Annotated in this window: 53 protein-coding genes (1 of these 53 running past the window's edge); 25 read left to right on the forward strand and 28 right to left on the reverse strand. The window is 61.9% G+C overall.

Annotation, left to right across the window (positions count from 1 at the left end; all coding sequences use genetic code 11):
- The first annotated feature begins 66 nt into the window (after window positions 1-66).
- Window positions 67-1,191 (forward strand): methyltransferase, encoded by a 1,125-nt coding sequence (locus J3P82_RS22445; RefSeq protein ID WP_434558721.1) that lies wholly within the window; start codon window positions 67-69, stop codon window positions 1,189-1,191.
- 69 nt (window positions 1,192-1,260) lie between these two features.
- Here J3P82_RS22445 and J3P82_RS22450 read toward each other — a convergent pair whose 3' ends face one another.
- From J3P82_RS22450 to J3P82_RS22460, 3 genes are read right to left on the reverse strand one after another with little or no spacing between them, the layout of a single operon-like run.
- Window positions 1,261-1,425 carry a DUF2474 domain-containing protein gene (locus tag J3P82_RS22450; RefSeq protein ID WP_434558722.1) on the reverse strand — a complete coding sequence of 55 codons (165 nt, stop codon included), beginning with the start codon at window positions 1,423-1,425 and terminating at the stop codon, window positions 1,261-1,263.
- Between the two features lie 21 nt (window positions 1,426-1,446).
- Window positions 1,447-2,454, reverse strand: a complete 1,008-nt coding sequence (gene cydB / locus J3P82_RS22455) for a cytochrome d ubiquinol oxidase subunit II (RefSeq protein ID WP_186610887.1) — start codon at window positions 2,452-2,454, stop codon at window positions 1,447-1,449.
- 3 nt (window positions 2,455-2,457) lie between these two features.
- Window positions 2,458-3,897, reverse strand: a complete 1,440-nt coding sequence (locus J3P82_RS22460; RefSeq protein ID WP_434558723.1) for a cytochrome ubiquinol oxidase subunit I — start codon at window positions 3,895-3,897, stop codon at window positions 2,458-2,460.
- 365 nt (window positions 3,898-4,262) lie between these two features.
- Here J3P82_RS22460 and J3P82_RS22465 point away from each other — a divergent pair, with 365 nt between their 5' ends.
- Window positions 4,263-5,501: an MFS transporter gene (locus tag J3P82_RS22465; RefSeq protein WP_434558724.1), complete on the forward strand. Its 1,239-nt coding sequence runs from the start codon at window positions 4,263-4,265 to the stop codon at window positions 5,499-5,501.
- Here the strand turns inward: J3P82_RS22465 and J3P82_RS22470 are convergent.
- The 5 genes from J3P82_RS22470 to J3P82_RS22490 all read right to left on the reverse strand — a co-directional run bounded on the left by J3P82_RS22470 (window position 5,498) and on the right by J3P82_RS22490 (window position 10,491).
- On the reverse strand, window positions 5,498-7,699 hold the full coding sequence (locus J3P82_RS22470; RefSeq protein WP_434558725.1) for a xanthine dehydrogenase family protein molybdopterin-binding subunit: 2,202 nt from the start codon (window positions 7,697-7,699) through the stop codon (window positions 5,498-5,500). The two genes, J3P82_RS22465 and J3P82_RS22470, sit on opposite strands and share 4 nt — an antisense overlap.
- Window positions 7,696-8,688, reverse strand: a complete 993-nt coding sequence (locus J3P82_RS22475) for an FAD binding domain-containing protein (protein WP_434558726.1) — start codon at window positions 8,686-8,688, stop codon at window positions 7,696-7,698. Before J3P82_RS22475 ends, J3P82_RS22470 begins: the two co-directional genes overlap by 4 nt.
- Window positions 8,685-9,209, reverse strand: coding sequence for a (2Fe-2S)-binding protein (locus J3P82_RS22480; protein ID WP_434558727.1), 525 nt, complete (start codon window positions 9,207-9,209; stop codon window positions 8,685-8,687). The genes J3P82_RS22475 and J3P82_RS22480 overlap by 4 nt, the downstream gene beginning before the upstream one ends.
- Window positions 9,210-9,386: 177 nt before the next feature.
- Window positions 9,387-9,953, reverse strand: coding sequence for a DJ-1 family glyoxalase III (locus tag J3P82_RS22485; RefSeq protein WP_186610880.1), 567 nt, complete (start codon window positions 9,951-9,953; stop codon window positions 9,387-9,389).
- A 79-nt stretch (window positions 9,954-10,032) separates the two neighbouring features.
- Window positions 10,033-10,491 (reverse strand): DUF4879 domain-containing protein, encoded by a 459-nt coding sequence (locus tag J3P82_RS22490; RefSeq protein ID WP_434558728.1) that lies wholly within the window; start codon window positions 10,489-10,491, stop codon window positions 10,033-10,035.
- 205 nt (window positions 10,492-10,696) lie between these two features.
- Between J3P82_RS22490 and J3P82_RS22495 the strand changes: the two genes are divergently transcribed.
- The 4 genes from J3P82_RS22495 (at window position 10,697) to J3P82_RS22510 (ending at window position 14,564) form a co-directional block, all read left to right on the forward strand.
- A complete protein-coding gene (locus J3P82_RS22495) occupies window positions 10,697-11,992 on the forward strand; it encodes an NCS2 family permease (protein ID WP_434558729.1) in 1,296 nt (431 codons plus the stop codon).
- The gene (gene trmA / locus J3P82_RS22500; protein ID WP_434558730.1) at window positions 11,989-13,068 is read left to right on the forward strand and encodes a tRNA (uridine(54)-C5)-methyltransferase TrmA; all 1,080 of its coding nucleotides are present in this window, start codon (window positions 11,989-11,991) and stop codon (window positions 13,066-13,068) included. Before J3P82_RS22495 ends, trmA begins: the two co-directional genes overlap by 4 nt.
- A 198-nt stretch (window positions 13,069-13,266) precedes the next feature.
- Complete coding sequence (gene aroQ, locus J3P82_RS22505; protein WP_434558731.1) at window positions 13,267-13,707, forward strand: type II 3-dehydroquinate dehydratase; 441 nt, start codon at window positions 13,267-13,269, stop codon at window positions 13,705-13,707.
- Window positions 13,708-13,712: 5 nt separating this feature from the next.
- Window positions 13,713-14,564, forward strand: a complete 852-nt coding sequence (locus J3P82_RS22510) for a shikimate dehydrogenase (protein ID WP_434558732.1) — start codon at window positions 13,713-13,715, stop codon at window positions 14,562-14,564.
- Window positions 14,565-14,598: 34 nt separating this feature from the next.
- Here the strand turns inward: J3P82_RS22510 and J3P82_RS22515 are convergent, their stop codons facing one another.
- On the reverse strand, window positions 14,599-15,276 hold the full coding sequence (locus J3P82_RS22515; RefSeq protein WP_434558733.1) for a TetR/AcrR family transcriptional regulator: 678 nt from the start codon (window positions 15,274-15,276) through the stop codon (window positions 14,599-14,601).
- Window positions 15,277-15,378: 102 nt separating this feature from the next.
- Window positions 15,379-17,277, reverse strand: coding sequence for a 3-dehydroshikimate dehydratase QuiC (quiC, locus tag J3P82_RS22520; protein ID WP_434558734.1), 1,899 nt, complete (start codon window positions 17,275-17,277; stop codon window positions 15,379-15,381).
- 269 nt (window positions 17,278-17,546) lie between these two features.
- Between quiC and J3P82_RS22525 the strand changes: the two genes are divergently transcribed.
- A complete protein-coding gene (locus tag J3P82_RS22525) occupies window positions 17,547-18,884 on the forward strand; it encodes an MFS transporter (RefSeq protein WP_434558735.1) in 1,338 nt (445 codons plus the stop codon).
- A 94-nt stretch (window positions 18,885-18,978) separates the two neighbouring features.
- On the opposite strand, the gene J3P82_RS22530 is transcribed toward J3P82_RS22525, so the two are convergent.
- Complete coding sequence (locus J3P82_RS22530; protein WP_434558736.1) at window positions 18,979-19,857, reverse strand: DMT family transporter; 879 nt, start codon at window positions 19,855-19,857, stop codon at window positions 18,979-18,981.
- A gap of 250 nt (window positions 19,858-20,107) precedes the next feature.
- On the opposite strand from J3P82_RS22530, the gene ypfJ reads away from it, so the two are divergent.
- Both ypfJ and J3P82_RS22540 read left to right on the forward strand, forming a co-directional pair.
- Window positions 20,108-20,995, forward strand: coding sequence for a KPN_02809 family neutral zinc metallopeptidase (ypfJ, locus tag J3P82_RS22535; protein ID WP_434558737.1), 888 nt, complete (start codon window positions 20,108-20,110; stop codon window positions 20,993-20,995).
- Window positions 20,995-21,939: an alpha/beta hydrolase gene (locus tag J3P82_RS22540; RefSeq protein ID WP_434558738.1), complete on the forward strand. Its 945-nt coding sequence runs from the start codon at window positions 20,995-20,997 to the stop codon at window positions 21,937-21,939. The genes ypfJ and J3P82_RS22540 overlap by 1 nt, the downstream gene beginning before the upstream one ends.
- A 36-nt stretch (window positions 21,940-21,975) precedes the next feature.
- Here J3P82_RS22540 and J3P82_RS22545 read toward each other — a convergent pair whose 3' ends face one another.
- From J3P82_RS22545 to J3P82_RS22555, 3 genes are all read right to left on the reverse strand, one after another.
- The gene (locus J3P82_RS22545) at window positions 21,976-22,566 is read right to left on the reverse strand and encodes an HAD family hydrolase (RefSeq protein WP_434558739.1); all 591 of its coding nucleotides are present in this window, start codon (window positions 22,564-22,566) and stop codon (window positions 21,976-21,978) included.
- Window positions 22,563-23,432, reverse strand: coding sequence for an acyl-CoA thioesterase II (tesB, locus tag J3P82_RS22550; protein ID WP_434558740.1), 870 nt, complete (start codon window positions 23,430-23,432; stop codon window positions 22,563-22,565). The genes J3P82_RS22545 and tesB overlap by 4 nt, the downstream gene beginning before the upstream one ends.
- A gap of 105 nt (window positions 23,433-23,537) precedes the next feature.
- Window positions 23,538-24,107 carry a GNAT family N-acetyltransferase gene (locus tag J3P82_RS22555; protein WP_186610861.1) on the reverse strand — a complete coding sequence of 190 codons (570 nt, stop codon included), beginning with the start codon at window positions 24,105-24,107 and terminating at the stop codon, window positions 23,538-23,540.
- Window positions 24,108-24,180: 73 nt separating this feature from the next.
- Between J3P82_RS22555 and J3P82_RS22560 the strand changes: the two genes are divergently transcribed.
- A complete protein-coding gene (locus J3P82_RS22560; RefSeq protein ID WP_434558741.1) occupies window positions 24,181-25,101 on the forward strand; it encodes a histone deacetylase family protein in 921 nt (306 codons plus the stop codon).
- Between the two features lie 186 nt (window positions 25,102-25,287).
- Window positions 25,288-26,535 (forward strand): TIGR03862 family flavoprotein, encoded by a 1,248-nt coding sequence (locus tag J3P82_RS22565; protein ID WP_434558742.1) that lies wholly within the window; start codon window positions 25,288-25,290, stop codon window positions 26,533-26,535.
- Between the two features lie 189 nt (window positions 26,536-26,724).
- On the opposite strand, the gene J3P82_RS22570 is transcribed toward J3P82_RS22565, so the two are convergent.
- The 5 genes from J3P82_RS22570 to J3P82_RS22590 form a co-directional block, all read right to left on the reverse strand.
- Window positions 26,725-28,062 carry a DEAD/DEAH box helicase gene (locus tag J3P82_RS22570; RefSeq protein WP_434558743.1) on the reverse strand — a complete coding sequence of 446 codons (1,338 nt, stop codon included), beginning with the start codon at window positions 28,060-28,062 and terminating at the stop codon, window positions 26,725-26,727.
- A 58-nt stretch (window positions 28,063-28,120) separates the two neighbouring features.
- The gene (yedA, locus tag J3P82_RS22575; protein WP_434558744.1) at window positions 28,121-29,023 is read right to left on the reverse strand and encodes a drug/metabolite exporter YedA; all 903 of its coding nucleotides are present in this window, start codon (window positions 29,021-29,023) and stop codon (window positions 28,121-28,123) included.
- A 138-nt stretch (window positions 29,024-29,161) separates the two neighbouring features.
- On the reverse strand, window positions 29,162-29,773 hold the full coding sequence (locus J3P82_RS22580) for a 3'-5' exonuclease (RefSeq protein WP_434558745.1): 612 nt from the start codon (window positions 29,771-29,773) through the stop codon (window positions 29,162-29,164).
- A gap of 21 nt (window positions 29,774-29,794) precedes the next feature.
- The gene (locus J3P82_RS22585; RefSeq protein WP_030140338.1) at window positions 29,795-30,274 is read right to left on the reverse strand and encodes an NYN domain-containing protein; all 480 of its coding nucleotides are present in this window, start codon (window positions 30,272-30,274) and stop codon (window positions 29,795-29,797) included.
- 128 nt (window positions 30,275-30,402) lie between these two features.
- Window positions 30,403-31,158, reverse strand: a complete 756-nt coding sequence (locus J3P82_RS22590) for a DUF2076 domain-containing protein (RefSeq protein ID WP_434558746.1) — start codon at window positions 31,156-31,158, stop codon at window positions 30,403-30,405.
- Window positions 31,159-31,333: 175 nt separating this feature from the next.
- Here J3P82_RS22590 and J3P82_RS22595 point away from each other — a divergent pair, with 175 nt between their 5' ends.
- Window positions 31,334-31,993, forward strand: coding sequence for a YciC family protein (locus tag J3P82_RS22595; RefSeq protein WP_434558747.1), 660 nt, complete (start codon window positions 31,334-31,336; stop codon window positions 31,991-31,993).
- Window positions 31,990-33,069, forward strand: a complete 1,080-nt coding sequence (locus J3P82_RS22600; RefSeq protein WP_434558748.1) for an endonuclease/exonuclease/phosphatase family protein — start codon at window positions 31,990-31,992, stop codon at window positions 33,067-33,069. Before J3P82_RS22595 ends, J3P82_RS22600 begins: the two co-directional genes overlap by 4 nt.
- 101 nt (window positions 33,070-33,170) lie before the next feature.
- On the opposite strand, the gene J3P82_RS22605 is transcribed toward J3P82_RS22600, so the two are convergent.
- From J3P82_RS22605 to hrpB, 3 genes are all read right to left on the reverse strand, one after another.
- Complete coding sequence (locus J3P82_RS22605; RefSeq protein ID WP_434558749.1) at window positions 33,171-34,331, reverse strand: L-talarate/galactarate dehydratase; 1,161 nt, start codon at window positions 34,329-34,331, stop codon at window positions 33,171-33,173.
- A gap of 176 nt (window positions 34,332-34,507) precedes the next feature.
- A complete protein-coding gene (locus J3P82_RS22610) occupies window positions 34,508-35,518 on the reverse strand; it encodes a LacI family DNA-binding transcriptional regulator (RefSeq protein ID WP_434558750.1) in 1,011 nt (336 codons plus the stop codon).
- 90 nt (window positions 35,519-35,608) lie between these two features.
- Window positions 35,609-38,125, reverse strand: coding sequence for an ATP-dependent helicase HrpB (gene hrpB, locus J3P82_RS22615; RefSeq protein ID WP_434558751.1), 2,517 nt, complete (start codon window positions 38,123-38,125; stop codon window positions 35,609-35,611).
- Window positions 38,126-38,220: 95 nt separating this feature from the next.
- Here hrpB and J3P82_RS22620 point away from each other — a divergent pair, with 95 nt between their 5' ends.
- On the forward strand, window positions 38,221-38,640 hold the full coding sequence (locus J3P82_RS22620; RefSeq protein ID WP_434558752.1) for a polyribonucleotide nucleotidyltransferase: 420 nt from the start codon (window positions 38,221-38,223) through the stop codon (window positions 38,638-38,640).
- Between the two features lie 26 nt (window positions 38,641-38,666).
- On the forward strand, window positions 38,667-39,560 hold the full coding sequence (locus tag J3P82_RS22625; RefSeq protein ID WP_434558753.1) for a cation diffusion facilitator family transporter: 894 nt from the start codon (window positions 38,667-38,669) through the stop codon (window positions 39,558-39,560).
- 53 nt (window positions 39,561-39,613) lie between these two features.
- Here the strand turns inward: J3P82_RS22625 and J3P82_RS22630 are convergent, their stop codons facing one another.
- Complete coding sequence (locus tag J3P82_RS22630) at window positions 39,614-40,594, reverse strand: DUF6515 family protein (RefSeq protein WP_434558754.1); 981 nt, start codon at window positions 40,592-40,594, stop codon at window positions 39,614-39,616.
- A gap of 284 nt (window positions 40,595-40,878) precedes the next feature.
- On the opposite strand from J3P82_RS22630, the gene J3P82_RS22635 reads away from it, so the two are divergent.
- The 3 genes from J3P82_RS22635 to J3P82_RS22645 all read left to right on the forward strand — a co-directional run bounded on the left by J3P82_RS22635 (window position 40,879) and on the right by J3P82_RS22645 (window position 42,807).
- Window positions 40,879-41,661, forward strand: a complete 783-nt coding sequence (locus J3P82_RS22635) for a hypothetical protein (protein ID WP_434563935.1) — start codon at window positions 40,879-40,881, stop codon at window positions 41,659-41,661.
- 337 nt (window positions 41,662-41,998) lie between these two features.
- On the forward strand, window positions 41,999-42,478 hold the full coding sequence (locus J3P82_RS22640; protein ID WP_135847313.1) for an Lrp/AsnC family transcriptional regulator: 480 nt from the start codon (window positions 41,999-42,001) through the stop codon (window positions 42,476-42,478).
- 119 nt (window positions 42,479-42,597) lie between these two features.
- Window positions 42,598-42,807 (forward strand): DUF2788 domain-containing protein, encoded by a 210-nt coding sequence (locus J3P82_RS22645; RefSeq protein WP_039594082.1) that lies wholly within the window; start codon window positions 42,598-42,600, stop codon window positions 42,805-42,807.
- Here the strand turns inward: J3P82_RS22645 and J3P82_RS22650 are convergent.
- The 4 genes from J3P82_RS22650 to J3P82_RS22665 form a co-directional block, all read right to left on the reverse strand.
- Complete coding sequence (locus tag J3P82_RS22650; RefSeq protein WP_186638756.1) at window positions 42,802-43,368, reverse strand: pseudouridine synthase; 567 nt, start codon at window positions 43,366-43,368, stop codon at window positions 42,802-42,804. The genes J3P82_RS22645 and J3P82_RS22650 overlap by 6 nt on opposite strands.
- A gap of 149 nt (window positions 43,369-43,517) precedes the next feature.
- The gene (gene amn / locus J3P82_RS22655; protein ID WP_434558755.1) at window positions 43,518-45,017 is read right to left on the reverse strand and encodes an AMP nucleosidase; all 1,500 of its coding nucleotides are present in this window, start codon (window positions 45,015-45,017) and stop codon (window positions 43,518-43,520) included.
- A 72-nt stretch (window positions 45,018-45,089) separates the two neighbouring features.
- On the reverse strand, window positions 45,090-46,739 hold the full coding sequence (locus J3P82_RS22660; protein WP_434558756.1) for an acyl-CoA dehydrogenase family protein: 1,650 nt from the start codon (window positions 46,737-46,739) through the stop codon (window positions 45,090-45,092).
- Between the two features lie 75 nt (window positions 46,740-46,814).
- Entirely contained in the window at window positions 46,815-49,199 is a 2,385-nt protein-coding gene (locus J3P82_RS22665) for a 7TM diverse intracellular signaling domain-containing protein (RefSeq protein WP_434558757.1), read from the reverse strand.
- A 324-nt stretch (window positions 49,200-49,523) separates the two neighbouring features.
- Here J3P82_RS22665 and J3P82_RS22670 point away from each other — a divergent pair, with 324 nt between their 5' ends.
- The 4 genes from J3P82_RS22670 (at window position 49,524) to J3P82_RS22685 (ending at window position 53,045) form a co-directional block, all read left to right on the forward strand.
- Complete coding sequence (locus J3P82_RS22670) at window positions 49,524-50,321, forward strand: hydroxymethylpyrimidine/phosphomethylpyrimidine kinase (protein WP_434558758.1); 798 nt, start codon at window positions 49,524-49,526, stop codon at window positions 50,319-50,321.
- 15 nt (window positions 50,322-50,336) lie between these two features.
- The gene (thiE, locus tag J3P82_RS22675) at window positions 50,337-50,963 is read left to right on the forward strand and encodes a thiamine phosphate synthase (protein WP_434558759.1); all 627 of its coding nucleotides are present in this window, start codon (window positions 50,337-50,339) and stop codon (window positions 50,961-50,963) included.
- 26 nt (window positions 50,964-50,989) lie between these two features.
- Window positions 50,990-52,273, forward strand: a complete 1,284-nt coding sequence (gene hemL / locus J3P82_RS22680) for a glutamate-1-semialdehyde 2,1-aminomutase (RefSeq protein WP_186638667.1) — start codon at window positions 50,990-50,992, stop codon at window positions 52,271-52,273.
- Window positions 52,274-52,490: 217 nt separating this feature from the next.
- Window positions 52,491-53,045: a tetratricopeptide repeat protein gene (locus tag J3P82_RS22685; protein WP_434558760.1), complete on the forward strand. Its 555-nt coding sequence runs from the start codon at window positions 52,491-52,493 to the stop codon at window positions 53,043-53,045.
- A 39-nt stretch (window positions 53,046-53,084) separates the two neighbouring features.
- On the opposite strand, the gene J3P82_RS22690 is transcribed toward J3P82_RS22685, so the two are convergent.
- The gene (locus tag J3P82_RS22690) at window positions 53,085-53,414 is read right to left on the reverse strand and encodes a DUF1820 family protein (RefSeq protein ID WP_003185742.1); all 330 of its coding nucleotides are present in this window, start codon (window positions 53,412-53,414) and stop codon (window positions 53,085-53,087) included.
- A 132-nt stretch (window positions 53,415-53,546) separates the two neighbouring features.
- Between J3P82_RS22690 and miaB the strand changes: the two genes are divergently transcribed.
- From miaB to ybeY, 3 genes are all read left to right on the forward strand, one after another.
- Window positions 53,547-54,875, forward strand: a complete 1,329-nt coding sequence (gene miaB / locus J3P82_RS22695; RefSeq protein WP_434558761.1) for a tRNA (N6-isopentenyl adenosine(37)-C2)-methylthiotransferase MiaB — start codon at window positions 53,547-53,549, stop codon at window positions 54,873-54,875.
- 124 nt (window positions 54,876-54,999) lie between these two features.
- A complete protein-coding gene (locus tag J3P82_RS22700; RefSeq protein ID WP_434558762.1) occupies window positions 55,000-56,010 on the forward strand; it encodes a PhoH family protein in 1,011 nt (336 codons plus the stop codon).
- On the forward strand, window positions 56,003-56,453 hold the 5' portion of the coding sequence (gene ybeY / locus J3P82_RS22705) for an rRNA maturation RNase YbeY (RefSeq protein WP_434558763.1). The gene runs 8 nt beyond the window's last position; only the first 451 of its 459 coding nucleotides appear in the window; its start codon is at window positions 56,003-56,005; its stop codon lies beyond the right edge, outside the window. The genes J3P82_RS22700 and ybeY overlap by 8 nt, the downstream gene beginning before the upstream one ends.

Here is a 56,453-nt window from a genome sequence, read left to right on the forward strand (position 1 = left end):
GGCGGTCCCGCTGACAAGCCTGCCCCAGGGCAGCGGGACATCCGTTGATTTGCCAGAGTCCCAGCCATGCCCTTGCTCGACAGCCCCTTCGCCCAACTCGACCTGATCCGCCAGCCCGAACAGCCGAACGAACCCCTGCAAGCCTTTGATGCGGCCGATGAATACCTGCTTGCGTTTCTGGCCGAACAACAACCGAGCGCGCAGTCCCGAGTGTTGGTACTCAATGATGGCTTCGGCGCCCTCGCGGCCAGCCTGGTGGGCAAGGTCAAGGTCACCAGCAGCGGCGACTCGTTCCTGGCACTGCAGGCGCTGGAAAAAAACCTGGTGCGCAACAGCCTGCCCTTCGACGCGATACCGATCGTGCCAGCCAGCGAACCGCTGACAGGCCCCTTTGACCGGGTCCTGATCAAAGTCCCTAAAACCCTGGCGCTACTAGAGGAACAACTGATCCGCCTACAAGGGCAACTGGCTCCAGGCGCGCAAGTCATTGCAGCCGCCATGGTCAAGCATTTGCCACGGGCCGCAGGCGACCTGCTGGAACGCTACATCGGGACGGTGCAGGCCTCATTGGCGGTAAAAAAGGCCCGTCTGTTGATTGCCACGCCTCAAGCCATGACGCCGGCCGTCTCCCCCTATCCGACTCGCTACTGGCTGGACGAGCCGAAGATCGAATTGCTCAACCATGCCAACGTGTTCTGTCGTGAAGGGCTGGACATCGGCACTCGCGCCTTCCTGCCGCACTTGCCAACAAACCTCGGCACAGCCCGCGTCGCGGACCTGGGCTGCGGCAACGGTGTGCTGGCAATCGCCAGCGCATTGCACAACCCCGAAGCTCACTACACGCTGGTGGACGAGTCGTACATGGCCATCCAATCGGCCGCCGAAAACTGGCAAGCAGCCCTGGGCGAGCGCGAAGTGACCCTGCGGGCCGGCGATGGGCTCGCCGGACAAGAGCCGCAATCGCTGGATGTAGTGCTGTGCAACCCTCCGTTCCACCAGCAGCAGGTAGTGGGCGATTTCCTCGCCTGGAGGATGTTCCAGCAAGCTCGCGAAGCGTTGGTGGTCGGCGGCGCCCTATACATCGTCGGCAACCGTCACCTGGGCTACCACAGCAAGCTGGCGCGGCTCTTTCGCGGCGTCGAGCAGGTGGCGGCGACGCCGAAATTCGTGATCCTCAAAGCCCGCAAATAATTCATCCCAAAAAAAGCCCTCCCTTTTCAGGAGGGCGTAAACCGTGCCGCAAGGCAACGGGATGGGAAATCAGTGGGTGGTCAGCCCGGCGGCGTTCATGAACATCCGCATCAGGCTGGCGATGATGAACAGTGCCAGCACGCTACCGGCCCATATCGCCACCAGCCAACCGAGCCGCTGCCATAACGGTTTTTTTTCAGCGGCCTCGATGTCTTTCAAGTCAGGCTTGGCCATTCTCGGCACCTCGCAGGTCGATCAATGGTAGCCGTCATCATGAGTCACCTTTCCCCGGAACACGTAGTAGCTCCAGAAGGTGTACACCAGGATCAACGGAATGATGAACAGCGTACCGACCAGCATGAAACCCTGGCTCTGTGGCGGTGACGCGGCGTCCCAGATCGAGATGGACGGCGGCACGATGTTCGGCCACAGGCTGATGCCCAGGCCGCTATAGCCGAGGAAGATCAACACCAGGGTCAGGATGAACGGCGTGTAGTTGGCGTTGCGGGCCACGGCGCGGAACAGCCCGTACATGGTCACCAACACCAGGATCGGCACCGGCAGGAACCAGAACAGGTTCGGCAAGGTGAACCAGCGCGCCGCGATGTCGGCGTGGGCCAGCGGCGTCCAGATACTGACGATGCCGATCACGGCCAGCACCACGAATGCCAGTGGCCTGGCCAGGTCGTGCATCTGCTCTTGCAGCTTGCCTTCGGTCTTCATGATCAGCCAGGTACAGCCGAGCAAGGCATAGGCGGCAATCAGCGCGAGACCGCAGAACATCGTGAATGGCGTGAACCAATCCAGCGAGCCGCCGGCGAATTGGCGATTGACCACCTCGAAGCCATCGATGAAGGCTCCCAGCGCGACGCCCTGGAAGAAGGTTGCCGTCAGCGAACCGCCGATGAACGCCTTGTCCCACAAGTGCCGCTTCTCGGCCTTGGCCTTGAAGCGGAACTCGAAGGCCACGCCGCGGAAAATCAGGCCGATGAGCATCAGGATCAGCGGCAGGTACAACGCCGAAAGCACCACCGAATAAGCCAGCGGAAACGCCCCGAACAGCCCGGCACCGCCGAGCACCAGCCAGGTTTCGTTACCGTCCCAGACCGGCGCGACGGTATTCATCATCACATCGCGATCACGCTCGCCCTTGACGAAGGGAAAGAGGATGCCGATACCCAGGTCGAAGCCGTCCATGATCACGTACATCATGATGCCGAAGATGATGACCACGGCCCAGATCAGCGGAAGATCTATTCCCATGACTCAATTCCCCTTGTGCGAGCTGTCGTTGTGGTCCACTTCGTCGTCGCCTTCGTTGGCCGCCGACAATGGACGGGCCGGGGTGCGTTTCTGGCCCGGGCCACCGTCACTCGGCTCGGTTTCGTGGGCCACCGGGCCCTTGCGTACCAGGCGCAACATGTAGCTCAGCCCCGCACCGAACAGCGCGAAATACACCACCACGAACATGACGAGGGTGAAGCTCATCTGCGCAAAGCTGTGGCCAGACGATGCATCAGCCGTGCGCATCAAGCCGTAGACCACCCACGGCTGCCGACCGATCTCCGTGGTGAACCAGCCGGCCAGGATCGCGACCAGGCCGGACGGCCCCATCCACAGCACCAGGTGAAGGAACGGCCGCGATTGGTAGATCCGGTCCTTGCGGCGCAGCCAGAGGCTGCACAGGCCGGTGAAAATCATCAGCAGCCCCAGGCCAACCATGACCCGGAACGACCAGAACACGATGGTCGAATTCGGCCGATCCTCAGGCGGAAATTCCTTGAGGGCCGGCACTTGATCGGTCAACGAGTGAGTCAGGATCAGGCTGCCCAAGTAGGGAATTTCCACCGCGTATTTGGTTTCCTCCGCCTCCATGTCCGGCCAGCCGAACAGGATCAGCGGCGTGGGCTCATCGCCAACGTTTTCCCAGTGACCTTCGATCGCGGCGATTTTCGCCGGTTGATGCTTGAGCGTGTTGAGGCCATGGAAGTCACCGATGACCGCCTGCACCGGCGCCACCAGCAAGGCCATCCACATCGCCATCGAGAGCATGCGGCGAATGGCCGGATTGTCGCGCCCGCGCAGCAGATGCCAGGCCGCCGACGAACCGACGAAGAACGCCGTGGCGACGAATGCCGCGACGGACATGTGCAACAGACGATAAGGAAACGACGGATTGAACACCACCGCCAGCCAGTCCACCGGAATGACCCGGCCGTCGATGATTTCGTAGCCCTGCGGGGTTTGCATCCAGCTGTTGGAAGACAGGATCCAGAAGGTCGAGATCAGCGTTCCGATCGCCACCATGGCTGTGGAGAAAAAGTGCAAGCCACGACCCACTCGGTTCCAGCCGAACAGCATGACGCCAAGGAAACCGGCTTCGAGGAAGAACGCCGTGAGCACCTCATACGTCAGCAGGGGCCCGGTGACCGCACCGGCAAAGTCGGAAAAACGGCTCCAGTTGGTGCCGAACTGATAGGCCATGACCAGCCCGGACACCACGCCCATGCCGAAATTGACAGCGAAGATCTTCGACCAGAAGTGGTACAGGTCGCGGTACGTATCGTCGCGCGTCTTGAGCCACAAGCCTTCGAGTACCGCCAGGTAGCTCGCCAGGCCGATGGTGATGGCCGGGAACAGGATGTGGAACGAGATGGTGAACGCGAATTGGATTCGGGCGAGATCGAGCGCCTCCAAACCGAACATAAGTCTTCCTCTGTCAGGTAAAACCGGCTGCGGGCGGGGCTTGCATCACAGCCCCCAGGGATATGGAGTGCGATGCTTTTCAAATCGTTCTTTTTAAACCGTCACGACGCAGGACTTTTGACCGTATGGCCACCAGGCACAACGCCCGGAAGGCATTGATCTGGATCAAGCAATGATCAAAGAGTAGCCGCATATCCGCCGATTAACGGCGTGGTCTATTGTCGCGTGACAGGTTGTCTCAGTGTCGGAGTACCAAAGCTCCATATGTCCAGTTCGATGTTTGGCTAACTATTTTTTCCAGCCATAGCAACTTTCAGTTACAGCTCAGTGATAATCTCGGGGTCTCTTCACCGGACCTGTCTTAGATGCCCAGCCAAGCGCCGCTGCTGCTCCGTCACCATCGTCCCTTCATCGCCTTCTGGCTGGCCCGGATATTCACCGCCAGCGGTTTCCAGATGCTCACCGTGGCCATCGGCTGGAACCTCTATCAACTGACCGGCAACGTTTTGGACCTGGGCCTGGTCGGGCTGGTGGAGTTCGCGCCGCGGGTGCTGTTCATGCTGCACACCGGGCATGTGGCGGATCGATACGACAGGCGCAGGGTCGCGGCGATCTGCCAGTCATTGCAGGCAATGATCGCCCTGGCCCTGGTGGTCGGTAGTGCCACCGACAACGTCACCCGGGAGATGATCTTCATCCTCGCCTTCCTGCTGGGCGCCGCCCGCTCCTTCGAGATGCCGACCACCCAGGCGCTGCTACCGAGCATCGTGCCGGCCGCGCTGTTCCCCCGCGCCGTCGCCGCCGCGCAATCGGCCCAGCAGTCCGCGACCATCGTCGCCCCGGCCCTTGGCGGCTTGCTCTACGCCTTCGGCAGCGTCTGGGTCTATGGGCCGACGGTGCTGCTCTACATCATCGCCTGCTGCCTGATGCTCAACCTGCCGGCCCGACAGACGCCGCTGAACAAAGGCAAGGCAACCTTGGATTCGTTGCTGGCCGGGATTCGTTTCATCCGCAGCCGCCCGGACATCCTCGGGGCGATTTCCTTGGACTTGTTCGCGGTGCTGCTGGGCGGCGCAACGGCGTTGCTGCCGGTGTTCGCCAAAGACATCCTGCTCACCGGTCCTTGGGGCCTGGGCCTGTTGCGCTCGGCACCGGCGGTGGGCGCCTTGCTGATGTCGCTGTGGCTGGCGCGGTTTGCCGTGGAACGCAAGGTCGGCCGGGTGATGTTCACCGCGGTGGGCATATTCGGCGTCGCCACGATTGCCTTCGGCCTCTCCACGTCATTCTGGTTTTCCTTGGCGGTGCTGGTGGTGCTGGGCGCGGCGGACATGATTAGCATGGTGATCCGCGCCTCGTTCGTACAATTGGAGACGCCGGACGAGATGCGCGGTCGCGTGAGCGCGGTGAACGGGCTGTTCATCGGCGCCTCGAACCAGTTGGGCGAATTCGAGTCCGGCCTGACCGCCCACTGGTTCGGCACGGTGCCGGCGGTGGTCATGGGCGGTGTCGGCACGCTGCTGGTGACCGGGACCTGGATCAAACTGTTCCCGACCCTGGCCAACCGTGACCGCATGCACGAACCGGTTGAGGAAGCGAAAGCCTAGAGCAGCTTGTCGAGGGTGATCGGGAAGTCCCTGACCCGTTTTCCGGTGGCGTGATAAATCGCATTCGCCACCGCCGCCGGCACGCCGACGATGCCGATCTCTCCGACGCCTTTGGAGCCGAGGGCGTTGACGATGTCATCCTGTTCCTCGACGAAAATCACCTCGATATCGCCGATGTCGGCGTTGACCGGCACATGGTATTCGGACAGGTTGTGGTTCATGTGCCGGCCCAAGGCGTGATCGGTCAGGGTTTCTTCATGCAATGCCATGCCGACGCCCCAGACCACGCCGCCGAGGATCTGGCTGCGAGCGGTCTTCGGATTGACCACCCGGCCCGCCGCGATGGCGCTGACCACACGGTTGATTTTGACCGCGCCCAGATCTTCATCCACCAGCACCTCGACAAACACCGCCGAGTGCGTGGCGGTGGCGTAGGCCTGGCGTTTTTCATCAGGCTCGGCGGTGACTTGCGCTTGCAATGGTGACTCGCCGCTTTTTTGCGCCAGTTGCGCCAAAGCGACGCGGGCCTCCCCCATGCGCAGTTCACCGTCAACGAATGTCACTTGCTCCAGGGTCGCGCCGCTGAAGGCGGGACAGCTCTGTCGCGCTACGGCCAAGAGCTTTTCTCGCAGCGCCTCACAGGCTTGCTTGACCGCCGTGCCCACTGACGAAACGGTGAACGAGCCGCCCTGCAACGGCGCGGTTGGCAGCGACGAGTCGCCGAGGACGAAGGTGACGTCATCGAAGGCAACGCCCGACGCCTCGGCGGCAATCTGGGTCATGACGGTGTAGGTGCCCGTGCCGATGTCCGTGGTGGCGCTGCTGACCGTCAACTTGCCGTTGGCGTCCAGCGACGCTCGGGCGCTGGCCTTCTGCTGCATCGCTTCCCACACGCCACCCGCCATGCCCCAGCCCACCAATTGCCGGCCTTCGCGCATGCTGCGCGGTTCAGGGTTGCGCTTGTCCCAGCCAAAACAAGCGGCGCCTTCGGCGTAGCATTCGCGCAACGCCTTGCTGGAATAAGGCTTGCCCTCGTTCTCGTTGCGCTCGGCATAGTTGATCAAGCGCAACTGAACCGGATCCATCGCCAGGGCGCAGGCCAGCTCATCCATGGCGCATTCGAGGCCGATCAGACCAAGGGCGGCACCGGGCGCGCGCATGTCCAACGGCGTATAGACATCCAGAGGTGCCAGCTTGTAGGTCAGCGTCACGTTATCGCAGTGATAGAGCATGCCACTCCACTCCACCACGTGTTCGGTGAAGTCCTCGAAGCGCGAGGTCTGGCCAATGGCGCCGTGTGCTACCGCGAGCAGCCGTCCGTTGGCGGCCGCGCCCAGTTGCACCCGCTGGAAAGTCCGAGGTCGGTAACCGAAGGTAAACATCTGTTGGCGTGTCAGGCTGACTCGCACCGAACGTTTCAGCGACAGCGCCGCCATTACCGCAAGCGGCAACTGATACTGCGGGCGCAATCCGGAGCCGAACGCACCGCCGACAAACGCGGCAAATACACGGACCTGGTCCTGCTCCAGTCCGAACACTTCCTGCACATACGCCTGACAGTTCTGGGTGCCTTGGGTTTTATCGTGGATATGCAGGCTACCGTCGGGTTGGTACAGCACGGTGCAAGCATGAGGTTCCATCGGGTTGTGATGTTCAATCGGCGTGCTGTAGGACACATCCACGCTGAGGGCCGCGCTGGCGTACTCGCCCTGAAAATTCCCACGAGGCTTGGGCAGTTCGGCCGGGGCGGGATGGGCTTCGTTTTGCACGATCGTCAGATCGGTCTGGTGGTCGGCAACTTCATATTCGATTTCAACCAGTGAACCGGCGTAGCGAGCCAGTTCCAGGTTTTGCGCGACCACCAACGCCAGCGGCTGACCGCTGTAGAGAATCTGGTCGTTGTACAACGGCCGGAACGGCGACCCTTCGGCCGCGTCGGCATCCTGGTAGGGCTCATCGTAGCTGGCGATCCGGGGGCGGTTGGTGTGGTCGATCACCGCGACCACACCGGGCAAGGCCAACGCTTTGGAGGCATCGATACGCAACACGCGGCCCCGGGCGATACTGCCGGACACTACGCTGGCGTGCAGCAAGCCGGCTTCAGGGTACTCACCGGCGTAACGGGCCTGGCCTGTGACCTTGAGCAGGCCGTCGACTCGGTCCAAGGGTTGGCCCATGGATTTGCTCAACGTATTCATCGGGCGGCACCTCCCGTCAGTGCGGCATCGCTCAAGGCGCGAACAATAGCCCGGCGCGCCAACTTGACCTTGAAGCCGTTGTGTTCCAGCGGCTCGGCGTTTTGCAGCAGCGCATCGGCGGCGGCCGTGAATGTTTCGCGGCTGACGGTCTGGCCCGTCAGCCAATTCTCCACCGCCCGGTCTCGCCAAGGTTTGTGGGCCACACCGCCGAGGGCAAGGCGAGCCTGGCGAATCACCGGCCCGTCCAGCTCCAGCGCCGCCGCCACTGACACCAGCGCAAAGGCATAGGAGGCCCGGTCACGGATCTTCAAGTAGTGGCTGTGTTCGGCGAAACCTGCTGTAGGCAACTCGATGTAGGTGATCAGCTCGTCATCGGCCAGTTGATTGTCCCGCTCAGGGGCGTCGCCCGGCAGGCGATGAAAATCGGCGAACTCGATGGTCCGCGCCCCACCCCGGCCCAATACATGGACCACCGCGTCCAGCGCCGCCAGGGCCACGCACATGTCGGAGGGATGCGTCGCGACACATTGGTCACTCGCCCCGAGGATCGCGTGGATCCGGTTCAGGCCATTCCTGGCCGGGCAGCCGCTGCCGGGCCGGCGCTTGTTGCAGGGCACGTTGGCGTCGTAAAAGTAATAGCAACGGGTGCGTTGCAACAGGTTGCCGCCGGTGCTGGCCATGTTGCGCAATTGTGGCGAGGCGCCTGCCAGGATGGCTTGGGAAAGCAACGGGTAACGCCGTTCGATCCAAGGATGCCAGGCCAGGTCGGCATTGCTCACCAGCGCGCCGATCATGACCCCGCCGGAGGGGGTTTCGCTGAGGTCCGCCAAAGGCAGTCCGGTGATATCGATCAGGTGCTGGGGACGGGTGAGGTTTTCCTTCATCAAGTCCAGCAAGTTAGTGCCGCCGGCGATGAAACGTGAGGTGGCGCTCGACAAATCGACGGCAGCCTGCAAGGTCTCGGGTTTGCTGTAGCGGAAGGGATTCATTGCTCATCTCCCGGTGGCTGGCAAAGCGGCAAGGCTTCTTCAATGGCGTCGCGAATGTTGTTGTACGCACCGCATCGGCAGAGATTGCCGCTCATCAGCTCGCTGATTTCACCGCCGGTCTGTGCCCGCCCTTCGTTGGCCAGGCCCACCGCCGAACAGATCTGCCCTGGCGTGCAGTAGCCGCACTGGAACGCGTCATGCTTGATGAATGCGCGCTGCATCGGGTGCAACTCATCGCCATTGGCCAAGCCCTCGACCGTGGTCAACTCGGTACCGTCACACATCACCGCCAGGGTCAGGCAGGCGTTGATCCGCTTGCCATCACGCAACACCGTGCAGGCGCCGCATTGGCCGTGGTCGCAACCTTTCTTGCTGCCCACCAAATCAAGCTGCTCGCGCAAAAGGTCCAGCAACGTAGTCCAGGGCAACACCTGCAGCTCGCGCACCTGGCCATTGAGTGTCAGACGGATCGGATGACTGGCGTAGGACGCCTGCGTCGCTTCGGACAGGGTCGCGCTCATGGAACACCTCACGGTTGGTCGTACACACGCGGCGTTTTAGGTAACCGCCGTCATAAGGGGTACGACTTCAGGGTGGGGTGAGCGTTCAAGGCAATTGAATGACGAAACGCCGGCGTCCGCTGCGCGGCCGAGCGGGAGCAAGCTCCCTCGCCACCGGGGCCCGCGGCTTGTGATGGATCAGGCAAGCAACTCAGCGGCCACCACGCTCCTCACGCCCTTGCCGCTGAGTTGTTCCACGAGCGTCAAGGCAAACGCCACGGCAGCTGCCGAACCTTGGGCGGTGATGCAGTTGCCATCCACGACCACCGGCTGATCGACGAAACTGCACCCGGACAGTTGCTGGCTCACGGTGGGCAGGCAAGTCATGCGGCGCTGGCGCAGGACACCAAAAGCCTGAAGCACCAGTGCCGGCGCTTCGGCGATGGCGGCAAAGAAACGCCCGGCGGCGGCCTGATCCTTGATCAACTGCTGCAACGGCTGATGGGCCGCCAGATGTTGCGCGCCGATGATGCCGCCCGGCAACACAATCAAGTCGAAGTCCTGGACCAGCAGGTCTACCAACATGCCATCGGCGGTCAAACGCGTGCCCCGTGCGCAGGTGAACATGCGCCGGCCCTCGATACTCGCCACCACCACTTCAAGCTGCGCCCGACGCAACACGTCGATCAGCGTCACCGTCTGCAAGTCGTCGACGCCTTCGGCCACGGCAATCAGGACTCGGGGGATCTTGGTTCCAGGAATCATGGGCACTCTCCGCGGGGTGGTTCCTGAAGACTAGCCAGCTTTGCCGGACCGTGTCAGGCGAAGCGCGTCCAGAACGTTGTCATTTGATGTACAGCTGGGTCGACATCCGGTTGCCCGGTGCGTTGATCGACACATTGCTGAAGCTGAAAGTGCCTTCCTGCTTGCCCTTGAGGTCGAAGACATAGAGGTAGCCGACTACCTTGGTTCTGGCCGAACAATCGTTCAGGTTGCCATTGCTGAATGCACACACGGGCGAGCGGGTGCCGTCGACCTCGAAGCCATCCAACGTGACGTGAGGCTGATGGCCGTAGCCGACTTCCAACACGTAGACCTTGATATTCGAGCCACCGTGATCGCAGCGGGTCCGTTCCTGCTGCGCGACGATGTCCTCGAAGCCGCAGGCCGGCGATTCGACCTTGAGCACCTTGACCTCGCTCAGCGGCGGCGCCGATGCGGCGTGTGCGGCCGCCACGGGCAGCCCCAGGCCCAAGGCCCAGCCCCATGTCCATGCCCAAGCGATTTTCTTCATGCGATACATACCGACCTCCCGGAATCGCGCGCAGTATGGCCCAATAATTGCCTCGGCACATCTCGTCACATCGAGGATCGCAGCCACATCGCCGCGCTGCTATGATGCGCGGCTTTTTCCGACCCAGCAGAAAATCCCGGGCGCCAATGGCGGTCTGTGCTTTGCTGTTGAGGTCGATACATTCACGGCGCCCGGCGCGCCACGGGGAGCAGACATGCTGGAAAGGCTGTTTCAACTCAAGGCACACAACACCAACGTGCGGACCGAGATCCTGGCGGGCGTCACGACCTTCCTGGCCATGGCCTACATTCTGTTCGTCAACCCGAGCATCCTCGGTGAAACCGGTATGGACAAGGGCGCAGTGTTCGTCGCCACCTGCCTGGCGGCGGCCATTGGCTCCGCGACCATGGGCCTGATCGCCAACTACCCGATCGCCCTTGCGCCGGGCATGGGCTTGAACGCCTTCTTCACCTACACCGTGGTCCTGCACATGGGCCATACCTGGCAAGTGGCGCTGGGTGCGGTGTTCATCTCTGCCGTGCTGTTTTTCCTGCTGTCGATCTTTCGCATTCGCGAATGGATCATCAACAGCATCCCGCTGCCGCTGCGCTCGGCCATCGCCGCCGGTATCGGCCTGTTCCTGGCGCTGATCGCCCTGAACAACGCCGGCATCGTGGTGAAGAACCCGGCGACCCTGGTCGGCCTTGGCGATCTAAAGCAACCGGCACCGATCCTCGCGACCCTGGGTTTTGTCCTGATCGTCGCCCTGGAAGCACTGAAAGTGCGCGGAGCGGTGCTGATCGGCATTCTGGCGGTCACCGTCGTCTCGATCCTGATGGGCTTCACGCCGTTCGGCGGCATCGTTTCCGCGCCGCCGTCCCTGGCCCCGACCTTCCTGCAACTGGACATCAAGGGCGCCCTGGACATCGGTCTGGTGAGCGTGATCTTCGCGTTCCTGTTCGTCGATCTGTTCGATAACTCCGGCACCCTGATCGGCGTCGCCAAGCGCGCCGGCCTGATGGGCAAGGACGGCCACATGCCGAAGATGGGCCGCGCGCTGATTGCCGACAGCACCGCCGCCATGGCCGGTTCGCTGCTGGGCACCTCGACGACCACCAGCTACATCGAATCGGCGGCGGGCGTCAGTGCCGGCGGCCGCACCGGCTTGACCGCCATTGTGGTGGCTATCCTGTTCCTGCTGGCGCTGTTCTTCTCGCCACTGGCCGCCAGCGTCCCGGCCTTCGCCACCGCGCCAGCCCTGCTGTTCGTCGCCGTGCTGATGACCTCGGGCCTGGCGGAAATCGACTGGGACGACATCACCGTTGCCGCCCCGGTGGTCATCACGGCCCTGGCGATGCCGTTCACCTACTCCATTGCCAATGGCATCGCCTTTGGCTTTATCGCCTGGACCGCCATCAAACTGGTGTCCGGTCGTGGTCGTGAGCTGAACCCGGCCCTGGTCATCCTGTCGATTCTGTTCGTTATCAAGTTGGGTTGGTTCAACGCATGACTTTTGATTCCCAGGCCTACGCCGCCCAGTTGCAGGACAAGGTCGCTCGTTTGCGCGACCTGCTGGCTCCGTTCGATGCACCCGAGCCTGTGGTGTTCGATTCGCCGTTGAAGAATTTCCGCCTACGGGCCGAGTTCCGCCTGTGGCGCGAAGCCGGCGAACGCCATTACGCGATGTTCTCCCAGGACGACAAGCGCACGCCGGTCCTCATTGAGGAGTTTCCTATCGCCAGCCTGCGCATCAACCAATTGATGCCGCAACTCAAGGCCGCCTGGCAGGCCAGTGCGCCCCTGAGCCATAAGCTGTTCCAGGTGGAGTTCCTGACCACTCTGGCCGGCGATGCGATGATCACCCTGTGTTATCACCGCCCGCTGGACGAGCACTGGCACGCCGCGGCATCGAAACTGGCGGCCGACCTGGGCGTCAGCATCATTGGTCGTTCCAAAGGCAAACGGGAAGTGATCGGCCAGGATTACGTAGTGGAGAAACTCGACGTCGGCGGCCGCACCTTCAGCTATCGCCAACCCGAAGGCGCCTTCACCCAGCCCAACGGCACGGTGAACCAGAAGATGCTCAACTGGGCTTATGAAAGCTTGGGTGATCGCAGCGACGATTTGCTGGAGTTGTACTGCGGCAACGGCAACTTCACCCTGCCCCTGGCCACCCGCGTGCGCAAAGTGCTCGCCACTGAAATCAGCAAGACCTCGGTGAACGCCGCGCTGAGCAACCTCAGCGAAAACGCTGTGGATAACGTCACGCTGGTGCGCCTGTCCGCCGAAGAATTGACCGAAGCCTTGAACGAAGTCCGTCCGTTCCGTCGCCTGCACGGCATCGATCTGAAAAGCTACGAATTCGGCAGCGTCTTCGTCGACCCGCCGCGCGCCGGCATGGACCCGGACACCTGCGAGCTGACCCGGCGCTTCGACAACATCCTGTACATTTCCTGCAATCCGGAAACCCTCGCCGCGAATATCGCGCAGTTGAACGATACGCACCGCATCACGCGTTGCGCGTTGTTCGATCAGTTCCCCTGGACCCATCACATGGAATCCGGGGTGTTGTTGACTCGGCGCTGAGCAGAGTCACACCCCTGTGGCGAGAGAGCTTGCTCCCTCGCCACAACTGCCCGCCCCTGAAAAAGCCGTGTTCGATCATCGAACACTTATTGGCCGATGTCGGCTGCTTTATTTGACCAAATTAACCATCTAGTACAATTTGTCTCCACAGGCTGGAACACGGCCGACACCAACAATAAAAATGTGGAGTATTTTGCGATGCCTCCGATCGTTCTGGTGCTCAACGGCCCGAACCTGAACCTGCTCGGCAGCCGCGAGCCGGCGACCTATGGCCATGAAACCCTGGCTGATATTTCCGCGTTGTGCGCCCGCACTGCCGAAGAGTTCGGCCTGGCCGTGGAATTTCGCCAGACCAACCAGGAAGGCGAGCTGATCGACTGGATTCACGGCGCCCGAGGTCGGTGTGCCGGGATCATCATCAACCCGGCGGCCTGGACACATACATCGGTTGCCATCCGCGACGCCTTGGTGGCCAGTGAAGTCCCGGTAATCGAAGTCCACCTGTCCAACGTCCACGCCCGTGAAACGTTCCGTCACCACTCGTTCGTTTCATCGGTGGCCATCGGCGTGATGTGCGGGTTCGGCAGCCACGGCTATCGCCTGGCCCTGGAACATTTCAGTCAGCGGTTGAAGGGTTGATGCGCATGTCGAATCTCACTGTGCTGGCCGGCCTGATCGGCGCGGGTATCCAGGCGTCTCGCACGCCGGCGCTGCATGAGCACGAAGGCGATGCCCAAGGCATGCGTTACCTGTATCGATTGATCGATCTCGATGCGCTGAAGCTCGAGAGCGGCGCCCTGCCCGACTTGTTGATAGCCGCCGAACGCATGAGTTTTACCGGACTGAACATCACGTTCCCGTGCAAACAGGCGGTCATCCCATTGCTGGACGAACTGTCGCCCGAAGCCCGCGGAATCGGCGCGGTGAATACCGTGGTGCTCAAAGACGGCAAACGCATCGGCCACAACACCGATTGCCTGGGATTTGCCGAGGGCTTTCGTCGTGGCCTGGGCGACGTCTCGCGCCGCCACGTCGTCCAGATGGGGGCCGGCGGTGCAGGTGCGGCAGTCGCCCACGCGCTGTTGGCAGAAGGCGTGGGGACACTGAGCATTTTTGACGTCGAGGCCAGCCGTGCCGAGGCACTGGCGAACAATCTGAATCAACAGTTCGGCGCCGGTCGTGCCCGGGCCGGCCAGGATCTGGCCAGCGCCATGATCGAGACCGATGGGTTGGTGAATACCACGCCGATGGGCATGGCGAAACTGCCTGGCATGCCAGTGCCGGTCGAGCTGTTGCGAAGCGAATTATGGGTGGCGGAAATCGTTTACTTCCCATTGGAAACCGAACTACTGCGCAACGCCCGGGCCTTGGGTTGCCGCACGCTGGATGGCGGAACCATGGCGGTGTTCCAGGCAGTCAAGGCGTTCGAGCTGTTCAGCGGCGTGGCACCGGATGCCCAGCGGATGCTGGCGCACTTCCAGAGCATGAATCACTGAAAAACCCGTGGGGGCCTGCTCGCCTCCACGAGGTTCAGGCTTGCAGATACCGCAACACCGACTCGCAAACCATCTGCCGATGGCGCTGCTTGACGACTTCGTCCGACAGATCAATCTGAAAGATCTCACCGAATGTCTGGCGGTTGGACACGCGGTAAAAGCAGAACGAACTGATCAGCAAATGTACATCCAGCGGCTCGAGGCCCGCACGGAACACGCCCTCTTCGGCGCCGCGCCGCAGGATCACGCCCAGGGAATCGAGGATGGTGTTGGTCATCGCCTTGATCGTTCCGGACTGCTTGACGTATTCGGCGTTGTGGATGTTTTCGATGCAGACGATGCGCACGAAATCCACGTTGCGGTCGTGGTGGTCGAAGGTGAACTCCACCAGCCGGCGGATCGCATCGATCGGCGCCAGCTCCGCCAGGTGCAGGCGGCTCTCGGTGGTACGGATATCGCCGTAGAGTTTTTCCAGCACCTCGACGTACAACTGCTCCTTGCTGCCGAAGTAGTAATAGATCATGCGCTTGGAGGTGTGGATGCGCTCGGCGATGGCGTCGACCCGCGCGCCGGCGAGCCCCTGCTGGACGAACTCGACGATGGCTTCCTGAAGAATGTTCTCGCGGGTTTTCTCCGGGTTGTTCTTGCGACTCCTGCGCGGCGCGGCGACAGGTTCTTCGGCGACTGCGGAAAGCTCTGGATTCATAGTCATTGCGGGCTCACGGCCATCACTGCACAGGTTGGCGATTATGGGCCGCACCGTGCAGTGAAGGAAGCCACGGCGTCGCGCATTGCCGCCGCGTTTACGATTTCACTACAACTTGGCGTGCCGCACCCCACCGCTACGGGACTTGGCCATCGCTGCCAGCCGCACCGCGACATTGGCCGCGCCGTAACCGGCATAGCCATTCTTGCGCTGGATGATCTCGAAGAAAAATCGCCCTTCGAACGGTTCGGTGTAGACATGAAAAAACTCGCCACCCTGAGCGTCACGGTCGTACAACACGTTGAAATACGCCAGTTCGCTGAGAAACTCGTCGTCGAAATCGAAACGCGCCGCCAAGTCGTCGTAGTAATTCAACGGAATGTCCAGCAACGGCACGCCCGCCTCCTTGGCGCGGCTGACCTGGGCGAAAATGTCATCGCAATCGAAGGCGATGTGATGCACACCGGAACCGCGATAACTCGACAGTGCATGTGAGATCGCGGTGTTACGGTTCTCGGAAATGTTCAACGGCAAACGGATCGAACTGCAGCGGCTGCGCAACGCACGGCTTTTGACCAGGCCGTAGGGATCGGGCAGCACCACTTCATCGTCAGCCTCGAAATCCAGCAGGCTCTTGTAGAACAGCACCCAACTGTCGAGGCTGTCGGCCGGCAGCGCCATCGCCATGTGATCGATGCGCTTGAGCCCGGCGCCGATCACCGCACCCGGTTTCAGGTTGAAATCGGTGCCATAGACATCGGCGTCCTGGTCCACCAGGTAAATCAGGCTGCCGTCCGGCGCACGCACCGCCGCGAGTTCCAGCTCATTGGGCCCCACCAGGCCACGATAGGGCTGGCCCTTGTAGGCGACAGCCCGCTCCAAGGCACAAGCGCTGTCCTGAACCCGCACCGCCGTCGCGCACAGCGACGGGCCGTGGGCTTCGAAAAAGTTGTGGGCGAAGGAATAAGGCTCGCTGTTGAGGATCAGGTTGATATCGCCCTGGCGCAACAGGCTGACATTCTTGGACCGATGTTGTCCCGCCTTGACGAACCCCAACTGCTCCAGCCAATGGGAGAGTTTGGCGCCGAGGTTGTCGTCCACAGCGAATTCGAGAAATTCGACGCCCTTGTATTCACTGGCTGGCGGCGTCGTGAACAGGATGTCGCTGTTGTGAGCAGGCACTTCTTCGGCCAGCCGCTGACGGGTTTTTTCCTCCAGGTACAACAGCGACCGCAAACCGTCGGCCGCGTTGGCCCTTGGCGGCGCGGCGCGAAATCCGTCGTTGAAGATTTCCAACGACAGCGGCCCGGTGTAGCCACTCTTGATGATCGGTGCCAGGAAGCCCGGCAGGTCGAACTCGCCCTGCCCCGGGAAACAGCGGAAATGCCGACTCCATTCCAAGACATCCATCGCCAGGATGGGCGCGTCGGCCATCTGCACGAAGAAAATTTTCTCGCCAGGGATCTCGGCAATGGCGCTCGGGTCGCCTTTGAGGGACAAAGTGTGAAAGCTGTCGAGCAATACGCCGAGGCTCGGATGATCGGCCTGGCGCACGATGTTCCACACCTGTTGATACGTATTCACGTGCCGTCCCCAGGCCAATGCCTCATAACCAATGCGCAAGCCCCGCGCGCCGGCCCGTTCGGCCAGGAGCCGCAGGTCATCGATCAGGATTTGCTCATCGCCAACGCTGTCGGCGGCGGCATTGCTGCACACCAGCACGAGATCGGTGCCCAGCTCCTGCATCAGGTCGAATTTGCGCTCGGCCCGCTCCAGGTTGCGCGCCAGGCGTTCACGACGGCAGCCTTCAAAATCGCGAAACGGCTGGAACAAGGTGATGGCAATGCCCAAGTCGGCGCACATTTGCCTGATTTCCCGAGGGCTGCCGTCGTAATAGAGAAGGTCGTTCTCGAAGATCTCCACCCCGTCGAAACCGGCGGCGGCAATGGCTTCGAGTTTTTCCGGCAGGGTACCGCTCAACGAAACGGTGGCAATGGAACGCTGCATGAATTCGGCTCCCGGGACAGGCGTCGGCTACAAAAGTGCGCCGCTTTTTAAAAGAGTCAGCCGATTATTGGGCTGCCGGTTTCTTTGAGCAATTCAATATGTACCACCCAGTTAGTTTTTTGGGCGATTATCGAACACAATGCCCGATTAACGAATTGACGATTTTTTAGCCACTGCGCACCATCGGCCCCACGTTGACGCCGGCCTGAACTGCCGTCCCAATGGCAAACCCAGACCACACCATAAGAATTTCAAGAACGGGTGCACCTATGATTCCTTCCCAAAGTTCCCGCCTGGCCCCCGGCCTGGGTGCCTCCACCGAAAGCGTCGGCGACAAGATCCGTGGCGCCATGGCGGTGGGCAAGACCCGTTGGGGCATGCTCGCCCTGGTGTTTTTTGCCACCACCCTGAATTACATCGACCGCGCCGCACTGGGCGTCATGCAGCCCATTCTTGCCAAGGAAATGAGTTGGACGGCGATGGATTACGCCAACATCAATTTCTGGTTCCAGGTCGGCTATGCCATCGGCTTCGTGTTGCAGGGTCGGCTGATCGATCGGGTTGGCGTCAAGCGCGTGTTCTTCTGCGCCGTGCTGCTCTGGAGCCTGGCGACCGGCGCCCATGGCCTGGCTACTTCGGCGGTGGGCTTCATGGTCTGCCGCTTCATCCTCGGCCTGACCGAAGCCGCCAACTACCCGGCCTGCGTGAAGACCACCCGGCTGTGGTTCCCGGCGGGCGAACGCGCCGTGGCCACCGGTATTTTCAACGCCGGAACCAACGTCGGCGCAATGTTCACGCCGATGCTGTTGCCTCTGGTCCTGCACGTGTGGGGCTGGCAGGCCGCGTTCCTGTGCATGGCCGCGCTAGGCGGGATCTGGTTGCTGTTCTGGGGTCTGAAATACTTCAACCCGGAAGATCACCCGAGCGTCAAACAGTCAGAACTGGACTACATCCAGGCCCAGGACGAACCGGACCAGGCCCGCGTGCCGTTCTCCCGGATCCTGCGCATGCGCGGCACCTGGGCGTTCGCCCTGGCATACTCGATTACCGCGCCGGTGTTCTGGTTCTACCTGTACTGGCTACCGCCATTCTTGAACCAGCAATACAACCTGGGCATCAACGTGACCCAGATGGGCATTCCGCTGATCATCATCTACCTCACCGCCGACTTCGGCAGTGTCGGCGGCGGGATTTTGTCTTCGTTCCTGATTGGCCGCGGGGTCAATCCGATCAAGGCACGGCTGCTCTCCATGCTGCTGTTTGCCTGCTGCATCGTCGGCGTGATCATGGCCGCCGGCTCCAGCAGCCTGTGGGTAGCGGTGTTTGCCATTTCCCTGGCGATCGGCGCGCACCAGGCCTGGACCGCGAACATCTGGAGCCTGGTGATGGACTACACGCCCAAGCACATGATGAGTACGGTGTTCGGCTTCGGCGGCATGTGCGCGGCCATCGGCGGGATGTTCATGACCCAGTTGGTGGGGCACATCCTGACGATCACCAACAATAATTACACCGTGCTGTTCACCCTGATCCCGGCGATGTACTTCATTGCATTGATCTGGATGTACTTCATGGCGCCGCGCAAGGTTCCAATCCTGGAAAACTGACTGTCCATGCGCTGGCGGACAGCGACTTACCTGTGGCGAGGGAGCTTGCTCCCGCTCCACAGGGGCTCTGTCAGCCACAAAGGGCTCTGCCTAACTATTTGCGCCGCTGCTGCCACGCCGCGGCCAATCCACTCAGACAGATCAGCACAATGCCCACAATCGTGGTCAGCGTCGGCGTATGGCTAAAAAACAACCAGCCCAGCAAACCGGCGAAGATGATCTGGCAATACCCGAACGGCGCCAGCAACGCCGGGGCGGCAAAGCGGAACGCCTGGGTCAGCATCAGGTGCGCGGTCATCCCGCAAGCGCCCAGCGCCAGCATCATCACCCCGTGCGTCAGGCTCGGCACTTGCCAGAAGAACGGCACCAACGCGCTCATCACCAACGTATTGCACAGGCCGGCGAAAAAATTGCTGGTGGTCGGGCTGTCGATCTCGCTGAGCTTGCGCGTCAGCAACTGGTAGAAGCAGAAAAACAGCGCCGAGCAGAACGGCAACAGCACCGCCGGCGTAAACAGATCGCCGCCCGGGTGGACGATGATCAACACGCCGATAAAACCGAAGATCACCGCGATCCATTGGCCACGCGTCACATGCTCGCCGAGCAACGGCACCGATAGGGCGGTGACCAGCACCGGCGCGAGGAAGTTGACCGCCGTCGCCTCCGCGAGAGGGATGAACATCAGCGCGGTGGTGAAGAACAAACTGGTCCCCAACAGGCACAACGCCCGCGCCAACTGCCACAAAGGGCGCTTGGTACGCAGCACGCGCAGCCCCGAGCGCGGCAGGAAAATCCCTGCCATCAACAAGGTGTGCACGACATAACGTGCCCAGACCACCATGACGATCGGATAGAAGCCCGAGAGGTATTTGGACAATGCATCATGACTGGAGAACAGGAACGTTGCGACCAGAATAAGCACGATGCCCTTGAAAGCCTGATTGACGCCGGAGAGCGGAGTGCTGATGGTCATAGGGAAACCTGCGTTGCTTGATGTAAAGGTCGTGATGCGCGGTGCAGTTATTGGGCCAGCGAGGGTTCCGATAGTTCTGGATCCGAAGTGTAATGAAAAATCCGCAGCCAGGCGGGGTTCGGCTCAGTGCTGAACCAAAGTCCGCGTCGGTTGCCTGACAGCTCAGGCACGGCGCGCACCTTGCGCCCCTAAAGACTAGACTGCGCCATAGCGGTCATCTCTTCGCACGCTCATTCAGAGGATTTCCCACATGTTATGGAAAAAAGGTCGCCGCAGTGACAACGTGGTGGACGCCCGTGGTGACGGTGGGGGCGGCGGCGGGATGCGCTTTGGCGGTGGCAAGGGATTGAGCCTGACGGCGATCATCCTGATTGTCGGCATCGGTTGGGTCACCGGCCAGGACCCCATGCAAATCCTCGGGCAACTCGCCGGGCAAATGGACCAGGGCTCGGCCCCTGCCTCGTCGCAAACGCGCCAGGCGCCACCGGCCAACGATGAACAGGCCGAATTCGTCCGTTCCATCCTCGGCGATACCGAAGACACCTGGGGCCAAGTGTTCCAGCAAGCGGGGCGCCAGTACCAGCAACCGAAGCTGGTGTTGTTCAGTGGTCGGGTCAATTCGGCGTGCGGCCAAGCGTCCTCGGCGACCGGCCCTTTCTATTGCCCGGCAGACCGGCAGGTCTACCTGGACATGAGTTTCTTCAAGGAAATGTCCCAGCGTTTCTCCGCCGCCGGCGATTTCGCCCAGGCCTACGTCATCGCCCACGAAATAGGGCACCACGTGCAGACGCTGCTCGGTGTGTCGGCAAAAATCCAGGAAGCCCGCCAACAAGGCCGGCAAATGGAAGGCGACGGTGGCTTGCTGGTGCGCCAGGAATTGCAGGCCGACTGCCTGGCCGGCGTCTGGGCCAACCACGCGCAAAAACGCCTGAACTGGCTTGAGCCAGGGGACATCGAAGAGGCCCTGAACGCCGCCAACGCGATCGGCGACGATCGGCTGCAGCAACAAGGCCAGGGCCGCGTAGTGCCGGACTCCTTCACTCACGGCACTTCGGCGCAACGGGTTCGCTGGTTCAAGATTGGTTTCGCCCAAGGCCAAGTGAGCCAATGCGACACCTTCGCGGCGAAAACCTTGTAATGAGGTGGGCGGCATTCCTCGGGTTGATGCTGTGCTGCATGGCACAGGCAGACGAACACGGTGTAAACGCCATCGCCCAGGGACGGCTGCAATTCAAGGCGGGCGCGATGGCCGTGGCCGTGAGCCCACCGCCTTCTTCGATCCAACGGGTGCTGATCATCGTCCATGGCCGGCTGCGCAATGCCGACACTTACCTGCACAGCGCTGAAAAAGCCGCCGCGCAGGCCGGTCAATCGGCGACGACCTTGATCATCGCCCCGCAGTTTCTCAACGGACACGATGTGGCGCGCCATCAATTGCCTGCCGACATCCTGCGCTGGCAGGGCAATGAGTGGATGGCGGGCGGTCAATCCACGGGGCCAGACCCGGTCAGCTCATTCCAGGTGCTGGACGACATCGTCGCCCGGGTCAGCGACCGACAACAGTTCCCCGAAGTGAAGGAAATCGTCATCGCCGGTCATTCCGGCGGCGCCCAAGTGGTGCAGCGTTATGCCCTGCTCGCCCATGGTCCATCGCGTATTGCGCCACGCTTTGTCGTCGCCAACCCATCGTCCTACGCCTACCTCGATGCGCAGCGCCCGATGGCGTTCGACCCTGCCAGTTGCCCAACTTTCAACCGTTGGAAATATGGCCTTGAAAACCTGCCGGCCTATGCCACCGGCCAGACGGCGGTCCAGCTTGAAGAGCGTTACATCAAGCGCGACATTGTCTATCTGCTGGGGCAACAGGACATCGACCCGGAACACCCGGCGCTGGACAAAGGCTGTGAAGCTCAAACCCAGGGCGCGTATCGACTGCTGCGTGGGCAGTTCTTTTTCGATTACCTGAGCCGGCGTCATCCGCAAGGATTGAACCAGCGGCTCGTCGAGGTGCCCGGCGTCGGGCACGATGGCAATGGAATGTTCAATTCACCCGAAGGGCTGAAGGCATTGTTTGGTCAGTGAACCCACGCGAGTCTGCCGGCGAGAAAGATCCGCCCTTCAAGCGAGCATCCGTCGCAGTTCCCCACAATCGCGCGCATGCCAGTCCGTCAGTTCGGGCCACGGGTTGTCTGGCAGGTTTACCAGCACCGTCCGCGCCCCCGCCGCACGGCCGCAGTCCAGATCGAAACGATAGTCGCCGACCATGACCATCGTCTCCGGCGCCACGCTCCAGGCTTCGGCCAGTTTCAACAGGCCGCCGGGATGAGGCTTGGGCGGCGCTTCGTCGCGGCCCAGCACGTCCTCCACGGCAAAACAGTCCGCCAGGCCGATGGCCTCGAGGGTTACATGAGCCAGTTCGCGGGCGTTGCGGGTCAGGATGCCCAGGCGATAACCACGCCCGGCCAACTCGCGCACCAACTCGACCGCCCCTGGCGCTGGCTTGGACCCCAACGCCAAGTCCCGCTCATGCTCCAGCAACCAGGCATGCTTGGCCGCCGCTTCCTCTGCTGGCAATGCGGCCAGATGCGTGAGGATGTCGTCTTCGGGCGGGATCGCCAGGGCCACGCGGATCGCGGCGAAATCATGCACGGCGATGGTCAGCGTGCCGTCCATGTCGAACACCCAGTGCCGCACATCGGCCAGGCTCATGCCCAATCCTTGCGATGGCGGATCAAGCCTTCCTGGGTCACCGAAGCCACCAATTGCCCGGCGCGATTGAACACGCTGCCCCGAGAGAACCCACGGGAATTGCCGGCCCATGGACTGTCCATGGCGTAGAGCAGCCAGTCATCGGCGCGCAGGTCGGCATGGAACCACAACGCGTGATCGAGGCTGGCGACCTGCATGTCTTTCTGCCAGACCGATTTGCCGTGTGGCAGCATCGAGGTGGTCAACAGGCCGAAATCCGACGCGTAGGCCAGCAGGTATTTATGCAGCGCCGGCGAATCCGCCAGGGCGCCATCGGCACGAAACCAAACGTATTTGACCGGGTCGGCCGGCTGCGGGTTGTAAGGATCTTTTTCCGTGACCGGGCGCACCTCGATCGGCTTGGGGCACAGCAGTTTTTCACGCATGTGCTCGGGCAACAGGTGCGCCCGCTGCTGGGTCAGCTCAAGCTCCGAGGGCAAGTTCTCCGGCCCGACGACTTGCGGCATGGAGCTTTGATGTTCAAAGCCTTGCTCGTCGTACTGGAACGACGCGCTGCAGGTAAAGATCGGGTGGCCCTTCTGGATCGCCGTGACCCGACGGGTGCTGAAGCTGCCGCCGTCACGCACGCGATCGACTTGATAGACCACCGGCAACGCCGCATCGCCCGGGCGCAGGAAGTAACCGTGCATCGAGTGCACATGGCGCGCCTCTTCCACGGTCTGGCTGGCCGCCGACAACGACTGGCCCAACACCTGGCCGCCGAACAACTGGCGGAACCCCAAGTCCTGGCTGCGACCGCGAAACAGGTTCTCCTCGATCGGTTCCAGGGTCAGCAGGTCGACCAGATCTTCCAACACGTGGCTCATTCAGACTTTCCTCACAACAGCACAAAACCGCGCAGGCTGCGCTGCGGCGGCGGATCGATGATTGGCCCGGGCCATTGTGGCGGGCATTGTAGACGTCCGTGTCGGCTAACCGTGCAGGGTCTGCAGCCACTGCTCGCGGTTGATTCGGTAGAGCACATGGTGACGCAATGGATGGCCGACCGCGAGCTTTGGATGTTCGAAATCATCGGCCGGGTCATGCAGCATACCGATGGCTTGCATGACTTTCTGCGATGGCAAGTTATCCACAGCGGCAAACGCCACGACTTCGTCCAGCCCCAGGCGGTCGAACCCACAGCGCAACGCCGTCCACGCGGCTTCGCTGGCGTAACCCAAGCCCCAATGCTCCCGGGCCAGGCGCCAGCCGATCTCGACCGCGGGGGTGAAATGCGCGTCGAACCCGACCACGCCCAACCCGGTGAAGCCAATGAAGGCGCCGGTGTCCTTGCGCTCCAGCGCCCACAAGCCAAAACCGTGCTCGGCGAAATGCCCGCGCACCCGGCCGATCAACGCGGCGCTTTCCAGGCGGCTCAGCGGTGCCGGAAAATAACGCATCACCTGGGGATCGGCAGACATCGCTGCAAATGCCGGCAGATCATCATCGCTCCACTGTCGCAGTATCAGCCGTGCGCTTTCCAGTTCCAGTATCGGCTCCATTTTCACTCCCTTTCCATGCCCCAGAGTTTACATCGCTGGTAGGATCCGTCACTCAATCGCCACTGAAAACACCATGCCGCTGCCGCTGATCTACCACGAAGACTACAGCCCCGAATTTCCCCCGGAGCACCGTTTCCCCATGGACAAGTTTCGCCTGCTGCGCGACCACTTGGTGGACAGCGGCCTGACCCGGGACGCGGACCTGTTGCGTCCGGCGCTGTGCCCGCCAGAGATTCTCGCCCTGGCCCACGATCGCGGTTATATCGAACGCTATATGGGCGGCGAGTTGTCCCGCGAAGACCAACGGCGCCTTGGCCTGCCCTGGAGCGAAGCCTTGGCCCGGCGAACGGTGCGCGCCGTCGGCGGTTCACTGCTCGCCGCCGAGCAAGCGCTTGAGCATGGGCTGGCCTGTCACCTGGCCGGCGGTACACATCACGCCCACTACGACCACCCGGCGGGCTTTTGCATTTTCAACGACCTGGCGGTGATCAGCCGCTACTTCCTGGCCAGTGGCCGGGTCTCGCGGGTGCTGATTTTCGATTGCGATGTGCATCAGGGCGACGGTACCGCCCGAATACTCCATGACACCCCGGACGCCGTGACAGTTTCCTTGCACTGCGAAAAGAATTTTCCGGCACGCAAGGCGCACAGCGACTGGGACATTCCCCTGCCGATGGGCATGGGCGACGACGCCTACCTGAGCGTCGTCGATGACGCCCTCAACTACCTGCTGCCGCTCTATCAGCCGGACCTGGTGCTGTATGACGCCGGGGTCGACGTTCACAAGGACGATGCCCTCGGTTACCTGAAGTTGACCGACGAAGGCCTCGCGGCCCGGGATGAAAGCGTGATGCGTCATTGCCTGGGGCGGGACATCCCGGTGGTCGGCGTGATCGGCGGCGGCTACAGCAAGGACCGCAAAGCCCTGGCCCGGCGCCACGGGATCCTGCACCACAGCGCACAAAAGGTCTGGGCGTCATCAGGTTGTCACTGAAATCTGCGCTTTACCCACAATGGCTGTGGAACGGCCTGTGGATAACCTGAGCGAAACGGCTTACAGCCTATGTTGCCTCTAGTCCGCGCCGCACTGGTTGTTTTTTGATCAATCTGAGCTCCGCCGCTCCCAGAAGAACCGGTGCTGCTAGAATGCTGCGCCTCTTCCAGCCCCAAAGTTCAAATCATGACCTCGACTGCCCCAGCCTCTTCTCCAAACGTCGCCATCATCGGCGGTGGCCCCGCCGGCCTGATGGCGGCCGAGGTGTTGAGCCAGGCCGGCATCCAGGTCGACCTGTATGACGGCATGCCATCTGTGGGTAGGAAGTTTTTGCTGGCCGGTGTCGGCGGAATGAACATTACCCACTCGGAAGCGTTCCCGGCGTTCCTGTCCCGCTACGGCGAGCGCGCGTCGAATGTCGCCCCACTGCTACGGGCGTTCGACGCGCAAGCGTTATGTCAGTGGATTCACGGCCTGGGCATCGAGACCTTTGTCGGCAGCTCCGGGCGGGTATTTCCTACGGACATGAAAGCCGCGCCGCTCTTGCGCGCCTGGCTCAAACGCTTGCGCGATGCCGGCGTGGTGATCCACACGCGCCATCGCTGGCTCGGTTGGAATACCGACGGCAGCCTGCGTATCGCCAGTCCAGACGGTGAAAAGTCGTTGCGGCCCAACGCGACGTTGCTGGCATTGGGCGGCGGCAGCTGGTCACGCCTGGGATCCGACGGTGCCTGGATGCTGGAGCTGGAACAGCGCGGTATCGCCTTGGCGGCCTTGCAGCCGAGCAACTGCGGATTCGACGTGCCGGCCTGGAGCGATCTGCTGATTGGCAAATACGCCGGCGCGCCGCTCAAGAATATCGCCATCGGACTCAACGACGACGTGCCGCGCCTCGGCGAATGCGTCATCACCGCCACCGGCCTGGAAGGCAGCCTGATCTATGCGCTGTCTGCGCGGATTCGGGAGGCTATCAACCAGCATGGACACGCCATTATTCATCTGGATCTGCTGCCGGGCAGGCCTGTGGGCAAAATTCTTCAAGCACTGGGCAAGCCGCGCGGCTCACGCTCGATGGCCAAGCACCTGCACAGCCAACTGGGGATCGACGGGGTCAAAGCGGCGTTGTTGCGAGAACTCACGTCTGCCGATTGTTTCGCCGACATGGCGCGGCTGGCCCAGGCGATCAAGGCCTTGCCCGTTACCCTGGTGAAAACCCGCCCGCTGGACGAAGCCATCAGCAGCGCCGGAGGCGTGACCTTCGAAGCCTTGGATGAGGGCCTGATGCTCAAGCAACTTCCTGGGGTTTTCTGCGCGGGGGAAATGCTCGATTGGGAAGCGCCGACCGGGGGTTATTTGCTCACAGCGTGCTTTGCCAGTGGCCGGGCGGCGGGATTGGGGATGGTGGGGTTTCTGCGAAACAGCGGCAAGTTGTAAGTCACAAGCTGCAAGCTACAAGCTACAAGCTACAAGCTACAAGCTGCAAGCTGCAAGCTGCAAGCTGCAAGCTGCAAGCTGCAAGCTGCAAGCTGCAAGCTGCAAGCTGCAAGCTGCAAGCTGCAAGCTGCAAGCCTTAGGCTGCATGCGTCCAACTTGCAGCTTGCAGCTTACAACTTGAAGCTGCTCTCAAGGCTTCCTCTTACGTGGCCCAGTATTGAACACCGGCACTTTTCGCACAGGTTTCACCGAAGGTTCGACCGGTCCCGAGTCGCCGCTGTCCACCCACTTGCCCAGGTTGCGCTTGCCGCCGCTGCCTTGGGTTTTCGGCTTCTTCGGCTTTTTCGGCTTCTTGACGACCTGGCCGCTGGCATCGGTGTCCGGCACGCGGTGTTCAGGCTCGAAGTCCTGCTCCATCTGCCGCGGCAAAGTCTGACGAGTCAGGGTTTCGATGGCTGACAGCAGATTCACTTCATCGGCGCAAACCAGGGAAATCGCCTGCCCTGTGGCGCCCGCCCGGCCCGTGCGGCCGATGCGGTGGATGTAGTCTTCGGCAACGATCGGCAAATCGAAATTCACCACCAGCGGCAAATCCTCGATATCCAGCCCGCGAGCGGCAACGTCGGTCGCCACGAGTATCTGCACTTCGCTTGCCTTGAAGCGGTCCAGCGCGCGTTGGCGGGTGGCCTGGGGTTTGTCGCCATGGATGCCATCGGCGTTGACGCCCAGCCCCTGGAGTTTTTCCACCAACGCATCGACGCCGTTGCGGGTCTTGGCGAATACCAGCACTTGCTTCCACTTGTGCTTTCGCATCAGGTGGACAAACAGTTCCGGCTTGCGTTTCTTGTCGACCGTCACCACCCACTGCTTGACGGTGTTCGCGGCCACGTTGCGCGGGCTCACTTCGATGCTCAACGGGTCGTTGAGCATCTGCCCGGCCAGCAGGCGGATCGCATCGGAGAACGTGGCCGAGAACAGCAGCGTCTGGCGCTTCTTCGGCAGGGCCTTGTAGATATTCGCCAGCTCTTCGGAGAAACCCAGGTCGAGCATGCGGTCCGCTTCGTCCAGCACCAGCGTCTGGAGCTGGTTGAACGTCAGCGCGTTCTGGCGGAACAGATCGAGCAGGCGGCCCGGCGTGGCGACTAACAAATCGACGCCTTTGCGCAACTTCATCATCTGCGGGTTGATGCTGACGCCACCGTACACGGCGTAGGTGCTCAAAGGGAGATTCTGCGCGTACTGGCGCACGCTTTCATGAACCTGCTCGGCCAGCTCGCGGGTCGGCACGAGGATCAGCGCCCGTACCGAATTGGCGGTCACCTTCGGCCCTTCGGTGGTCAGCAACTGCAACAGCGGCACGGCGAAACCGGCGGTCTTGCCGGTGCCGGTCTGGGCCGCGGCCATCAGGTCGCGACCGGCGAGCACCGCCGGCATGGCTTCGGCCTGGACCGGCGTCGGCGTCTGGTAGCCGAGCGTCTCGAGGGCGCGCAGCAGGGGTTCGATCAGGCCAAGAGTGGCGAAAGTCATGGAGATACCGTAGGAAAAATCAGCGCAAGGTGTGCAATGCGCGGCAGTTTACCCTAAATCAGGATTCGGCCGGTGCAGGCTTGGGCTTGCGCCACTGCGGCAAGCCGATCAACACCACGGCGCTGATGATCACCAGCATCGCCATCGCCTCCTCGATGCCGATGGTTTCTCCGGCAAAGACGATCCCCAACAACACCGCCACTGCTGGATTGACGTAGGCATAGCTGGTCGCCGCCGCCGGACGCACATGCTTGAGCAGGTACATGTAGGCATTGAAGGCGATGATCGAGCCGAAACCGATCAGATAGAGCAGCGCGAGCCAGCCTTCCAGCGGCGGCATGCTCTCCAGATGTTCGCCGCTGGCGAAGCTGCCGATCAACAACACCACGCCGGCGACCAGCATTTCCACGGCACTGGCCATCGCCCCGGCCGGTAACGGCAAGTGTCTGCTCAATACCGAGCCAAAGGCCCAGGAAGCCGCCGCGAAGACCAGCAAAGCCGCCCCCAACGGGCTCGATTGCAAGTTGGAACCCAGGTTGAGCATGGCGATGCCGATCAATCCCAACACAATCCCTGCCCATTCCAGACGGGTATTACGTGCGCCCCAGAAATAGCCGCAGAGCAAGGTAAACAAAGGCACCGTCGCCACGGCCAACGCCGCCACCCCAGACGCCACGCCCATGTGCTCGGCGACACTCACCGCACCGTTGCCGAACGTCAGTAGCAGCACGCCAATGAGTGCCCCGGCTTTCCATTGCACCCAGGTCGGTGCCGGCGCCCCACGCCAACGCAGGAAGCCGTACATCAGCGACCCGGCGATCACGAAACGAATCCCGGCCAGCAGCAAGGGCGGCCAATGCTCGACGCCGATGCGAATCACCAGGTAGGTCGAACCCCAGATGACGTACAAGGCGAAGAAGGCAGCGATCAACGGCAACGGAAAACGACGTGGGACAGGCATGTTCAACTCGAAGTCAGGACGATGAGAGCCGTTCATTCTAGAAAGGCGACAGGCAGAAAATAAGCTACAAAACCTGTTTATCCGAGCCATACACTTTTCAAAACACGGAGATATTGATTAAGGGGTTGCGGGGTGTGTCTAGAAACCGCGATGGCGCTTCAGATGCTCGTTGATCTTCGCCGCCGGCACCTTCTGCAAACTGCACAGCAGGTCATGGGACAGCTCCTGCAGCCCATGCTTTTGCCGCAGTTGCGAAGCCAGGTGCGCGGTGAGGTTGGCGGCCATTTCGGCGTCGGCCATGGCCCGGTGAGCCTGGCCGGTGTGGGGCAAGCCGGCGAACGTGTTGAGTGTGCCGAGCTTGTGGTTGGGTGCCGCCGGCATCAAGCGCCTGGCCAGCAACAATGAACAGGCGAAGTTTTGCAGACGGGTGCGTTTGATCCGTCCCAGTTCGAAGTCCCAGAACTTCTGGTCGAACGCGGCGTTATGGGCCAGCAACGGCGTGGTGCCGACGAATTCGTTGACCTCGTTCATCACCTTTTCCGCCGGGGGGGCGCTGCGCAGCATGGCATTGCTGATCCCGGTCAGTTGCTCGATGAAGGCCGGGACGCGGACGCCGGCGTTCATCAGGCTCTGATAACGGTCAACGATCAGGCCTCGTTCGAGAATCACCACGGCGATTTCGGTGGCCCGGCAACTGCTGCTCGGGGTGATGCCGGTGGTTTCAAAGTCGATGACTGCGATGCGTTCCAAACCTGTGGGGCTCCTTGAAAATCAGTTCTTGAGTAGCAACGCGCCTTCGATGGGCACGTAGCGACTGGCGGCGCGGATCAGCGAGTTGGCGGTCAACCCTGGCACGCCGTAGGCCACCGCTTGCACGCCGTGCTTGCTGATGATGCGCTCGAGCAGCATGTCGAAATCGCCATCGCCAGAGGCCAGCACCACTTCATCGACGTGGTCGGCGGCGTCCATGATGTCGAGGGTGATACCCACGTCCCAGTCGCCCTTGGCCGAGCCGTCGCTGCGCTGGATATAGGGCTTGAGTTTCACGGTGAAACCCAGGTTGCGCAGGATCTGCTGGAACTGCTGCTGCTTGCTGTCGCCGCGATCGATCGCATAGGCATAGGCTTCGACAATCTGCCCCTGCTTGCTGACATCAGCCCACAACGCCGCGTAATTGAAATGACAGCCGTAGGCTTGGCGCACGGTGTAGTAGAGGTTCTGGACATCGGCGAACACTGCGATTTTTTTCACCGCGTTTCCTCATGAATGCACACGCGCGCAGGCCACCCGGCCCGAAAAGTTGCCCAGTATGCCAGCCTCAAGGAACGTTCCGCGAATAATCGGCCCGAGGCGCCAGGGCGCCCCGGACGAATGGCGGGTCAGACGAAGGAGTCGTCGTCGCCGAACGATGACGAATCGTCGCTGTAGTCCGCGTCGCTGAAACCGCCCGGATCGTTGCCGTAGGCATCGCTGTCGGCCACGCGCTGGTCGTCGCCCCAACTGTTGTCGGCGCTGTCAGCGGTGTCGTTGGCCGGCTGGACCGGTTCTTCCTTGAGGACTTCGACGATTTCCTGGGGTTGGTTGCTGTGGAACAGACTGCTGATGCCCTGGGCCAGCATCACGCCACCGGCCACGCCCGCCGCGGTTTTCAAGGCACCGCCGAGAAAGCTGCCCGCCGCCGGGGCTTGCTGTTGCGGTGCGCCATAGCTGCCAGGCGCCGCGCCGAAGCCTTGCTGGGCCGGCGAATTGAAAGCAGGCCGTGCCGGCTCGCGCCAGCCACTACCGCTGGAGGCCGGCGCAGTGGCCGGACGCGAATCGCGGCTGCTGCCGCCGAAAATACTTGAGAGAAAACCACCACCGCCGCTGGGTGCAGAAGTCTGGTTACGGGCCTGCTGCAACTCAACCTGCAGTTGCTCGACCTGCTGGGCGAGCTGCTTGTTCTGCTCATCGAGGCGCTTGATCGCGGCCTCCTGCACCAGGATCGCCTGGGCCATGAAATAGCCCGCCGCAGGCTGGTTGGCCAAGTGCTCCTTGATCCGCGCCTCAGCCTGGGCGTCACGCGGGGCTGAATCCTTTTCGGCCTGTTGCAGCCGTGAAAACAGTCCATCGATCAGGGTTTGTTCTTCGCTGTTCATGGCGACCTCATCAGATTGCCGGATAAAACCAAGCCGGTCACGAAGACCGGTGCGAGTCAGTAATGGGGTTGCGCAGGGAGCTTTCAATGGTCTTTACCTGATGTTTACGTTTGCTTGTGCGGTCGCTTGATCGGTTAAAGTGTCGGACCGCTTTTTTGAAGTGCGATACCGACTCATGAATCCGTTAGAAGTACTGCGTGACTCCTTGTATTTTTTCAAGCGCCATCTGGGCCGGATCGCCCAGCTTTGCCTGCCGCTGGTGATACTTGAAGCAGTGCTGCAACAAGGCGTGGACAGCGCTTTCGGGGCCGAAGGGTTTTCCGGCTACAGCGTGATCGTCGGTCTCCTTGTGTATCCGCTGTACACCGCCGCGTTGATTCTGTTTCTCGACGCCCGCAGTCGCGGCGAAGCCCCCCGCGCCCGTGACCTGCTGGCGGCTGCCCTCCTCCAGTGGCCACGCTTCGCCTTGCTGACTGCCCTCAACACGCTGCTGATACTGATCGGCATTTCGTTGTACTTCCTGCCGGGGCTGTGGCTGATGGTCGTCCTGGCCTTCGGTGAATACCTCTTGGTGTTAAGAGGCATGGCGCCGCTGGCCGCGATGAAGGAAAGCGCGCGTCTGAGTCGGGGCCATTTCTGGCGAATCCTGTTGTGCATCCTGGCCGTGATGATTCCGCTGTGGCTGCTCAAGGGCGCCAGCGTCTCGGTGTACCCTGAGCCCCAGAATCCATTGATCAGTTTACTGGTCGACAGCATCCACAGTTTCCTGCAACTGTTCACCACGGTGGTGCTGTTCCGAATGTTCATGTTGATTGCAGAAAAGCCCGCGCCATGACCCGTCTGCTGCGATACACCGTGCTGGGCCTGTTGCTGTTCGTCGGCATCGGGATCTTCGCCATCTATGGCCTGACCTGGCGCCCCCAGGCCCGGGAGGCGCTGCCGGTCAGTTGCGCCGCGAATGCCGCGCCGCTGGTGCCTGGACAGGCGTTGAAGGTGATGACCTGGAACGTCCAGTTCCTCGCCGGCAAGCGCTACGTGTTCTGGCACGACCTGGCCCAGGGCGACGATGAAAGCCCGACCCTGGAAGACATGGCCTTCAGCCTCGACGAAGTGGCGCGGGTCATTCGCGACGAGCAACCGGACGTGGTGTTGCTCCAGGAACTGGACAACGGCGCCAAGGCCAGCGACTACCAGGATCAGCTCAAGCTGTTGCAGGAGCGCCTGGCCGATCTCTATCCGTGCGCCGCCAGCGCCTTCGACTGGAAGGCCGACTTTATCCCCAACCCGCGCATCTTCGGCAGCGTTGGCCGGCAATTGGCGACGCTGAGCCGCTACCGCATCGACCAAGCCGAGCGAGTGCAATTGCCGGTGGCCGAGGCGAACTTCATCACGCGCCAATTCCAGCCGAAAAACGCCTTGCTGGTGAGTTACCTGCCGGTGAGCGGCGGCGGCCAACTGGCGGTGCTCAATACGCATCTGGAACGCGCCGCACAGCCGGATGACACCGCCCAGGCTCAGGTCGGCGCCGTGTCCAAGGTCCTCGACAAGCTTGAGTCCGCCGGTACCCCGTGGCTAATCGGTGGCGATTTCAATCTGTTGCCCTTGGGCCAATACCGACGCCTGCCCACCGAACAGCGCTCGCCCTACTCCGCCGACAGCGAGCTGCATCAGTTGTGGGACAAATACCCGATGATCCCCACCAACAACGAAGCCAGCGGCATCGACCGCGCACACTGGCTGACCCACTACCCGAACGACCCCGGCCTCAACGGCCCCGACCGGACCGTCGACTACCTGTTCTACAGCCCGCGCCTCAAACGGGTCGAAGCGCAGGTACGGCAGGACGACACGTTGCGCATTTCCGATCATCTGCCGGTGATCGCGCGGCTTCTGTTGCCGGCGACGCCCTGAGAGGCGCTACAGCGCTACCGACGACGCTGCCGCGGGTGGTCGTCAGTCCTCGAAGAGGCCATACAATGGCCTCGTTAGCGGGTTCGTATACAACACGGCTATCAGGGACGTGTCCCGACCGTCGCCTCCTGCACCGTCCACGGCTTGACCTGTTCGCTAAGCGTCAGCCCGAGGCCAGGACGAGTGGGTACGAGCATCCGCCCTTCGCGGGTTTCGAGGCGCTCGTTGAACAGTGGTTCAAGCCATTCGAAATGCTCCACCCAGGGTTCGGTCGGGTAAGCCGCCGCCAGGTGGACATGCAACTCCATGGCAAAATGCGGCGCCAGCATCAAACCGGCTTGCTCAGCCATCGCCGCCACCTTCAGGTAAGGCGTGATACCGCCCACGCGTGGCGCGTCAGGCATCAGGAAGTCGGCACCGCGCAGCTTGATGAATTCGGCGTGCTCCGCAACGCTGGTCAGCATTTCACCGGTCGCGATCGGCGTATCGAATTGTTGCGCCAATGCAGCGTGGCCTTCGGCGTCATAGCAATCGAGCGGCTCTTCGATCCAGATCAGGTTGTACCCTTCGAATTGCCGGCACATGCGCTGGGCGGTCGGCCGATCCCACTGCTGGTTGGCGTCGACCATCAGCGGGAAGTTGTCCCCAAGGTGCTTGCGCACGGTGCTCACCCGTTGAATATCAATGGCGCAATCCGGTTGCCCGACTTTCAGCTTGATGCCGCCGATGCCCTTTTCACGAGACAAGTCGGTGTTCTTCATCAGTTGATCGAGTGGGGTGTGCAGGAAACCGCCCGAGGTGTTGTAGCACCGCACCGAGTCACGTTGAGCGCCGAGCAAACGGGCCAGGGACAGATTCGCCCGCTTGGCTTTCAAATCCCATAACGCCACATCGAACGCGCCGATGGCCTGTGTCGACATACCGCTACGCCCCACCGAGGCACCGGCCCAGCACAATTTGGTCCACAGCTTGGCAATATCGCTCGGATTTTCGCCAATCAGCGCCGGTGCTATTTCCTGGGCGTGGGCGAACTGCCCAGGCCCACCGGCACGTTTCGAATAACTGAAGCCGAGGCCGCGATGCCCATCGATGGTTTCGATCTCCGCGAACAGAATGGCAATCTCTGTCATCGGTTTCTGCCGCCCGGTAAGCACCTTGGCGTCACTGATCGGATTGGCCAGCGGCAGGATCACCGACGCCACACGAACCCAGGCAATACGGTCGTCGTCGGAGGATCTACGGGTGTTTTCTGCTACGAGCATGCGACTACTCCTTGGTCTCTTCGAATCGATGTTCACCGTTTTAGAATCGATGATTGCGCAATCATTGCTGCGTTTAAAAAAAGGGCTTTCGTTCATGGAACGCGAGCCCTTTTGCAAATACTACAGTGATTGCGCAATCATTCAACCGCAAATCCAGCCTGCAAACGTGTTCCCACTCAGGTACTGGCGCGGTCGATCAGGGTGAAACCTGTATCAATGCGCACAGGTTTCTGGGTCGAAGGATTATCGAATCGCTCAAGCAGCGCCTCAGCCACTTTCAAGCCGATGTTCTTACCGTCGACGCTGACGGTCGACAACGCGGGATAGACCTGCGCCGCGCTGCTCAAGTCCCCGAACCCCATGACGGCAAGGTCGCCGGGCACGTTCAAGCGCTGGCTCGCGGCTTCGGCCAGGACGCCTTGGGCCACCGTGTCCGAGCTGCACACGACGATGTCGGGGCGGTTCGACGAGCCCAATAACCGCCGCAATCCTTCCCGTCCAACCTCAAGCGTGGCAGGCGGCGCCAGGACTTCCATCGGCACCTGCCCGATGCCCTGGCGCTTGAGTTCGGCGATAAGGCTGTTGCAACGCCGCAGGCCACGGGGGTCGCTGATGCTCACCACGGAAAAGCGCTGGTAGCCCTTCTTCACCAGGTGGCGCGCGGTCGCCTCCCCGACCTTTTCGTGGGAGAAGCCAACCAGCATATCCAACGGATCCTCACTCAGGTCCCAGGCTTCAACCACCGGGATACCTGCCTGGGCGAGTCGCAGACGGCTTGCTTCGGTGTGCAGCGTACCGGTCAACACGATGCCATCCGGGCGCCGCCCGAGAACGGCCTCCAGTAACTTTTCTTCCTGCTCCGGGCTGTAGCCGGTAAGCCCCACCAGGGTTTGGTAGCCCGCCTGGGCCAGGCGGTCCATCAGTGATTGCACGGTGTCTGCAAAAATGGAGTTGGCGATGGTTGGCAGAAAAATAGCCACCAGACGGCTTTTGCTACTGGCCAAGCCACCGGCCAGCATATTCGGCACATAACCCGATTGGCGCACCGCCTCGCGGACCTTTTCCCGGGTGTTCTCGCTCACCAGTTCAGGGCGATGCAATGCCCGGGAGACAGTCATTGGCGAAACGCCCGCGATCCTGGCCACGTCGATCAAGGTCAAGCTGGGCGCTGCTGGTTTTTTTGCCATGAACTTATCCGAAGCAATGAAGGGCGCATTGGGGCAATTTCCGAACGCGTAAATCTAACATCCGCCGCCGTACGCAGGCCCGCGCTGTTTTTATCTGCGCGGCTTGGCCCGCGCCGTCGCCTCGGCCACCAGCGGGTCGTCCGGCCAGTAATGCTTGGGATAACGCCCCTTCAGATCCTTCTTCACCTCGGCGTAAGTGCTGCGCCAGAAGTTCGCCAGGTCCTGCGTCACTTGCACCGGACGCCGAGCGGGCGATAACAGATGCAGCTTGACCACCTGCCGCCCACCGGCGATACGCGGGGTGTCGGCCAGGCCAAACAGCTCCTGCAAGCGTACCGCGAGGACCGGCGGATGCTCGCTGTAATCCAGGCGAATCGACGACCCCGAGGGCACGCTCAAATGGTGCGGCGCCAGTTCGTCCAAGCGTTGCGGCAAAGGCCAAGGCAACAGGTTGCGGATGATGCTCGACAGATCCAGGTTGGCAAAATGACTGAGGCGCGAGACCCGTCCCAGATACGGCATCAACCACTGTTCGAGACTGTCCAGCAACGCGGCGTCGCTGACATCCGGCCATTCGCTCTCGCCCTTGACCGCCATGTCAAGACGGCGCAGCAGCGCCACCCGCGCCTGCCATTGGCGCAGCTCCGGCGTCCATGGCAGCAGCTCCAGCCCCTTGCGCCGGACCAGGTTGACCAAGGCATGGCTACGCGCCGATTCATCCAGCCCCGTCAGCGGCTCGCGGCTGAGTACCAGTTCGCCGACCTTGCGCTGGCGCTCGGCCCGCAGCACGCCTTCGCGCTCGTCCCAATCCAGTTGATCCACCGTGCGCACCTGTTCGGCGAGCACCGAGTCGAACAGCGCCGGATCGAAGTCCGCCGCCAGATAGATCCGTTCTTCTCGCTGGCCTTGGCGACTGCCAAGGTCGGCAACCACCAGCCACGCTTGTTTCATCAGGCTATCAGCCTCGGCAAACAGCGCCGCCCGGCCGTTCGCCAGCCGATATTCCGCCCCGCCGGGCCGTCGCTGCTGCGCGACGCGGTCCGGATAGGCCAACGCCAGCAAGGCGCCGAGCCAGCGCGGATGATCGGGATCGGCCACGGCTTCTTCAGCCTTGTCCCGCAGGTAACCGCGATATTGCCGGGCCAACTGCCGGGCCCGTTGCACACCGCCCTGGGCACCGCGTGCCGCTCGCTCCTCGCCGGACAACAACGCCAGGCGACTGTGCAAGTCCGCGCCAGCGCCCCTGAGAATGTCGCGCTCGCCCAACAAGGCTGCGACGTTGCAGGCCATGTCGGCCAGCCCCAGCGCCTGGCCCCGCAACAGCAAATGGGCGATTCGCGGGTGGGCTGGCAACTCAGCCATCGCCTGGCCGTGACGGGTCAGTTGTTCGCCCTCCAGCGCGCCCAGCCGTTGCAGCAGGTCCTGAGCCTGGGCATACGCGGCGGCGGGCGGTATATCGAGCCAGACCAATTGCCGCGGCGTCACGCCCCAGCGGCCCAGTTGCAGGGCCAACCCGGCCAGGTCGGCCGAGAGAATTTCCGCGCTGCCGTAGGCAGCCAATTGCTCATGCTGGTCTTCTGACCACAACCGATAACACACACCCGGCTCCAGTCGCCCGGCTCGACCGGCGCGCTGGGTGGCGCTGGCGCGGGAGATGCGCTGGGTGTCGAGGCGAGTCATGCCGCTACCCGGATCGAAACGCGGTACGCGGGCGAGCCCGGCATCCACCACCACCCGCACGCCGTTAATGGTCAGGCTGGTCTCGGCGATGTTAGTGGCAAGGACGACTTTGCGTTGGCCGGGCGGTGCCGGATCGATGGCGGCACGCTGGGCGGCGAGGTCCAGCTCACCATGCAACGGGCACAGCAACACATTGCCGCCCCCGCCCAGCGCCTCGGCCAGTTGTTGATGGACCCGGCGAATCTCCGCCTGTCCGGGCAGGAACACCAGTACGCTGCCAGTCTCGTCGTGCAGAGCTTCGAGCACCGTTTGCACCAGCCGTGGCTCGATGAACTCGCCGGACTGGAAGGCCCGGCCCCAGCGCACCGTCACGGGGAACATGCGGCCTTCGCTGCGCAGGATCGGCGCATCGTCCAGCAAACCCGCCAGGCGCTCGCCTTCCAAAGTGGCGGACATCAGCAGAATCTTCAGCGGCTGGTCTTCACGAAACAACTCGCGGCCGTTGAGGCTCAAGGCCAGGGCGAGGTCGGCATCAAGGCTGCGTTCGTGATACTCGTCGAAAATCAGCAACCCCACGCCTTCCAACGCCGGGTCGTCCTGCAAGCGGCGAGTGAGGATGCCTTCGGTGACCACTTCAATGCGCGTGTTGGGCCCGACTTTGCTGTCGAGCCGGATCCGGTAGCCAACCGTTTCGCCGACTTTTTCCCCCAATTCACTGGCCAATCGCTCGGCCGCCGCCCGTGCCGCCAAACGCCGGGGTTCGAGCATCAGGATGGTTTGCCCGGCCAGCCAGGCCTCGTTCAACAGGGCCAAGGGAACACGGGTGGTTTTACCGGCACCGGGGGGCGCTTCGAGCACGGCTTCGTGACGCGACGCCAGGGCTTGGCGCAGGGCGGGTAAAACTTCATCGATCGGCAAAGAAATCATGCTGGCTCCAAAACAGAGGGCCGAGTATAACGGCGAACTGTTTAGCGTGGTCTGGACTCCAACCAGTAACGCCCTTACCTGCTCAGGAGATTGCTATGCGTATTCCCTTTCGCGTGATCGGCGGCGTCCTGGTCGCCAGCCTGCTGACCCAGATCAGCGCCTGTGGCTCGATCTTCTACCCGGACCGTCGCGGCCAGATCGACGGCAAGATCGACCCGGCCATCGCTGCGCTCGACGCCGTCGGCCTGCTGTTCTACATCGTCCCCGGGCTGATCGCTTTTGCCGTGGACTTCGCCACTGGTGCGATTTACTTCGAACCGGGCCGAAGCGTCCAGATCGAGCCCGAGAAACTCAAGCCAGCCATCAACCCCGACGGCACGGTCAACAATCACAAGCTGCAAGCGATCCTGGAAAGCGAACTGGGCCGCAGTTTCCCACTGGACGATCCGCGCCTGATCCAGCACAAGGGCAACGCCCAGCAACTGGCCGCGCTCGGTCTCAAGCCCGCCGCATAAGAGGCGCAACCAAGGAAGACCGCGCCATGACCACCAGCACCGAACACGCTCGCCTGCTACGCCTGGCCACCCGGGCGTCGGTGGCCGTGGCGTTCATCCTGATCGTCGCCAAGGCGCTGGCCTGGTGGCTGAGCGGTTCGGTGAGCATGCTCGCCGGCCTGACCGATTCGGCGCTGGACGGCGTCACCTCGCTGCTCAATCTGCTGGCGGTGCATTACGCGCTACGCCCCGCCGATGATGACCATCGCTACGGCCATGGCAAGGCTGAGTCCTTGGCCGGCATGGCCCAGGCGTTGTTCATTGGCGGCAGTGCGGTGTTGATTGCGTGGCAGGCCTTCGATCGGCTCCAGAACCCCGTCCCGGTGGAGGCGCCTTGGGTCAGTGTCGGTGTGATCGTATTTTCCCTGGCCCTGACCTTGGCGCTGCTGGCCTTGCAGCATCGGGTCGTGCGCGCCACCGGCTCCAACGCCGTGCGCGCCGACTCCTTGCATTACCGCTCGGACCTGCTGCTCAACGGCAGCATCCTGGTTGCGCTGGTCCTGGCCGGCTTCGGCTGGTATCAGTTTGACGCCTGGTTCGGCCTGGGCATCGCCGCCTACATTTTGTGGAGCGCCGTGCAGATCGCCCGGGAGAGCTTCGCCGTGCTGATGGATGAAGAACTGCCGCCGGACGTCAGCCAGCACATGCTGGAACTGGCCTGCGCGGTACCCGGCGTGGTCGGTGCGCATGACCTGCGTACGCGGATCTCCGGGAACCATTGGTTTGTGCAATTGCATCTGGAATTGCCGGGGGAACTGACCTTGTCAGTCGCCCATGGCATCAGCGACCAAGCCGCCGATGCGATCCATCGCGCCTATCCGAAGGCCGAAGTGCTGGTGCACTCGGATCCAGTAAGGACAGCTACAAGCGACAAGCTATAAGCGGCAAGCAGGACCGCATCAGCTTGAAGCTTGAAGCTTGAAGCTTGTCGCTGCTATTGAACCCGATACCCACGACTGCTCAAGCAGCGCCCTTGCGCTTGCCGATAGGTCTGTACCACTTCAGGCGCCGGCGGGTAGGTGTAGTTGCGCGGATCGAAACTGCTTTGCTGCACCGCCCAGCGATAGCAATCATAACCGTCCTGGTTGACCTGCTCGGGAGACTGGCCGTTGGCCGGATAAGCCACCACATCAAAGCTGTTGCCCTGGGGTTGCGGCTGCGGGTTGGCGACCGGTGCCTCGACCACGACGTAATCCTGGGTATTGGCTTCGTAGATGTAATAGGCGCCGGCCGCGAGGAAGAACAGCGAGCTGCCGATCCAGACCTCGCGGGCATAATCGGGCAGGTAGCGGGTGCGAATGCCCCGTGGCGGCTGCACCACGACATAACGCGGTCCTTGCGGACGATACCAATAACCGCCGGAGTAGAAATAATCGTGGCCGCGATAAGGCACGCGGTAGTTGCGATCCGGGAATCGGTCGATTACATAACCCGGGCGATACTGCGGCCCAGGCCCCCAGCCGTTGCCATGCCCGCCCGGCCGACCGGGCCATTGCTGGTCGGGACGGCCGTCATGGCCGGGGCGTGGGTTCGGGTAGCCATCGTTGCGACGGGGAATATCGCGGTAGTAGCCCGGTTGCGGCTCGCGAGTCTGGGTCACGTTATCGGGCCGGCCCTGGATCGGCAGGTTATTGCCGGGTTGCTGCTGCGGCGGGCGACCGTGGGCGTTAGGATCCTGGGGTGGCCGATCGTAGTGCTGCCCGCCTGGGTTCTGCGGCTTGACCTCGAACTGACGGCTGTTGTCGCCCCGAATGATCTCGTTGCTCTGCGGACGCGGCTGGCCCGAGTAACCCTGGCCGCTGCCGCCGCGCCCGTCCGGGCCGCCACGGTTTTGCTGATCGTCGGCTATTCCCTGCGCACTGACACTTGCCCACAACAGACCAACACCTGCCAAACGCCAGATGCGCGACTTCATGAAATTCCTCACAACGGTTCGGGGCCTGATGATGAGACTGGAAAAGCCCAGGCCGGTTCTGCGACAGGTTATCAGCCACGGGGTTTATTCGCAGGCTACTGAAGGTTTTCCTCTAACATGGCTATCGATTCGCCGGACGACAGGAACTTACATTCACCCGTAACGACTGCCGGCCTCTGTCGCAATGAGCCAATCAAGGGAGTGAAGGCATGACAATTCCATCCAGATGGGGTCAGGGGCCCCTCATGCGGTGCCTCGCCACGAGGATCCGTCTTGTGGCCCTGATGCTACTGTCCATAGTCCTGTGGGGTTGCGCACCCGTACCGTTGGTCTATGAAGATGATCGGCGGCTAAGCCGCATGTTGTGTGAAGTGGGAGAACAACGAGTGACCCTCAGCCCGCGCTTCTCATATGACTTGCCCGGGCCGTTGAGGCGCCCCCCGTGCGGCACCATCCAAAGCGGCTTCAACTACGACAAGGTGCGCGACATTCAGTCAGCGAGCGCCTCTGGCAGCTTTCGCTCTGGCGACCTGGTAGTGCTGGCCTCATCGCGCTGGATAACCGTTGAAAGCCTGCTTGACGGCAAGGACGAAGGGACGCTCTATTCTCCCGAGCAGTTCCTGCAAAACAAACTGGACCTGATGGACATCAGCCAGAACGAGCCGCGCCCCGATCAGATCGACTGGGTCACCCGGCAAGGCATGCAATGCCTGCGCTTCTACGACATGTGGCACAGCCCGACGGGGGAATGGGAAGAGGACATCCAATACTGGTGCTGGGAAAACCAGAGTGGCCTGAAACAACCGTTCTCGGTCAGGGCCGGCCAACGCTTGCCCGAGGGGACCAAGGGCTATGATCTGGATGAAGCCTTTCTTCTACCCTTTTTCCAAAGCCTGAAAATCAATCGGCTGTCCGACATTGCGCTGGCCGAGGCCGACACAAGAATCAAGGCCGCCTGCGCCCACGTCAAATCCCGCTTTGACCAAAAGCTGAACTGGCGCGCCGACTATCCAGACAAACGCCTGAACCGCCAACGCCTGCGTTCTTGCGGATATGACGTGCCCTAGCCGAAGCAAATTCCTGCGCCTATAAAAAAGGGAGGCCCGTCGGCCTCCCCTTGAGAATCTAGTCCGTGCGCGACGCTTATGACGTCGGCTCACCTCACGCCGTCTTCTGGACAGTGTGCAGCTCGGGGGTCTGCCAGTACCGGTGGGTACTGCGACCGCAGCCGGCCGGATTGGGCGGGCTGCACTGGACTGTTTGTCCGAGCAGTGATCTTGGTGGTAAGCATAGGCCTGGGGCGCCGACGGATGATTGCGAAGATTGCTTGAATAAACACTACTTGCGCAATTTTTACCCCTGGATGGATAATCTTCCGCAATTAACCAGATAAAGGCCCGCTCAATGAGCAAACTCGACCGTTACGACCTGAGCATTCTGGCGGAATTGCAGCGCGACGCGCGCATCTCCAACCAGGAACTGGCCGAACGCATCGGCTTGTCGCCCTCCCCCTGCTCGCGGCGGGTCAAGCAATTGGAGGACGACGGCTACATCTCCCGCCAGGTCGCCCTGCTCGATCGCAAGATGCTCGGGCTGAGCCTGACCGCCTACGTACTGATCGGCATGGACCGCCACACCCCCGAGCGTTTCGAAAACTTCGAAGCCGCGATACGTAATCTACCGCAAGTATTGGAATGCAGCTTGGTGACCGGCATGGACGCGGACTACCAGCTCAAGGTAGTCGTGCCGGACATGGACCATTACCAGAAACTGTTGCTGGGGCACCTGACGCGGATCGATGGCGTCACCAGCGTGCGTTCGAGTTTTGTGCTGAACCAGGTGCTCAACAGCACCGAACTGCCGTTGACGCATCTGCGAAGCTGACCGCTTTTGTGGCGAGCGATGAACAGCTGCGACACACCGCCGCAGGCCAGTCCTGCACCCCGGCCCCATGCCGTATACTCGGCCCGCCTTTTCAATCCCGCCCACGCCGGAGTGCCCCGATGGATCCTGCTGTTTTCGAAGAGTGGATGATGACCGGCCTGGTCAGCATCCTGATCATTTTCATGGGTTTTATCGTTTGGGACCTGGCGAAGAAATCCAAGGCAGGGCGTTTTGGCTCGTTCATTCTGTTTTTTGTACTGGGCCTTGGCGTGGCAGCCTTCATCATCAAGAGCGTGGTGATCGGCCTGATCGAATCCGGCACGTTATAAGCGCGCCGGCACTTCCTTCCACTGGCCCTGATCAAGCCCTTCGATCGTCCAGTCGCCGATCCTGACCCGCACCAGGCGCAACGTCGGCAAGCCGACCGCCGCGGTCATGCGCCGCACCTGGCGGTTGCGTCCCTCACGGATGACCAGCTCCAGCCAACTCGTCGGCACGCTTTTGCGAAAGCGCACCGGCGGGTTGCGCGGCCACAATTGCGGCTCGTCCAGTTGGCGGGCCTGCGCCGGCAACGTCATGCCGTCGTTCAACTCCACGCCGTCGCGCAGGCGCTGCAACTGTTCGGCGCTGGGTTCGCCCTCCACTTGCACCCAATAGGTCTTGGCCAACTTATGCTTGGGGTCGGCAATACGCGCCTGCAATTGTCCATCGTTGGTCAGTAGCAACAGGCCTTCGCTGTCGCGATCCAGGCGCCCGGCCGGATAGATGCCGGGCACGTCGATAAAATCCTTGAGGGTCGCCCGCCCTTCGCCGTCGCTGAACTGCGTCAGGACATCGAAGGGTTTGTTGAACAGGATCAGCTTCGGCTCGGCCGGCGGGGCCTTGGCCACACGGCGCGGCGCTGCGGCTGGAAGCTTCGCGCCAGGACGATGGGAGGCAGGGCGTGGAGGACGGGGCATGGCGGCAACGACATCATCTAACGGTCAGGGCCGACCATGCTAGTGGCCCGACCGTTAAATAACCACCATTGAGAACAGCATCAGCGGAACGGCGGCTCGTCGAAGCTGCGCAGTTTGCGCGAGTGCAACGAGTTGAGTTCGTTGCGCAATAGATCCAGCGCCGCGATCCCGATCTTGAGGTGCTGGTTGACCGCTCGCTCATAGAACGCGTTGGCCGAACCGGGCAGCTTGATCTCGCTGTGCAAAGGTTTGTCCGAGACGCAAAGCAACGTGCCATAAGGCACCCGCAGACGGTAACCCTGGGCAGCGATGGTGCCGCTTTCCATGTCCACCGCCACGGCGCGGGACAAATTGATCAACGGACGTTCCTGGGCCCAGCGCAGTTCCCAGTTGCGGTCGTCGTAGGTCAGCACGGTGCCGGTGCGCAGGCGTTTCTTCAGTTCGTCGCCCTTTTCCCCGGTGACGTTGGCCGCCGCTTGTTGCAAGGCCATTTGCACTTCGGCCAAGGCCGGAATCGGAATATTCGGCGGCACCACGCGGTCGAGAATGCCATCGCGACGCATGTAGGCGTGGGCCAGCACGTAGTCGCCGATGGTCTGGGACTGCCGCAGCCCGCCGCAGTGGCCGATCATCAACCAGCAATGCGGGCGCAGCACGGCCAGGTGGTCGGTGATGTTCTTGGCGTTGGACGGGCCGACGCCGATATTCACCAGGGTCACGCCGTGGCCGTCGCTGGCCAGCAAGTGATACGCCGGCATCTGGTAGCGGTGCCAGACCACGCCAGCGGCGATGGCAGACGCTTCGCCGTGGTCCATGTTCTTGTCAATGATGACGTTGCCCGGCAGGACCATACGCACGAAACGCGGGTCGCTGCGCAACTGCTCCAGGCCATGGACGATGAACTGGTCCACATAGCGGTGATAGTTGGTCAGCAGGATCCACGGCTGCACATGGCGCCAGTCGCTGCCGGTGTAATGCACCAGTCGGCGCAAGGAAAAATCCACCCGCGCGGCGTCGAACAGGGCCAAGGGCAACGGGTCGGTGTTCTCCCAGTCGTACAAGCCATCGGCGATGCCATCGGTGGCGGCCGACAAGTCGGTGCTGGGAAAAACCCGCGCCAGCACGGCGGCGGTCACGCCCGAACCGGCCAGCTCATCGCCCTGCTCCACCACGTACGGATAAGGAATGTTCTGCTCGCTGACGCCCACCTCGACAGTGACGGTAAAGTCATGCATCAGCGGAACCAGCTGTTCCAGCAGATATTTGCGAAACGCGGCCGGGTGCGTGACGGTGACGCTGTAGGTGCCGGGCAACTGAACCTTGGCGTAGGCGCGCGTGGTCTGCGGGACTTCGCCATGGCAGTGGTAGGTCAGGCGCAGGGCCGGGTAGCGAAACAACGCCCGCTGTTCGACGTCCGGCTCGATGCGGTCCTTGAGGTAGCGCTTGAGCGCCTGGTTCAGCGCGGTGGTCGCACGCTCGTGCAGGGCCGCCAGCCGGTCCACGGCTTGCTCGGCGGTTTGAACGACAATAAACGCTTCGGTCACGATCAGCTTCCTGTGTTCTGACTTGCAGGCCTTCATCTTGCCTGCATCGTGGTCCGACGGGAACAGTGGCGTATTGGGCGCTATCACTTAACAGCGTCACGGTGGCGCCTAAAACGCTTGCGGCGTTGACCGGGCGACGATGGCCTCGACATTCAAGCCACGCGGCAGTGCACCGTAGACCCTGCCACCACAACCAAGGCGACTGGCGATGAACGCATCGCTGACGTCACTGTTGCCCGCTTCGAGCAGCAGCCGGGCTTGCAGGCCGACGGCGATGTCTTCGGTCAATTGCCGGGCGCGGTATTGGATGTCGTCGGTGTCCTTGAAGGCCGCGTGCAGTTGGTCGATATGCCCGGCCAGACGCTTGTCGCCGTGGCCGTCGCCCAACTCGCTGAACAGCACTTCGAGCACGCCCGGTTCCTTGGACAGGGCCCGTAGCACGTCCAGGCACTGCACGTTGCCAGAACCTTCCCACGTCGAGTTGACCGGCGCTTCGCGGTAAAGGCGCGGCAGGATGCTGTCTTCAACGTAGCCGGCACCGCCCATGCATTCGGCGGCTTCGTTGATCATCGCGGGGGCGCGCTTGCAGATCCAGTACTTGCCCACCGCCGTCACCAGCCGGGCGAACTTGGCCTCGTGCTCATCGTTCAGATGGTCCAACGCCCGGCCCATGCGCAGGCTCAAGGCCAACGCCGCTTCGCTTTCCAGCGCCAGGTCGGCGAGCACGTTTTGCATCAGCGGCTGTTCGCTCAACAACTTGCCACCGACCTTGCGGTGCGCGCAATGATGACTGGCCTGGGTCAATGCCTGGCGCATCAGGGCGCTGGAGCCGACCATGCAATCGAAGCGGGTCATGGCGACCATTTCGATGATGGTCGGCACGCCTCGGCCTTCTTCACCGACCATCCAGGCCAGGGCACCGCGCAACTCCACTTCGCTGGAGGCGTTGGAACAGTTACCCAGTTTGTTTTTCAAGCGCTGGATGTAGAACTGATTGCGCGTGTCGTCGGGGCGATGGCGCGGCAACAGGAAACAGGTCAAGCCCTTGTCGGTCTGGGCCAGGGTCAGGAAGGCATCGCACATCGGCGCCGAACAGAACCATTTGTGGCCCACCAGCTCGTAGGCCTGGCCCGGGCCGCTGGCACCCACCGGATAGGCCTTGGTGGTGTTGGCCCTGACGTCGGTGCCGCCCTGCTTTTCGGTCATCGCCATGCCGAGCGTGACCCCGACTTTATGGGCCATGCCAACGTTACGCGGGTCGTATTCGGTGGCGAGCACTTTCGGCAGCCAACGCTCGGCCAGATCCGGCTGCAGGCGCAGCGCGGGCACACTGGCGAAAGTCATGGTCAACGGGCAGCCGGTGCCGGCTTCGGCCTGGCTGTGCAGATAGGTCATCGACGCACGGGCGACATGGGCGCCGGGTTGCGGATGGGCCCAGGGCAAGCTGGGCAGGCCATGCTCGACGGCGGTGCGCATCAGCTGATGGTAGGCGGGATGAAACTCCACCAGATCGATGCGATGGCCGTAACGGTCGTGACTGGAAAAGACCGGTTTGTTCTGGTTGGCCTGGAAACCCGCTTCCATCAACGGTCCGCCGGCCAAGGCACCATAGGCATCGATCCGCGCCTGCGCCCAACCGGCGCCGAAACGCTGCGACCACTCTTGCAGCGGCAGATCGATGCGGTACAGGTTGGCGCCGTCCAGGGAGGGAGGCTGGTTGGTGACGTCGTGGGTTTCGGCGAACTGATGCAGGTTCATGACGGGGCTCTTTCGGTCGGCCAACAGGGGTTCAGTTAAGCACCGCCCCCTGACCGATCAAAGTGGCATATCCGCCTAAATATCGGCGCTTTCACCTTGTCTCGGACCAAGCACTCGCCGTTGCAAGATGGCTTGGAGCACCTCGAACTTTACCGGTTTGCTCAAGTAATCGATCAAGGCACCCGAAGGGCAACGTTCCTGGTCAATATTCGGGCTGACCACCAGCACGGGCAAGTCCTCGCAACCGGACAGCGCACGGACTTGGCAGCAGAGCGACACGCCGTCCAGCGGTGACCGTTGGCAATCGAGGAGCACCGCGTCATAGCTGTCGCCCTGTAGCAGGTCCAAGGCTGCGCGACCGCTGTCAGCCGTGCGCACCCGATAGCCCAGCTTGAGCAACATGCCGCGCATGACCAACTGATCAATGTTGTTGTCGTCCGCCAGCAATACCGTGCAATCCTGGGGCCGGCGAGAATCCCGGCGCCCATTGAATGAGAAAGGCGTCGGGACGGCCGCCGGCAGCGCCATGTCGAATTCCACGTCCAGCTGGAAACGACTGCCGCGGCCCGGTTCCGAGGTGTGGGCCAGACGTCCGCCGAGCAACTCGACCAATTGCCGACAGATCGCCAGGCCCACACCGAGGCCGCCGTACTCGCGGGTCATCGAGCCGTCGAGCTGGAAGAAGCGCTGGTACAGAGTTGCCTCGCCAAGGTCGGTAAAACCGATGCCGGTGTCGATCACGGCGAAAGACAGCACCAGCCGATCGAGCTCCGACGGCCGGCCAGTGACTCGCAGCGCGACGCCGCCTGCGCGGGTGAACTTGATGGCATTGTCCAACAGGCATTCCAGGCATTGGGCCAGTTTGCCGCTGTCGCCCAGGAGGCGATCCGCCAGGCCGGGGCTCACGTCCACCCTGAAGTCCAGGCCCTTGGCCGCTGCGTTGGCACCAAACTGGACCTGCAAGGCGTCGATCACCCCACGCAGGCTGAACGGTGCCGGATAGACCTTGAGCTTGCCGGCCTGCAACTCGGTGAGGGTGAGGATGCCGTTGACCATGCGCATCATGTCCCGCGCCGAACCGGCGGCGGTCTGCTGGTATTGGGTCAATTCCTCGTTCATCTCCACGGTCTCCATCAGCTCCAGGGAGCCGATTACACCGTTCATTGGCGTGCGAAGCTCGTGAGTCAACGTGGCAAGGAATTCATCCTTGAGCTTGTTGCCGTGGGCCAGTTGCTGATTGAGCACTTCGAGCTTCTGACTGGCGTCGAACAGCGTCTGGGCCTGCTGCTCGCGCATCGCGTTGATGCGGTCCGCCAACGCCAGGGACAACAGCGCCACTTCGATGGCGGAGCCGATCTGGCTGGCGTACATGGTCAGGAAAATGTTCGGCAGATAACCCAACACCATCATCGTATTGACGATGCCACCCAGCAGAAACGCCGACCAGGCGATGATGAAATAACGCGCCACCCGCAGGCCTCGCCACCAGGCAAACAGCCCGGCGGTGAAGATCACGACGGTAAACACCAGCGCCAGCGCCGTCGCCAGGCGCAGCGCCAACGCATAGCTGGCCATCAGCGACAAGCCGACCACCACCGCGCTATAGGCAATCAGCACCAGCAACAATCGATCGAGCCAGCGGCTGTGTTCGGCGGTTTGCAGGAAGCTGCGGGCGAACTGGCTGCCAAACAAGCCCGCGCAGCCAATGAAAAACGGTGTCGCGGCGTTGGCCCACCACGGGTTGTCCGGCCAGAAATACTCGACCGCCGCGCCGTTGACCGAGAGCTGATACAGACCGAACGAGGCGATGTAGAAGATGTAATAAAGGTAGCTGGTGTCGCGCACGCTCAGGTAAATGAACAGGTTGTAGACCAGCATTCCCAGCAGCACGCCATAAATGATCCCCAGCACGTACAAGCGCACCGGCTGTTGTTCCAGATAAGCGGTGCTCGACCACAGCGTCAACGGCGCCTGGATCGAACCCTCGCTTTGCAGGCGCAGGTAGACGGTCCGGCGTTGATCAGGCTGAAAATCCAGGCTGAACAAGTAATTGTTCTGGCGAACCTCACGGCTGGCGAACGGTAGCGCGTCGCCCGTCTGGCGAACCAGGCGATACGCTCCGGCGTCATTGGGCAGGTACAGGTCGACGTGATCCAGCGGTGGATACGCCAGCTCCAGCAGCCAGGTTCGCTGGGCAGCCGGATTGCCAGGGCGATAATGCAAGTCGACTTTCAGCCAGAACGCCGACCGTGAGTAGCCTGCGTTCAGCGTGGCTTTGTCATGGGATTTGAAACGACTCGCCGCAGCCTGGGCCAGGACGTCCTCGATGGAGGCCGTGCCGCTGGAGTCTTCAAACACCTGCAGGGCGTGGCCCAGAGGCAGGCTTTGGGTAAACTCATCAAATTCGAGGGCACTTGCCAAGGGGGGCAAGCACAGCAGCAACATCAGCAAATAGCGCATTTAAGCCCCAGCGTGGCCTGTCCGGTTGAGTCAGGAAGCCCCCCATTCCCTGAGTAGACGTAAAACCGGCATTACCTGTTATTGGTTGGATCCATACCTAGCATAGCCGTTGATGGCCAATTTGCACCATGGAAATCTTTCCCACAGAAGGCTCTATAACGGGCGTTTCAGAGTAAAAGCATTGAGATAGAGCTGTTGCTCTGGTCAGGTCGGCGACTGGCGGTCGAACGTGGCGGAGGGACAAGCACCAACACAAGCAGTCCAGCATAAAACCCGCTGAGCTTGATCACCGATAAAAGAGGTTTGGTGATAAGCTCGCGCACCATGAATATCTACAGCTCTCGCCCCGTTGTCCTCTGTCTCTCCGGCCACGATCCCAGTGGTGGCGCCGGCTTGCAGGCAGATATCGAAGCCCTGCTTGCCCAGGGATGTCATGCCGCCCCGGCCGTTACCGCGTTGACCGTGCAAGACACCGTCAACGTGACCGATTTCCGCGTGCTCGATCGTGAGTGGGTGCTGGCGCAAGCCAATGCCGTGCTCAACGATTCGCCCGTCGCGGCGGTCAAGCTGGGGATGCTCGGCTCACTGGAAATGGTCGACACCGTGGTCGAGCTGCTCCAGGCGCACCCGCATTTGCCGATGGTCTGCGACCCGGTGCTGCGCGCCGGCGGTGGCGGACGGCTGGGCAAGGATGAAGTCGGCTACGCCATGCGCGAGCGCCTGCTGCCCTTGGCGATCATTGCCACGCCCAACCTGCCGGAAGCGCGCATCCTCGCCGAGCTGCCCGAAGGCAGCGCCGATGAGTGCGCCGAAAAACTGTTGCCCTTCGTCAAGCACCTGCTGATCACTGGCGGTCACGGCGACGAGCATGAAGTCCACAATCGCCTGTACAGCCGCGACGGACGCCGCGAGACCTTCACCTGCCAGCGCTTGCCTGGCAGTTATCACGGTTCCGGCTGCACCCTGGCCAGCGCCCTGGCCGGCCGGCTGGCTCAGGGTGAACAGCTCGCCAGCGCGGTAAAGACCGCGCTGGACTACACCTGGCGCACCCTGCGCGATGCCGAACAACTGGGCAAAGGCCAGTTCGTACCGCGTCGCCTGCCGCTGGATTTCTGCTCATAGCACAGGAGCTGTGGAATGAAACTACGTGGCCTTTATGCCGTGACGGACAGCCAGTTGCTGGCCGGGAAATTCCTCGCCTATGTAGAAGCAGCGCTGGAAGGCGGCGTGACGCTGCTGCAATACCGCGACAAAAGCAGCGACGAAGCCCGGCGTCTGCGAGAGGCCGAAGCGCTGCGCAACTTGTGCGAGCGCTACAAGACCCAACTGATCATCAACGACGACGCCGAACTGGCCGCGCGCCTGGGCGTCGGCGTACACCTGGGCCAGACCGATGGCCCATTGGCGCCGGTGCGGGCGTTACTCGGGCACAAGGCGATTGTCGGCTCCACCTGCCACGCCAGCCTGGAGCTCGCTGAACAGGCCGTCCGCGAAGGCGCCAGCTACGTTGCGTTCGGGCGTTTCTTCAATTCCAACACCAAGCCCGGGGCGCCTGCGGCAAACCTTGAACTGCTCGAACAGGCGCGCATCAAACTGCATATACCGCTGTGTGCCATCGGCGGCATCACCCTGGAAAATGCCGCCCCGCTGGTGGCTCACGGGGTCGATCTGCTCGCGGTGGTCCACGGCCTGTTCGGCGCCGACAGCACAGCTGAAGTGACACGCCGCGCCCGCGCCTTCAACGCCCTGCTGCAAACCAAATAGTCATTTCCGATTTCGAGAGTACTACCATGTCCCGTTCCGAAACCTTGTTTGCCAATGCTCAAAAACACATCCCCGGCGGCGTGAATTCTCCGGTTCGTGCATTCAAGAGCGTCGGCGGCACCCCGCTGTTCTTCAAGCACGCCGAAGGCGCGTACGTCACCGACGAAGACGACAAGCGCTACGTGGACTACGTGGGCTCGTGGGGTCCGATGATTCTCGGCCACAGTCATCCGGACGTGCTCGACGCGGTGCGCAAGCAGCTGCAACACGGGCTGTCCTACGGCGCCCCGACCGCGATGGAAACCGAGATGGCCGACCTGGTCTGTTCTATCGTGCCGTCGATGGAGATGGTGCGCATGGTCAGCTCCGGCACCGAGGCGACCATGAGTGCGATCCGCCTGGCGCGCGGCTATACCGGCCGCGACAGCATCATCAAATTCGAAGGCTGCTACCACGGCCATTCCGACAGCTTGCTGGTGAAGGCCGGTTCCGGCGCGCTGACCCAAGGCGTGCCGAGCTCTGCGGGCGTGCCGGCGGCATTCGCCAAGCACACGTTGACGCTGCCGTTCAATGACCTGGAAGAAGTCGAGAAAATGCTCGGCGAGGTCGGCCAGGAAGTGGCTTGCATCATCGTCGAACCGGTGGCCGGCAACATGAACTGCGTACCGCCGGCGCCAGGTTTCCTCGAAGGCCTGCGCAGCCTGTGCGACCAACACGGCGTGGTGTTGATTTTCGACGAAGTGATGACCGGTTTCCGCGTTGCCCTCGGCGGCGCCCAAGCCCATTACGGCGTCACGCCGGACTTGAGCACTTTTGGCAAGATCATCGGCGGCGGCATGCCGGTGGGCTGCTTCGGTGGCAAGCGCGCAATCATGGAATGCATCGCCCCGCTGGGGCCGGTGTACCAGGCCGGCACGCTGTCGGGCAATCCGCTGGCCATGGCCGCGGGCCTGACCACCTTGCGCCTGATCAGCCGCCCAGGCTTCCACGCCGAGCTCACCGACTTCACCACTCGCCTGCTCGATGGGCTGCAAGTGCGCGCCGATGCGGCGGGTATTCCGTTCGTGACCACCCAAGCCGGTGGCATGTTCGGCCTGTATTTCAGTGGTGCCGATGACATCGTGACCTTCGACGACGTGATGGCCAGCGACGCCGATCGATTCAAGCGCTTCTTCCACTTGATGCTCGACGGCGGCGTCTATCTGGCGCCAAGTGCCTTCGAAGCCGGCTTCACCTCCATCGCCCATGGTGAAGCGGAGTTGAAGATCACCCTTGATGCGGCCGAACGGGCCTTTGCTGCGCTGAAGTGAACCTGTGGATAACTGACGCTGGCTGACAGCAGCGTCAGTGATTGCCGATAGCTCTAGCGCTTTTTCCTACGTATTTACCCGAGAAGCGGCCGCCGCCGTTCCCTCGCAGCAGAAAAACGAGTAAAGACTTTGTAAGGATGGCCCTGCTTATTTCATAATGCGCGCTTATTGGATCCCCCGGTGGGTCCACGCGCCCCTCAGAGGTAAGTCGATTCTCATGAACCGCACCGGCCGCACCCTTGCCTTGGGCTGCCTGTTGGTCCTTCAGCCCCTGCTCGCTCACGCACAGGCAGGCGGTAACTCGTTGTTGATCCCGGCAATGGGCCGTTGCACGCTCAACACCCAGCCACAAGATCTCGCACCGGCACTCGACGCCTGTCGAAAAGCGGCCGACGACGGTGACGCACAAGCGCAATACGAGTTGGGTGAGTTCTACTACGATGGCAAGGCCGCGCCGCGCGATCTCAAGCTGGCCCTCAGCTACTTCGAAAAAGCCTCCCTGCAAGGTCATGCCCAGGCGCAATACAAGCTCGGCGGCATGTTCTTTCATGGTGAAGGCGTGCCGGCCAACAACGTCCAAGCTTACATCGTCTTGAAGATGGCGGCGGTCAACGGCGCCGAAGAAGCCTTGGACACCGCCGACGAAGTTGCCGAGCAAATGCCCCGTGACGAGCTGGAGGTGGCGACCCAGGTACTGGGGCAGATCTTTCGCAAATATTTGATGGAACTGCAAAACGCCGACGGGCGCACGCCCTTCTCGCCATTGCCCTGATCCATCACAGACCTGTGGCGAGGGGATTCAGCGACAGGTTTACTTCTCAGGCATCGGCATCGGAAACGGCATCACATTGCCGACCGCGCCACGGGCTTCGCTGATTTTCGGTGTGCCCAGGCGCTCGACTTCGTCGATGCGCACGATCGAATGCATCGGCACAAAACTGCGCACCACGCCTTCGAACTGCGCCTTGAGCTTCTCTTCGCTCGGATCGACGACCACTTGCGTGCGCTCGCCAAAGACGAATTCCTCGACTTCCAGGAAGCCCCACAGATCACTTTGATAGATCTGCTTGGCGTACATTTCGAACACCTGGCCCTGGTTGAGGAAAATCACCTTGTAGATTGGAGCTTCACGTTTGGTCATGGCTGGCGAAACACATCGGCGGGTAAAAATGAGGGCGCGAACTATACCATAGCCATTGCTCGCACAGCGGTAGGAACCCGGGGACTTGTTGCCTATAATGCGCGGTTCTTTGAATCAGGTGATGACCCCTCCATGGCCAAGAAGCTTTACATCGAAACCCACGGTTGCCAGATGAACGAGTACGACAGCTCGCGCATGGTTGACCTGCTGGGTGAACACCAGGCCTTGGAAGTCACCGCTCGCGCCGAAGACGCGGACGTGATCCTGCTCAACACCTGCTCGATCCGCGAACGCGCCCAGGACCGGGTGTATTCTCAACTGGGCCGCTGGCGCGAACTGAAGCTGGCCAACCCGGAAATGGTCATTGCCGTGGGCGGTTGCGTGGCCAGCCAGGAAGGCGCCGCCATTCGTGATCGCGCACCCTATGTAGACGTGGTTTTCGGCCCGCAGACCCTGCATCGCCTGCCTGAGATGATCGACGCCGCGCGCGCGACCAAATTGCCGCAGGTGGACGTTTCGTTCCCGGAAATCGAAAAATTCGACCACCTGCCCGAACCGCGCATCGACGGCCCGAGTGCCTATGTATCGGTGATGGAAGGCTGCAGTAAATATTGCACCTTCTGCGTCGTGCCCTACACGCGGGGCGAAGAAGTCAGCCGGCCGTTTGACGACGTGATTGCCGAGATCATTCACCTGGCCGAAAACGGCGTGCGCGAAGTGACGCTGCTGGGGCAGAACGTCAATGGTTATCGCGGCCTGACCCACGATGGGCGCCTGGCGGACCTCGCCGAACTGATCCGGGTCGTGGCAGCGGTGGACGGTATTGACCGCATCCGCTACACCACGTCGCATCCGCTGGAGTTCTCCGACAGCCTGATCCAGGCCCACGCCGACGTACCTGAGCTGGTCAAGCACCTGCACCTGCCGGTGCAATCGGGCTCCGATCGGATCCTGGCGGCGATGAAGCGCAACCACACGGCGCTCGAATACAAATCCAAGCTGCGCAAGCTGCGGGCTGCTGTGCCGGGCATCTGCATCAGCTCGGACTTTATCGTTGGCTTCCCGGGCGAAACCGAGAAAGATTTCCAGCAGACCATGAAGCTGATCGAAGACGTCGGCTTCGACTTCTCCTACTCCTTTGTGTATAGCCAGCGCCCCGGCACTCCGGCGGCCGACCTGGTGGACGAGACGCCGGAGGAGGTCAAGAAAGAACGGCTCAACGCCTTGCAGCATCGATTGAATCAGCAGGGCTTTGAAATCAGCCGACAAATGGTCGGGTCGATCCAGCGGATCCTGGTCACCGACTACTCGAAAAAAGACCCGGGCGAACTGCAGGGCCGGACCGAGAACAACCGGATCGTCAACTTCCGCTGCGATACCCCGGCGCTGATAGGCCAGTTCACCGACGTGCACATTGACGCTGCACAACCGCACTCCCTGCGCGGCTCGCTGGTCCAATAATCTGAGTCCACGATCAATTGTCAGCCCCTGTTATCGGATTGCGCCGTTTAAGAGCTTTCGCACCCAGCCTACTGGCGCTATCCTTGATTTCATCTTAATTGCCCCTGGGCGGCTAAAAACGACCTTGAACGCACCCATCGAACCACATCGTTTCATTCTCGAGCCCTTTGAGGCTCGCCGCTTCGCCAATCTGTGCGGGCAATTCGACGAGCATCTGCGCTTGATCGAACAGCGCCTGGCCATCGAGATCCGCAACCGCGGAAACCAGTTCGAACTGATCGGCGAACCCAAACACACCTCCTCCGCGGAAAACCTCCTACGTCGTCTCTACCGGGAAACCAAGGGGAGCGAGCTGTCGCCGGACATGGTCCATCTGTTCCTGCAGGAATCGGCTGTCGAAGAACTCGACAACCACGCCCCCGCGGAACCTGCGGTGGCCCTGCGCACGAAAAAAGGCATGATTCGCCCCCGAGGCATGAATCAGCAGCGCTACGTGAAGGAAATCCTGGGCAACGACATCAACTTCGGCATCGGCCCGGCCGGTACCGGCAAGACCTACCTGGCCGTGGCCTGCGCAGTCGATGCGCTTGAGCGTGAACAGGTGCGACGTATCCTGCTGGTGCGCCCGGCGGTCGAAGCGGGCGAAAAACTTGGCTTCCTGCCTGGCGACCTGAGCCAGAAAATCGACCCTTACCTGCGCCCTCTCTATGACGCGCTGTATGAAATGCTCGGTTTCGAATACGTCGCCAAGCTGATCGAACGCCAGGTCATCGAGGTTGCGCCACTGGCCTACATGCGCGGTCGCACGCTGAACAACAGCTTCATCATCCTCGACGAAAGCCAGAACACCACCGTCGAACAGATGAAAATGTTCCTGACCCGAATCGGCTTCGGCTCCACCGCCGTCATCACCGGGGACATCACCCAGGTCGACCTGCCGCGCGGCACCAAGTCCGGCTTGAACCACGTGATCCAGGTGCTCAAGGACGTCCCGGGCATCAGCTTCACGCATTTCCTGCCCAAGGACGTCGTGCGTCACCCGTTGGTGCAGCGCATCGTCGAAGCCTACGAGCGCTTCGAGAACCGCGAGGACGAGGCCATGCCCGCCGACAAGGGCAAGCGCCACGATGCTTGAACTCGACTTGCAACCAGCCAGCAAGCAACCTTCCCCCAGCGAAGCCCAGTTCCGCCAATGGTGCGAACTGGCCCTGCGCCAGCGCAGCGCCGACTCGGAACTGACGATCCGCTTGGTGGATGAACCTGAAGGCCGCGAGCTGAACCACACCTGGCGTCAGAAGGACTATGCCACCAACGTGCTGTCGTTCCCTGCAGACGTGCCCGACGAGTTGCTCGATATCCCATTGCTGGGCGATCTGGTGATCTGCGTCCCGGTGGTGGAGCGTGAAGCCGCCGAACAAGGCAAGACCTCCGAAGCCCACTGGGCTCACCTGGTGATCCACGGCTGCTTGCATTTGCTCGGTTACGACCATATGGAAGATGACGAAGCCGAGGAAATGGAAGCACTGGAACGAACGTTGCTTGCCGAGCTGGGTCATCCGGACCCTTATGCCGGCGACG

This window comes from Pseudomonas sp. Z4-20 (assembly GCF_051131955.1).
Taxonomy (GTDB): Bacteria; Pseudomonadota; Gammaproteobacteria; order Pseudomonadales; family Pseudomonadaceae; genus Aquipseudomonas; species Aquipseudomonas marvdashtae.

Coding starts and splice junctions, on each gene's coding strand:
- J3P82_RS22445 (WP_434558721.1), top strand. CDS start 67: ATGCCCTTGCTCGACAGCCCCTTCGCCCAACTCGACCTGATCCGCCAG.
- J3P82_RS22450 (WP_434558722.1), bottom strand. CDS start 1,425: ATGGCCAAGCCTGACTTGAAAGACATCGAGGCCGCTGAAAAAAAACCG.
- cydB (WP_186610887.1), bottom strand. CDS start 2,454: ATGGGAATAGATCTTCCGCTGATCTGGGCCGTGGTCATCATCTTCGGC.
- J3P82_RS22460 (WP_434558723.1), bottom strand. CDS start 3,897: ATGTTCGGTTTGGAGGCGCTCGATCTCGCCCGAATCCAATTCGCGTTC.
- J3P82_RS22465 (WP_434558724.1), top strand. CDS start 4,263: ATGCCCAGCCAAGCGCCGCTGCTGCTCCGTCACCATCGTCCCTTCATC.
- J3P82_RS22470 (WP_434558725.1), bottom strand. CDS start 7,699: ATGAATACGTTGAGCAAATCCATGGGCCAACCCTTGGACCGAGTCGAC.
- J3P82_RS22475 (WP_434558726.1), bottom strand. CDS start 8,688: ATGAATCCCTTCCGCTACAGCAAACCCGAGACCTTGCAGGCTGCCGTC.
- J3P82_RS22480 (WP_434558727.1), bottom strand. CDS start 9,209: ATGAGCGCGACCCTGTCCGAAGCGACGCAGGCGTCCTACGCCAGTCAT.
- J3P82_RS22485 (WP_186610880.1), bottom strand. CDS start 9,953: ATGATTCCTGGAACCAAGATCCCCCGAGTCCTGATTGCCGTGGCCGAA.
- J3P82_RS22490 (WP_434558728.1), bottom strand. CDS start 10,491: ATGTATCGCATGAAGAAAATCGCTTGGGCATGGACATGGGGCTGGGCC.
- J3P82_RS22495 (WP_434558729.1), top strand. CDS start 10,697: ATGCTGGAAAGGCTGTTTCAACTCAAGGCACACAACACCAACGTGCGG.
- trmA (WP_434558730.1), top strand. CDS start 11,989: ATGACTTTTGATTCCCAGGCCTACGCCGCCCAGTTGCAGGACAAGGTC.
- aroQ (WP_434558731.1), top strand. CDS start 13,267: ATGCCTCCGATCGTTCTGGTGCTCAACGGCCCGAACCTGAACCTGCTC.
- J3P82_RS22510 (WP_434558732.1), top strand. CDS start 13,713: ATGTCGAATCTCACTGTGCTGGCCGGCCTGATCGGCGCGGGTATCCAG.
- J3P82_RS22515 (WP_434558733.1), bottom strand. CDS start 15,276: ATGACTATGAATCCAGAGCTTTCCGCAGTCGCCGAAGAACCTGTCGCC.
- quiC (WP_434558734.1), bottom strand. CDS start 17,277: ATGCAGCGTTCCATTGCCACCGTTTCGTTGAGCGGTACCCTGCCGGAA.
- J3P82_RS22525 (WP_434558735.1), top strand. CDS start 17,547: ATGATTCCTTCCCAAAGTTCCCGCCTGGCCCCCGGCCTGGGTGCCTCC.
- J3P82_RS22530 (WP_434558736.1), bottom strand. CDS start 19,857: ATGACCATCAGCACTCCGCTCTCCGGCGTCAATCAGGCTTTCAAGGGC.
- ypfJ (WP_434558737.1), top strand. CDS start 20,108: ATGTTATGGAAAAAAGGTCGCCGCAGTGACAACGTGGTGGACGCCCGT.
- J3P82_RS22540 (WP_434558738.1), top strand. CDS start 20,995: ATGAGGTGGGCGGCATTCCTCGGGTTGATGCTGTGCTGCATGGCACAG.
- J3P82_RS22545 (WP_434558739.1), bottom strand. CDS start 22,566: ATGAGCCTGGCCGATGTGCGGCACTGGGTGTTCGACATGGACGGCACG.
- tesB (WP_434558740.1), bottom strand. CDS start 23,432: ATGAGCCACGTGTTGGAAGATCTGGTCGACCTGCTGACCCTGGAACCG.
- J3P82_RS22555 (WP_186610861.1), bottom strand. CDS start 24,107: ATGGAGCCGATACTGGAACTGGAAAGCGCACGGCTGATACTGCGACAG.
- J3P82_RS22560 (WP_434558741.1), top strand. CDS start 24,181: ATGCCGCTGCCGCTGATCTACCACGAAGACTACAGCCCCGAATTTCCC.
- J3P82_RS22565 (WP_434558742.1), top strand. CDS start 25,288: ATGACCTCGACTGCCCCAGCCTCTTCTCCAAACGTCGCCATCATCGGC.
- J3P82_RS22570 (WP_434558743.1), bottom strand. CDS start 28,062: ATGACTTTCGCCACTCTTGGCCTGATCGAACCCCTGCTGCGCGCCCTC.
- yedA (WP_434558744.1), bottom strand. CDS start 29,023: ATGCCTGTCCCACGTCGTTTTCCGTTGCCGTTGATCGCTGCCTTCTTC.
- J3P82_RS22590 (WP_434558746.1), bottom strand. CDS start 31,158: ATGAACAGCGAAGAACAAACCCTGATCGATGGACTGTTTTCACGGCTG.
- J3P82_RS22595 (WP_434558747.1), top strand. CDS start 31,334: ATGAATCCGTTAGAAGTACTGCGTGACTCCTTGTATTTTTTCAAGCGC.
- J3P82_RS22600 (WP_434558748.1), top strand. CDS start 31,990: ATGACCCGTCTGCTGCGATACACCGTGCTGGGCCTGTTGCTGTTCGTC.
- J3P82_RS22605 (WP_434558749.1), bottom strand. CDS start 34,331: ATGCTCGTAGCAGAAAACACCCGTAGATCCTCCGACGACGACCGTATT.
- J3P82_RS22610 (WP_434558750.1), bottom strand. CDS start 35,518: ATGGCAAAAAAACCAGCAGCGCCCAGCTTGACCTTGATCGACGTGGCC.
- hrpB (WP_434558751.1), bottom strand. CDS start 38,125: ATGATTTCTTTGCCGATCGATGAAGTTTTACCCGCCCTGCGCCAAGCC.
- J3P82_RS22620 (WP_434558752.1), top strand. CDS start 38,221: ATGCGTATTCCCTTTCGCGTGATCGGCGGCGTCCTGGTCGCCAGCCTG.
- J3P82_RS22625 (WP_434558753.1), top strand. CDS start 38,667: ATGACCACCAGCACCGAACACGCTCGCCTGCTACGCCTGGCCACCCGG.
- J3P82_RS22630 (WP_434558754.1), bottom strand. CDS start 40,594: ATGAAGTCGCGCATCTGGCGTTTGGCAGGTGTTGGTCTGTTGTGGGCA.
- J3P82_RS22635 (WP_434563935.1), top strand. CDS start 40,879: ATGCTACTGTCCATAGTCCTGTGGGGTTGCGCACCCGTACCGTTGGTC.
- J3P82_RS22640 (WP_135847313.1), top strand. CDS start 41,999: ATGAGCAAACTCGACCGTTACGACCTGAGCATTCTGGCGGAATTGCAG.
- J3P82_RS22645 (WP_039594082.1), top strand. CDS start 42,598: ATGGATCCTGCTGTTTTCGAAGAGTGGATGATGACCGGCCTGGTCAGC.
- amn (WP_434558755.1), bottom strand. CDS start 45,017: ATGAAGGCCTGCAAGTCAGAACACAGGAAGCTGATCGTGACCGAAGCG.
- J3P82_RS22660 (WP_434558756.1), bottom strand. CDS start 46,739: ATGAACCTGCATCAGTTCGCCGAAACCCACGACGTCACCAACCAGCCT.
- J3P82_RS22665 (WP_434558757.1), bottom strand. CDS start 49,199: ATGCGCTATTTGCTGATGTTGCTGCTGTGCTTGCCCCCCTTGGCAAGT.
- J3P82_RS22670 (WP_434558758.1), top strand. CDS start 49,524: ATGAATATCTACAGCTCTCGCCCCGTTGTCCTCTGTCTCTCCGGCCAC.
- thiE (WP_434558759.1), top strand. CDS start 50,337: ATGAAACTACGTGGCCTTTATGCCGTGACGGACAGCCAGTTGCTGGCC.
- hemL (WP_186638667.1), top strand. CDS start 50,990: ATGTCCCGTTCCGAAACCTTGTTTGCCAATGCTCAAAAACACATCCCC.
- J3P82_RS22685 (WP_434558760.1), top strand. CDS start 52,491: ATGAACCGCACCGGCCGCACCCTTGCCTTGGGCTGCCTGTTGGTCCTT.
- J3P82_RS22690 (WP_003185742.1), bottom strand. CDS start 53,414: ATGACCAAACGTGAAGCTCCAATCTACAAGGTGATTTTCCTCAACCAG.
- miaB (WP_434558761.1), top strand. CDS start 53,547: ATGGCCAAGAAGCTTTACATCGAAACCCACGGTTGCCAGATGAACGAG.